Annotated in this window: 63 protein-coding genes and 1 other annotated feature (1 of these 64 running past the window's edge); of the genes, 13 read left to right on the top strand and 50 right to left on the bottom strand. The window is 40.7% G+C overall.

Features of this window, described 5'->3' with window-relative positions; translation table 11 throughout:
- Positions 1-149, bottom strand: the 5' portion of a protein-coding gene (locus tag BK139_RS09240) for a Spx/MgsR family RNA polymerase-binding regulatory protein (protein ID WP_076258052.1). 205 nt of this gene lie to the left of the window's left edge; 149 of the gene's 354 nt are visible here — the first part of the coding sequence; its start codon is at positions 147-149; its stop codon lies beyond the left edge, outside the window.
- Positions 150-395: 246 nt separating this feature from the next.
- On the opposite strand from BK139_RS09240, the gene BK139_RS09235 reads away from it, so the two are divergent.
- Positions 396-1094, top strand: a complete 699-nt coding sequence (locus tag BK139_RS09235) for a helix-turn-helix transcriptional regulator (RefSeq protein WP_076258051.1) — start codon at positions 396-398, stop codon at positions 1092-1094.
- A 153-nt stretch (positions 1095-1247) separates the two neighbouring features.
- Positions 1248-1493: a DUF2626 domain-containing protein gene (locus BK139_RS09230; protein ID WP_009332938.1), complete on the top strand. Its 246-nt coding sequence runs from the start codon at positions 1248-1250 to the stop codon at positions 1491-1493.
- Positions 1494-1527: 34 nt separating this feature from the next.
- Here the strand turns inward: BK139_RS09230 and BK139_RS09225 are convergent, their stop codons facing one another.
- Complete coding sequence (locus tag BK139_RS09225) at positions 1528-2598, bottom strand: class I SAM-dependent methyltransferase (protein WP_076258157.1); 1071 nt, start codon at positions 2596-2598, stop codon at positions 1528-1530.
- 202 nt (positions 2599-2800) lie between these two features.
- On the bottom strand, positions 2801-3436 hold the full coding sequence (locus BK139_RS09220; RefSeq protein ID WP_076258050.1) for an MBL fold metallo-hydrolase: 636 nt from the start codon (positions 3434-3436) through the stop codon (positions 2801-2803).
- 87 nt (positions 3437-3523) lie between these two features.
- Here BK139_RS09220 and BK139_RS09215 point away from each other — a divergent pair, with 87 nt between their 5' ends.
- Entirely contained in the window at positions 3524-4003 is a 480-nt protein-coding gene (locus tag BK139_RS09215) for a hypothetical protein (protein WP_076258049.1), read from the top strand.
- A gap of 125 nt (positions 4004-4128) precedes the next feature.
- Positions 4129-4302, top strand: a complete 174-nt coding sequence (locus BK139_RS09210; RefSeq protein ID WP_048008269.1) for a DUF2759 domain-containing protein — start codon at positions 4129-4131, stop codon at positions 4300-4302.
- An 88-nt stretch (positions 4303-4390) separates the two neighbouring features.
- Here BK139_RS09210 and BK139_RS09205 read toward each other — a convergent pair whose 3' ends face one another.
- The 15 genes from BK139_RS09205 to BK139_RS09135 form a co-directional block, all read right to left on the bottom strand.
- Entirely contained in the window at positions 4391-4705 is a 315-nt protein-coding gene (locus BK139_RS09205; protein WP_076258048.1) for an MTH1187 family thiamine-binding protein, read from the bottom strand.
- A 24-nt stretch (positions 4706-4729) separates the two neighbouring features.
- Positions 4730-5878, bottom strand: a complete 1149-nt coding sequence (locus BK139_RS09200; RefSeq protein WP_286148368.1) for a YqgU-like beta propeller domain-containing protein — start codon at positions 5876-5878, stop codon at positions 4730-4732.
- Between the two features lie 226 nt (positions 5879-6104).
- The gene (locus BK139_RS09195; RefSeq protein WP_076258047.1) at positions 6105-7292 is read right to left on the bottom strand and encodes a M14 family metallopeptidase; all 1188 of its coding nucleotides are present in this window, start codon (positions 7290-7292) and stop codon (positions 6105-6107) included.
- Positions 7293-7463: 171 nt separating this feature from the next.
- A complete protein-coding gene (locus BK139_RS09190; RefSeq protein WP_076258046.1) occupies positions 7464-8426 on the bottom strand; it encodes an ROK family glucokinase in 963 nt (320 codons plus the stop codon).
- Positions 8427-8445: 19 nt separating this feature from the next.
- Positions 8446-8646 (bottom strand): YqgQ family protein, encoded by a 201-nt coding sequence (locus BK139_RS09185; protein ID WP_048008273.1) that lies wholly within the window; start codon positions 8644-8646, stop codon positions 8446-8448.
- Positions 8647-8772: 126 nt separating this feature from the next.
- Positions 8773-10260, bottom strand: coding sequence for a spore germination protein (locus BK139_RS09180; protein ID WP_483310644.1), 1488 nt, complete (start codon positions 10258-10260; stop codon positions 8773-8775).
- Positions 10261-10394: 134 nt separating this feature from the next.
- Positions 10395-11915, bottom strand: a complete 1521-nt coding sequence (locus BK139_RS09175; protein WP_076258045.1) for a rhomboid family intramembrane serine protease — start codon at positions 11913-11915, stop codon at positions 10395-10397.
- Positions 11916-12050: 135 nt separating this feature from the next.
- Positions 12051-12254 (bottom strand): hypothetical protein, encoded by a 204-nt coding sequence (locus BK139_RS09170; protein WP_076258044.1) that lies wholly within the window; start codon positions 12252-12254, stop codon positions 12051-12053.
- Positions 12255-12324: 70 nt separating this feature from the next.
- The gene (locus BK139_RS09165) at positions 12325-13275 is read right to left on the bottom strand and encodes an L-lactate dehydrogenase (RefSeq protein ID WP_076258043.1); all 951 of its coding nucleotides are present in this window, start codon (positions 13273-13275) and stop codon (positions 12325-12327) included.
- A gap of 46 nt (positions 13276-13321) precedes the next feature.
- Positions 13322-14110, bottom strand: a complete 789-nt coding sequence (locus BK139_RS09160) for a DUF92 domain-containing protein (protein ID WP_076258042.1) — start codon at positions 14108-14110, stop codon at positions 13322-13324.
- Positions 14103-14678 carry a 5-formyltetrahydrofolate cyclo-ligase gene (locus BK139_RS09155; RefSeq protein WP_076258041.1) on the bottom strand — a complete coding sequence of 192 codons (576 nt, stop codon included), beginning with the start codon at positions 14676-14678 and terminating at the stop codon, positions 14103-14105. Before BK139_RS09155 ends, BK139_RS09160 begins: the two co-directional genes overlap by 8 nt.
- 105 nt (positions 14679-14783) lie before the next feature.
- The gene (gene rpmG / locus BK139_RS09150) at positions 14784-14933 is read right to left on the bottom strand and encodes a 50S ribosomal protein L33 (RefSeq protein ID WP_053434400.1); all 150 of its coding nucleotides are present in this window, start codon (positions 14931-14933) and stop codon (positions 14784-14786) included.
- A gap of 77 nt (positions 14934-15010) precedes the next feature.
- Positions 15011-15652, bottom strand: a complete 642-nt coding sequence (locus tag BK139_RS09145; RefSeq protein WP_076258040.1) for a hypothetical protein — start codon at positions 15650-15652, stop codon at positions 15011-15013.
- Between the two features lie 58 nt (positions 15653-15710).
- A complete protein-coding gene (locus tag BK139_RS09140) occupies positions 15711-16946 on the bottom strand; it encodes a glycosyltransferase family 4 protein (protein ID WP_076258039.1) in 1236 nt (411 codons plus the stop codon).
- Positions 16943-17572: a DUF4912 domain-containing protein gene (locus BK139_RS09135; RefSeq protein ID WP_286148361.1), complete on the bottom strand. Its 630-nt coding sequence runs from the start codon at positions 17570-17572 to the stop codon at positions 16943-16945. Before BK139_RS09135 ends, BK139_RS09140 begins: the two co-directional genes overlap by 4 nt.
- Positions 17573-17889: 317 nt before the next feature.
- Here BK139_RS09135 and BK139_RS09130 point away from each other — a divergent pair, with 317 nt between their 5' ends.
- Entirely contained in the window at positions 17890-18282 is a 393-nt protein-coding gene (locus BK139_RS09130) for a hypothetical protein (protein WP_076258038.1), read from the top strand.
- Positions 18275-18757 carry an MltG/YceG/YrrL family protein gene (locus BK139_RS09125; RefSeq protein WP_076258037.1) on the top strand — a complete coding sequence of 161 codons (483 nt, stop codon included), beginning with the start codon at positions 18275-18277 and terminating at the stop codon, positions 18755-18757. The genes BK139_RS09130 and BK139_RS09125 overlap by 8 nt, the downstream gene beginning before the upstream one ends.
- 70 nt (positions 18758-18827) lie before the next feature.
- Here BK139_RS09125 and phoU read toward each other — a convergent pair whose 3' ends face one another.
- The 10 genes from phoU to BK139_RS09075 form a co-directional block, all read right to left on the bottom strand.
- Entirely contained in the window at positions 18828-19487 is a 660-nt protein-coding gene (gene phoU / locus BK139_RS09120; protein WP_048011127.1) for a phosphate signaling complex protein PhoU, read from the bottom strand.
- Positions 19488-19544: 57 nt separating this feature from the next.
- The gene (pstB, locus tag BK139_RS09115) at positions 19545-20372 is read right to left on the bottom strand and encodes a phosphate ABC transporter ATP-binding protein PstB (RefSeq protein ID WP_076258035.1); all 828 of its coding nucleotides are present in this window, start codon (positions 20370-20372) and stop codon (positions 19545-19547) included.
- A gap of 18 nt (positions 20373-20390) precedes the next feature.
- Positions 20391-21275, bottom strand: coding sequence for a phosphate ABC transporter permease PstA (gene pstA / locus BK139_RS09110; protein WP_076258034.1), 885 nt, complete (start codon positions 21273-21275; stop codon positions 20391-20393).
- Positions 21275-22258 (bottom strand): phosphate ABC transporter permease subunit PstC, encoded by a 984-nt coding sequence (gene pstC, locus BK139_RS09105; protein WP_483310643.1) that lies wholly within the window; start codon positions 22256-22258, stop codon positions 21275-21277. Before pstC ends, pstA begins: the two co-directional genes overlap by 1 nt.
- A gap of 78 nt (positions 22259-22336) precedes the next feature.
- The gene (locus BK139_RS09100; RefSeq protein ID WP_076258032.1) at positions 22337-23296 is read right to left on the bottom strand and encodes a PstS family phosphate ABC transporter substrate-binding protein; all 960 of its coding nucleotides are present in this window, start codon (positions 23294-23296) and stop codon (positions 22337-22339) included.
- 216 nt (positions 23297-23512) lie between these two features.
- Positions 23513-25690, bottom strand: a complete 2178-nt coding sequence (locus BK139_RS09095) for a peptidoglycan D,D-transpeptidase FtsI family protein (RefSeq protein WP_076258031.1) — start codon at positions 25688-25690, stop codon at positions 23513-23515.
- Between the two features lie 128 nt (positions 25691-25818).
- Complete coding sequence (locus BK139_RS09090; protein ID WP_076258030.1) at positions 25819-27036, bottom strand: MFS transporter; 1218 nt, start codon at positions 27034-27036, stop codon at positions 25819-25821.
- 143 nt (positions 27037-27179) lie between these two features.
- Positions 27180-27788: a superoxide dismutase gene (locus BK139_RS09085; protein WP_076258029.1), complete on the bottom strand. Its 609-nt coding sequence runs from the start codon at positions 27786-27788 to the stop codon at positions 27180-27182.
- A gap of 483 nt (positions 27789-28271) precedes the next feature.
- A complete protein-coding gene (locus BK139_RS09080; protein ID WP_076258028.1) occupies positions 28272-28754 on the bottom strand; it encodes a DUF456 domain-containing protein in 483 nt (160 codons plus the stop codon).
- 61 nt (positions 28755-28815) lie between these two features.
- A complete protein-coding gene (locus BK139_RS09075; RefSeq protein ID WP_483310645.1) occupies positions 28816-30423 on the bottom strand; it encodes a Na/Pi cotransporter family protein in 1608 nt (535 codons plus the stop codon).
- 266 nt (positions 30424-30689) lie between these two features.
- Here BK139_RS09075 and BK139_RS09070 point away from each other — a divergent pair, with 266 nt between their 5' ends.
- The 3 genes from BK139_RS09070 to ispG all read left to right on the top strand — a co-directional run bounded on the left by BK139_RS09070 (position 30690) and on the right by ispG (position 33168).
- Complete coding sequence (locus BK139_RS09070; protein ID WP_076258027.1) at positions 30690-31460, top strand: DUF1189 domain-containing protein; 771 nt, start codon at positions 30690-30692, stop codon at positions 31458-31460.
- Between the two features lie 148 nt (positions 31461-31608).
- Complete coding sequence (locus BK139_RS09065; RefSeq protein WP_076258026.1) at positions 31609-31938, top strand: hypothetical protein; 330 nt, start codon at positions 31609-31611, stop codon at positions 31936-31938.
- A 117-nt stretch (positions 31939-32055) separates the two neighbouring features.
- A complete protein-coding gene (ispG, locus tag BK139_RS09060) occupies positions 32056-33168 on the top strand; it encodes a flavodoxin-dependent (E)-4-hydroxy-3-methylbut-2-enyl-diphosphate synthase (RefSeq protein WP_175609095.1) in 1113 nt (370 codons plus the stop codon).
- Between the two features lie 74 nt (positions 33169-33242).
- Here ispG and BK139_RS09055 read toward each other — a convergent pair whose 3' ends face one another.
- On the bottom strand, positions 33243-33704 hold the full coding sequence (locus BK139_RS09055) for a DUF4190 domain-containing protein (protein ID WP_483310642.1): 462 nt from the start codon (positions 33702-33704) through the stop codon (positions 33243-33245).
- A gap of 188 nt (positions 33705-33892) precedes the next feature.
- Here BK139_RS09055 and BK139_RS09050 point away from each other — a divergent pair, with 188 nt between their 5' ends.
- A complete protein-coding gene (locus BK139_RS09050; protein ID WP_076258023.1) occupies positions 33893-34477 on the top strand; it encodes a hypothetical protein in 585 nt (194 codons plus the stop codon).
- Between the two features lie 27 nt (positions 34478-34504).
- On the opposite strand, the gene zur is transcribed toward BK139_RS09050, so the two are convergent.
- From zur to BK139_RS09035, 3 genes are read right to left on the bottom strand one after another with little or no spacing between them, the layout of a single operon-like run.
- Entirely contained in the window at positions 34505-34915 is a 411-nt protein-coding gene (gene zur / locus BK139_RS09045; protein WP_076258022.1) for a zinc uptake transcriptional repressor Zur, read from the bottom strand.
- 53 nt (positions 34916-34968) lie between these two features.
- Entirely contained in the window at positions 34969-35811 is an 843-nt protein-coding gene (locus tag BK139_RS09040) for a metal ABC transporter permease (RefSeq protein WP_076258021.1), read from the bottom strand.
- Positions 35808-36602 carry a metal ABC transporter ATP-binding protein gene (locus BK139_RS09035; protein ID WP_076258020.1) on the bottom strand — a complete coding sequence of 265 codons (795 nt, stop codon included), beginning with the start codon at positions 36600-36602 and terminating at the stop codon, positions 35808-35810. The genes BK139_RS09040 and BK139_RS09035 overlap by 4 nt, the downstream gene beginning before the upstream one ends.
- A 160-nt stretch (positions 36603-36762) precedes the next feature.
- Here BK139_RS09035 and BK139_RS09030 point away from each other — a divergent pair, with 160 nt between their 5' ends.
- Positions 36763-37017, top strand: coding sequence for a DUF2624 domain-containing protein (locus BK139_RS09030; RefSeq protein WP_035332728.1), 255 nt, complete (start codon positions 36763-36765; stop codon positions 37015-37017).
- Positions 37018-37083: 66 nt separating this feature from the next.
- On the opposite strand, the gene BK139_RS09025 is transcribed toward BK139_RS09030, so the two are convergent.
- The gene (locus BK139_RS09025; RefSeq protein ID WP_076258019.1) at positions 37084-37977 is read right to left on the bottom strand and encodes a deoxyribonuclease IV; all 894 of its coding nucleotides are present in this window, start codon (positions 37975-37977) and stop codon (positions 37084-37086) included.
- A 24-nt stretch (positions 37978-38001) separates the two neighbouring features.
- Positions 38002-39312, bottom strand: a complete 1311-nt coding sequence (locus BK139_RS09020) for a DEAD/DEAH box helicase (protein WP_076258018.1) — start codon at positions 39310-39312, stop codon at positions 38002-38004.
- A 397-nt stretch (positions 39313-39709) separates the two neighbouring features.
- Between BK139_RS09020 and vrrA the strand changes: the two genes are divergently transcribed.
- The gene (vrrA, locus tag BK139_RS09015) at positions 39710-40189 is read left to right on the top strand and encodes a VrrA/YqfQ family protein (protein ID WP_286148351.1); all 480 of its coding nucleotides are present in this window, start codon (positions 39710-39712) and stop codon (positions 40187-40189) included.
- 166 nt (positions 40190-40355) lie between these two features.
- Positions 40356-41306, top strand: a complete 951-nt coding sequence (locus tag BK139_RS09010) for a 4-hydroxy-3-methylbut-2-enyl diphosphate reductase (RefSeq protein WP_076258016.1) — start codon at positions 40356-40358, stop codon at positions 41304-41306.
- Positions 41307-41370: 64 nt separating this feature from the next.
- Here the strand turns inward: BK139_RS09010 and BK139_RS09005 are convergent, their stop codons facing one another.
- From BK139_RS09005 to BK139_RS08930, 16 genes are all read right to left on the bottom strand, one after another.
- Positions 41371-42486, bottom strand: coding sequence for a Nif3-like dinuclear metal center hexameric protein (locus tag BK139_RS09005; RefSeq protein ID WP_076258015.1), 1116 nt, complete (start codon positions 42484-42486; stop codon positions 41371-41373).
- Complete coding sequence (locus tag BK139_RS09000) at positions 42483-43190, bottom strand: tRNA (adenine(22)-N(1))-methyltransferase (protein WP_076258014.1); 708 nt, start codon at positions 43188-43190, stop codon at positions 42483-42485. The genes BK139_RS09005 and BK139_RS09000 overlap by 4 nt, the downstream gene beginning before the upstream one ends.
- A 149-nt stretch (positions 43191-43339) precedes the next feature.
- Positions 43340-43705 carry a cytochrome c550 gene (cccA, locus tag BK139_RS08995; protein ID WP_076258013.1) on the bottom strand — a complete coding sequence of 122 codons (366 nt, stop codon included), beginning with the start codon at positions 43703-43705 and terminating at the stop codon, positions 43340-43342.
- A 207-nt stretch (positions 43706-43912) separates the two neighbouring features.
- Positions 43913-45052: an acyl-CoA dehydrogenase family protein gene (locus BK139_RS08990; RefSeq protein ID WP_076258012.1), complete on the bottom strand. Its 1140-nt coding sequence runs from the start codon at positions 45050-45052 to the stop codon at positions 43913-43915.
- 103 nt (positions 45053-45155) lie between these two features.
- Positions 45156-45692 (bottom strand): hypothetical protein, encoded by a 537-nt coding sequence (locus tag BK139_RS08985; protein WP_286148347.1) that lies wholly within the window; start codon positions 45690-45692, stop codon positions 45156-45158.
- Positions 45693-45755: 63 nt separating this feature from the next.
- Entirely contained in the window at positions 45756-46880 is a 1125-nt protein-coding gene (gene rpoD / locus BK139_RS08980) for an RNA polymerase sigma factor RpoD (protein WP_035332682.1), read from the bottom strand.
- A gap of 107 nt (positions 46881-46987) precedes the next feature.
- A complete protein-coding gene (gene dnaG / locus BK139_RS08975) occupies positions 46988-48805 on the bottom strand; it encodes a DNA primase (protein WP_076258010.1) in 1818 nt (605 codons plus the stop codon).
- Positions 48806-48844: 39 nt separating this feature from the next.
- Positions 48845-49285 (bottom strand): YaiI/YqxD family protein, encoded by a 441-nt coding sequence (locus BK139_RS08970; protein WP_083675339.1) that lies wholly within the window; start codon positions 49283-49285, stop codon positions 48845-48847.
- Between the two features lie 485 nt (positions 49286-49770).
- Positions 49771-50589 (bottom strand): pyruvate, water dikinase regulatory protein, encoded by an 819-nt coding sequence (locus tag BK139_RS08965; protein ID WP_048011152.1) that lies wholly within the window; start codon positions 50587-50589, stop codon positions 49771-49773.
- 28 nt (positions 50590-50617) lie between these two features.
- Entirely contained in the window at positions 50618-51253 is a 636-nt protein-coding gene (ccpN, locus tag BK139_RS08960) for a transcriptional regulator CcpN (RefSeq protein WP_076258009.1), read from the bottom strand.
- Between the two features lie 242 nt (positions 51254-51495).
- Complete coding sequence (gene glyS / locus BK139_RS08955) at positions 51496-53568, bottom strand: glycine--tRNA ligase subunit beta (RefSeq protein WP_076258008.1); 2073 nt, start codon at positions 53566-53568, stop codon at positions 51496-51498.
- Positions 53561-54451 carry a glycine--tRNA ligase subunit alpha gene (gene glyQ / locus BK139_RS08950; RefSeq protein ID WP_076258007.1) on the bottom strand — a complete coding sequence of 297 codons (891 nt, stop codon included), beginning with the start codon at positions 54449-54451 and terminating at the stop codon, positions 53561-53563. The genes glyS and glyQ overlap by 8 nt, the downstream gene beginning before the upstream one ends.
- A 120-nt stretch (positions 54452-54571) precedes the next feature.
- Positions 54572-54756: a binding site (T-box leader), on the bottom strand.
- A 71-nt stretch (positions 54757-54827) separates the two neighbouring features.
- Positions 54828-55580, bottom strand: coding sequence for a DNA repair protein RecO (gene recO, locus BK139_RS08945; RefSeq protein WP_076258006.1), 753 nt, complete (start codon positions 55578-55580; stop codon positions 54828-54830).
- Positions 55581-55610: 30 nt separating this feature from the next.
- Positions 55611-55754 carry a YqzL family protein gene (locus tag BK139_RS08940; protein WP_009332996.1) on the bottom strand — a complete coding sequence of 48 codons (144 nt, stop codon included), beginning with the start codon at positions 55752-55754 and terminating at the stop codon, positions 55611-55613.
- A gap of 158 nt (positions 55755-55912) precedes the next feature.
- Positions 55913-56827, bottom strand: a complete 915-nt coding sequence (gene era, locus BK139_RS08935) for a GTPase Era (protein ID WP_076258005.1) — start codon at positions 56825-56827, stop codon at positions 55913-55915.
- A complete protein-coding gene (locus tag BK139_RS08930; protein WP_076258004.1) occupies positions 56820-57263 on the bottom strand; it encodes a cytidine deaminase in 444 nt (147 codons plus the stop codon). Before BK139_RS08930 ends, era begins: the two co-directional genes overlap by 8 nt.
- Between the last annotated feature and the right edge of the window lie 408 nt (positions 57264-57671).

The raw sequence follows: 57671 nt of genomic DNA, 5'->3' as shown, positions 1-57671 counted from the left end.
AAAGAAAGGATTTTTAATAATTCTCTTGGTGATGGAGTCTCCCTGAAGAGATGCCTCTCTTCAAAATCAATTGAATGGGCTGTCAGCCATTTTTTCGTCTTTCTGCAGGAAGTACAGCTGGGATATGTGAAAAATGTCAATTGGCTCATACCTCTTCACCTCACAAATTCATTATTTTGCCTATACATATTGTATATCAATTGTACAATAATTGTATACACTTTTGTATAAGTAATTAAACTTCATTTGTGAACATTTTCTAAACTTATAGTGATTACAGTGTTAACCTCAAATGACTGTATTATAATGGAAGCAGGCCAGGAAGGCGCCAGCTAAATGCTATAAGTGACAGCTGATGACCTCGGGAATAAATAACCCTTTTGAGGTGACAATAAATGGAGCAAACATTAAAAATAACAAATGTGTTATCCGATCCAACCCGCTATTATATTTATCAATACATTACTAAACGGCATAAAGATGTTACCGTGCAGGAGATTGCAGATAATTTCAGCATCCATCCCAATGTTGCAAGGCTGCATTTATCCAAGCTTGAAGATGTAAATATGCTTGTTTCTGAAACAAAAAAAACGGGCAAAGGCGGAAGGCCCAGCCGGTTATATCGGTTGTCTGATGATGTTGTACAGCTGCATTTCCCTTACAGGGATTATCAGCTGCTGGCCAAAATAGCCATGGAAACAATGCTTGACTTAGGGGAAGAAGGACGAAAAGCACTGTATGCAACAGGGAAAAAGTTTGGCAGTGAGCTGATCGGCCAAGAGCTTAAACGGTATGGAAACACAGATAAACTTACTTTTGAACAGAAATTAAACATATTAAAGCATGCTGCCGATTTGTCTGGTTTTCACCCTGAATTTGATGCAAATGAGGAAAAGACCATTGTCTATTTCCAAATTTATAATTGCCCATTTAAAGAGGTTGCAGCCCGGCATGCAGAGCCAGTCTGCAATATGCATTATGAATTTTTAAAGGGAATGTTTGAAAGTCTGTTTGATTCCCTTCAGCTGGTGGAAAAGCAGAATATGCTCACTGGCTGTGATTCGTGCGCATACAAAGCAATTGTTGGAAATTAAAGGCACGCGTAGAAAAATGGCGAAAAAAAGACCGTGCTAAGCATTTTTTTCCGCCCTTTTCTGGACTATTTAGAAACCATTATTTACTTTTATTAAGCATTTACTTTATAATATTGTAGTGATGGACTTGTAAGGGTAAAAGGAGGGATACATATGGATCGTATGTACAGAGTATTAGGATTCTGGACGGGAATTTTCGCTGTTATGTTTTACCTTGGCGATATGTATACAACGTCCTTGATTTTCTTCGGCCAAACAGGATTTTTCCTGCTTTTAAGCTACTTAAAGCTTTCCGAACGTATGTATATTTATGTTTTTGGAGCATACTTAACTGTTTTCTTCGTAGGCTTCACTTACTGGTCAACATTTATGATGACACCTGGTGCCGGCGGCCACTAATAGCCGATAAAAAAGCGATGAATTCATCGCTTTTTTATTTTTCCCCTATTTTCTTTCCCTGTAAGACCAGGTGAAATGCTGCACTCATGCCTGAAGGTGTTATCAGACTTCTGATTGCCCTGTTTCTTTTGCTGACAGGAGAAAACGGATTAGGATCATAATGATCTTCAAGCTCCTGTAAAATGCCTGCAGACAGCAGGAATTCATCCTGTCTCATCATAAAATGAAAATCGAGCCCTTCTTTCTCTCCCAACCGGATCAGTGAATCAAAATGAACATGGCTGGTTATATCCATCTCGCCAGGGTGCTCGAGTACATTAGGAATTAAAGAATGCTTGTAATAACCTCTGAGACTTCCATCTCTTCTAATCGGTTCCTGCCATTCCTCATCTGTATAGCCATAATCGGCAGTCAGAACAAACCCTTTATCCAGAGCATCAGACATACTCTTAATCATCTGCTCCATTTGCAGAGGGATTTCAATTCTCTGGCCATTGCTAAGTGACAATCCGCTTTCTTCAAGGTATAAGGAAATATCTCTATTTGATAATGGCACAGCTTGTTCTGCAAGCTTTCCGTCCTTTGCGGTTACCATAATTTCATTCAATTGATCATGGGCTTTTTCAACCACATGGACAGGCAAGGCATCAAACAGCTCATTTGAAAAAATCAGGCCGCAAAATGGAGAAATCTCGTTCCAGCTATCGATTTGTCTGATCTGTTCGGAAAATACTATCTGCTCCTGCTGCAGTTTCCTGTGATATGGGCTTGTTTCAAGAATATAGTAATGAATCTCTTCATCAGCAATAAGATTCCACTCATCAAGGAAAGCTTTCGCAAAGCGTCCATTTCCGCCCCCTATTTCACAGACCTGAAAAGGCAGCTTATATTTCCCGGCCATTTGATGAAACCACTTTGATATGGTCCTGCCATATATATCAGAAACATTGCTGGTTGTAATAAAATCTCCCCCCGGCCCAATTTTTTCCGCCTCTTTCATATAGTAACCATATTCGGAATGATAAAGGGCCTGCTGGATATAGTCAGCATAGCTGATCATTTTTTGAGGAGTATTTTCTATATAATTTATTATTAAATTCAGCATATAAACTCCCTTTTCGAATGAAAAATCTGGATCTCTGGAAACAGCATTTTTTATTGTTTTGGACACTGTTTTCACTATTGACATAGTGTTTTCCCTGTTATATTGTTAATGTAGTAGCTTAACTATATCCCTCCCATTTTATATGAATAAAACATCCCCCAGAAAAGCCCTTCTCATTGGAGAAGGGCTTTTCTATTTCCAATCAGAATCCATTCAGGAATGGATTTGAATCCATTTCCACGCTAATTGTCGTAACCGGTCCGTGTCCAGGAAGCACTTGTGTTTCTTCAGGCAATGACAAAAGCTTATTATGTATACTTTCAAGGAGCTGCTGATGATTTCCGCCCGGCAGGTCTGTGCGTCCGATACTTCCGCTGAACAGCGCGTCACCGGCAACCACAAGACCAGCATCTCTAAAATACAGAGAAACACTCCCTGGAGAATGGCCAGGTGTCTCCAGAATGTTAAAGGTAAATTCACCTATGCTCAACTCTTGTTCAGCTGTTATAATATGGTCGGCAGGCCTTGCTTTTATCAACTTGCCTATTTTAAATAGGTGAGAACCATTTAAGGCTGGATCCGGAAGCCACGCTGCTTCTTTTTCATGTATGTATACTGGGATAGAAAAGGCATCTCTTATTTCGTCTACAGCGCCAATATGATCAAAATGCGCATGAGTAAGTATGACAGCAAGAGGTTTCAGTCCTTTTTGTTCGATAATACCGCTCAGTTTTCCACTTTCTTCACCCGGATCAAAGATTAAACAATCTTTGTTTTCATTCGAAAGGACATAACAGTTTGTTTGCAATGGGCCAAGAGGGATCTGATTCCATTCCATTGCCTACACCTCCATTGTTGATTTATTTGTCTATTATTTTACACTATATCAGAATGGAATGCCTTATATCTGCAAAAGGAGTGTAAGATGAAAATCCTATATGGCGTTGAAGCCGGCTATATTATTCAAGATGTGCCCGAATTCATGAACTTAATAAAAAATAATACTGAACTTTTCGATTTTCAGCAGAGCATCTTTCTGTTTGAAGAGAGGAATGATGCAGAATTTACCAAAAGCGTCCTCGTTGATGCCGGACTTTTTGAAGAATTTTTTAAGCTCTGTTACATAAAATCGGGTGTAAAGGGAGAAACTTTTGAAGACTTTGCGATTGAAACAGAAAGCGGAGTTTGCTTGTTCTCTGAGCTCCTTAGCGCCTTTACAATAACCGGGGGCAATAAGGAAGATATCCGGATGGCTGTCTATCAATTTCAGGAGCATTTAGTCTTTACTAAGAAAGAGGAAAAAATGCCAGCGGTTTATTTTTCAGAACTTCATCTAAAGGATTTAATAATCGGCATTGCTGAAGCATATGACATACAAGTGTCATTTTTAGACCTCGACAAATAGAAGAAAAAAATATAAAATAAAGGACGAATGTATATACTTGGGTTTTACATAATGGGTATATAACCTGAAGAATGATTTTGATATGGCTTTTGCCTGCTGATCACGAAATAAAGGGGGCTGTTTTAATGGGACTACCAATCATTTTTGCATTAGTCGCAGTTCTTGCAGCTTTTGGTGCATTTAGTGCACTGAAGAACAAGAACTTCCTTGGCTTGGTTTTTGCTGTAGGAACACTTGCCGTTTTCGGATGGTTCTCTGTAATGACCTTAATTAACAGTGGATATCCTGCTGTACACTAAGAAAAACACAGCGTGACCGCCAACCCGCGGCACATTGGGCTTTATTTTAGTAAATAAAAGGGCTTCCCTCAGTGGGAGCCCTTTTATTTTAATCATTAAGCCGGCTTTCAACTCTTTGGACCTTTTCTTCCATTTTCCTCTTAACATCTCTTCTGTCATCAATGCGGATATTTGTCGCCACTCTCATTAAGCCTTTTTCAAAAGGGACTTCATGCATTGCCTGGATGACCTCAAACAAATCAGAAAGCTCCCCTTCAATAATGGTATTCATGGGTGTCAGCTGAAAACGGATGGTGCCGCTTTCCTCGTATTTTTTTAGTACACGCTGAATGTCTGCAACATAGCTGCTGACACTTGGTGTTTCCGTTCCAATTGGAATGACTGTAACATCTGCGATTGCCATATCTCTGCTCCTTTACCTGCTTGATTACTCGTTATGTTCAACTAACCGAATGACCTCTTTTCTTTCGGTCATTATCAGTTCCTCAAGATAGAAACCTGTTAAACAGGCTTTCCCGTTGGGTGAACAGCTGAGCGGCGCATTTTCCATATCTTCGAAAAGCACTTCCTTATCGCCGGTTTCACTGTCAACGGATATAAGCTGAAATCCCCCTGCATACATATCACTCTCAGCGCTGTACAATGGCTGAAAAGTAATGATTCCTCGGGGAGTCCAGTCATAATACGGCACAAGCCAATCCGAAAATCTTGTCAAATGAGGTACCGAGAAGGAAGATAGCTCATTTAAATGATTATCCATAAAAGTATACAGTGCCTGGTCTGATTTATTTGCCGGCACAGTAATAGTCATCAGCCTGTCCCTGCCAGCATCGAATTGAAAAATGTCTTCCTCAACCAGGGTTTCCTTATTTCCATCAATTGATTGCTTAACAAGCGGTGCGAAAAGTGACGGGTTTTCACTATCCCAATCAAGAAAAAAAAGATGATTTGAATCCCCCCATTTAGCAAAAGGCTCTCTTAAACTTAATTCTGCATATGTACCTTTTGCGATATCAATATGGTAGGGTGTAAAATCCCATTCTTCAGTAAATGAAGCAATCAATATAGACTCTTCATCATAAGGATTCCACTCAACAGAAAAATCAAAGCCTGTAATATTTTCCTCCCAGACAACTTTTCCATTTGATTTAATAATCGTTAAGGCCGCTTCATAAGTGCCGGGTGATGACCGAATCAGAATGTATCTGCCCCCTGGGCTTACTGTTACGGACGCAATCGGATGTGAACCTTCGTATAGAAGCTCCTGTTCACCTGAAAACAGGCTATAAGCAAAAACCCTGGAAGCTGCTCCATCATTTACAGTGTAAACAATTTGATCATCGCTGAGCCAGCCATTTGCTCCCTGAAATTCCCCTTCTTTGATCCGGATAGGCTTAATGCTCTTGTTCCCTGCTTCATCAGGTGGTGCGGAAGGCTCAGAAGCTTCTTTTTCCTGATCCTTATTCTGCTCTATCTTAGTTTCTTCAGGCTGTACGCAGCCGGTTATTAAAAATAAGGAAACCAGCATAATAAAAGATACTAAAAGAAACTTCCTTTGATCTGCAATGTTTACCAAATCCGCACCTCCTTTTCTCCCTAAATATAAGTACGTAAATTGCATGAAAATGTTTCAATAATAATAGAATTAATAAGCTTAATAGGAAAAAGCCGTTTTTCCGTCTTCATTTTGGAAAAGCGGCTGGTTTCCATAGAACTATTGGCATAGTGATGTTAGTATGATAGTAATTTTAATGTCTGCTTGATTAAAATACAATACAGAATCAATTTTAACGATAATTTTTTCACATATAAAGCGATGCAAGAAAAATGCCCAGCACCTCTTCATAAATATCATCATACTGTGACAGGGGCAGCGGATTAACGCCTCTTCCCAATTCAATTGTGAATCCGGGCATCCGGAAATCCTGTATAAACCAATCCTTATAACCGGCAAAGCTATCAATGTACTGGACTGCCCTATATCCGCTGACACGCTCGAACTCTTGCGCGATTACCTCCGATTCCGGCGGCTCCATTCCCTCATATCCCCAATAAAACTCTGCACCTTGTGTATGAAAGGCCAGCATCCGATCGAATTGATTATCTCTTGCCAGTTCCGCCATCGCTATGGCTTCCGGTTCCGTTAACGGGGCTTCGCCAAGATAATCTCTTGGTGCCGGCCCACTTTGTTCACTTCTCTGTTTCTCAAAGTCCCATTTGGCAGGAAACTGATTATTTAAATCAACCCCTCTAATATTAGCCTTCCAGCCTGAGAAATCAGTGCTGCCCCTGTTTATTGAAATAACTTCCTCCCTGACTTCCGCTGGAGGCCCGTTCAATACCAGGTCAACCCCATCAGGGTTCACCATTGGAACTATGGAAAGGTCAACGGAATTATACAAAGGCATTGTTGAAATTCCTCTAATCGGCCGGACATTTGTAATGGATAAAAGAAAGCTGTTCAGCAAAGCCATTAATATAGGACTCGTAATCCATTCGTTTGCATGAAAGGATGCATTGATTTGCACTTTCTTATTCCCTTTTCCTAACCGTATTTCCTGAATTGGTTTTCCAAGAACACTTTGGCCAATTGTATTTACTTTTATAAACGGATAAATATCTGCCAGCATGGAGATATCGGCTGTTAATGCTTTATAATCATAATTTCTCCTGCCGGATACAAGTGGGGAAATGACGCGCCTCGGCAGTTTTATAGCTGTACCTGGGATCAGGCTGTTCGGATTAAGGGATTGATTAACCAGGAGAAGAGCATCCACAGAGAGGTTGCGTGAAGAACTCAGCTTCCAAAAGGTGTCACCTGACTTAACCGTATAATTTAGTAATGTAAAGCCGGGAATGCTAATTTCGCGGCCTATCTTTAGTGATGCAGGATTAATCCCGGGATTAGCATCAGCAATGAGATTGACTGGCATCATAAAGAGCTGACTGTAATACCATAAGGAATCTCCTGAGCGGACTTTGACTTTCATCTTTCTCCCCCTTTCCATCATTTCAATTTTATGAGAAAAAGAAGAAAAGATGACTGTACAACCTTGTAAAAAATGAGCAGCTGTTATGTAACCAGGGATCTGATTTGCCTAAACTCTCACTTTTGGAGAAAAAGAAAAAGCACCTGCAATATCAGGTACTTTTCTCTCAATTTACTTATTTTTTGCCAGCCAGGCTGCACCAATTACTCCGGCATCATTGCCCAATGTCGCAATATCAATGACTGTTGACTCCTTCACTCTTGGAAACGCAAATTTAATGAAATTTGCAATAACCGGCTTAAGCAGTATATCTCCTGCTCTGGAAACACCACCGCCCAATACTATTTTCTCCGGATTTAACGTGTTTGCAATATTTGCCAATGCCAATCCAAGGTGCATAGCTGTATTATTGACTGTCAGAAGGGATGTTTCATCCCCATTCCTTGCAGAATCAAAAACGTCTTTTGCAGTAATAAACCCGTTTGCCTTGTACAATTGAGATAGAGCCCCTTCTCCGCCGGATTCCAGGTTTTCCAGAGCCTGCCGGACAATGCCTGTAGCAGATGCAATTGTTTCAAGGCAGCCAGTTTTGCCGCAATTACACTGAGCCCCGCCAACTGGAATGGACGTAATGTGGCCTATTTCACCTGCAGCCCCGCTGACTCCCTGCACAATATCGCCATTGGCAATTACGCCTCCGCCGACACCTGTGCCGAGTGTTACACATACCAGATCTTTAGCGCCATTTCCTGCACCCTTCCACATTTCCCCAATAGCAGCACAGTTAGCATCATTATCAATGATGACTGGAAGTGATGTTTCCACTTCAAGAAGATCTTTCAGCGGGTAATTATCTTTCCAGCCTAAATTAACAGTGTTATATACAACACCTGTTGCCAGATTTACTGGACCCGGTGCCCCCATGCCAATGCCGATAATTTTATCCTTGCTTAAATCCAATTCCTCTAACTTATGATCGATGGCTTTAGCTATATTAATAGTAATATTTTTTCCTTCTTCACTATTATCCGTGGGAATTTCCCATTTATGAATTATTTCCCCATAGTAGTTAATAAAAGCAAGCTTTATTGTTGTTCCGCCTAAATCTACCCCTACCAGCCATTTTTCTGCCAAACTCCATCACCTTTTCTTTCTATTTATTCTCTTTAAGATTCTGAATTTCAGTCCGCAGGATCAAGATGCTGCTCTGATAATCTTTCACATCAATAAGCTGGGAATCATATAACTCTGTTAATTCAGCAGCCATAAGCTCCAAATCAGCTTCCCGATCCCCTATGTAGATGATAGTTCCATATTTCTTTAGAAACTGCTGTATATCATAAATGGTTTTCATTCTGTACCTCTGCCTTATTGATAAGTTTATACCACATTAAAGTATAATCTAAAATCCCCCCCTTCTCAAGAAAGAGAATCACCTTGAATATATAAAAAAACCCTTCCAGGCAGGAAGGGTTTTAGATTAGCGGTCCGGATCCTTTGGATGCAGGAAACGCGGCCGCCTGTTCTTCAATGGTATTGGTGACCTTAGTAATACATCCCTGAATGCTCTCAGATTGAAAGGGATGAACGGCCACAAATAGGGCACCCCAAAAGACTTCATTCTGGCAAGCATGATCATCATCAGCAAAATGCCAACTACATAGCCGTAAGTATGAAAAATACTGGTTGATATCAGCAGACCGATTCTTATCAGCCTGTTTGCCAGGCTCATTTCATAGCTTGGGGTTGAAAATGTACCAATTGCCGCTATCGCTAAATAAAGAATGACTTCATTTATAAACAATCCCACTTCAACTGCTACCTGACCAATCATCAGGGCCGCCACCAGTCCCAATGCAGTGGCCAGGGCGGAAGGAGTATGGATCGCTGCCATCCTAAGCATATCAAGACCAAGCTCTATCATCAGGAACTGAACGACTAATGGCAGCTCTCCTGTGTCATTGGGCCCGATATAGGATAATGCATCTGGAAGCAGCTGCGGCTCTATCGCAAATAAATACCATAATGGCAAAAGGAAAATGGAAGCCCATACAGCTAAAAATCGGACAAATCGCAAATAAGCGCCTACAAGCGGCTTATTCCTGTACTCCTCAGCATGCTGCAGGTGATGCCAGAAGGTTGTCGGTGTTATGATAACACTTGGCGAACCATCGACAATGATACAGACGTGGCCTTCATAAAGATGGGTTGCTGCCGTATCAGGCCTTTCCGTATACCTTACCATGGGATACGGATTCCAATGCCGTCCTGAAATGAATTCCTCTATTGATTTTTCAGCCATAGGCAATCCATCAGTATCAATTTTAGAGATAGACTCCTTTATTTTCTTCACCATATCCGGATCGGCAATGTCTTCAATATAACTGACAACAACATCTGTCTTGGAACGCCTGCCCACCTGCATATATTCCATGCGCAGTGTCCTGTCTCTAATCCTTCTCCTGGTTAAAGCTGTATTAAAAACGAGTGTTTCTACAAACCCATCCCTTGAACCGCGGACAACACGTTCAATATCAGGCTCCTGAGGGCCTCTTACCGGATATGTACGTGCATCAATGAGGATTACTTCATCGATGCCATCCACGACTAGAGCAGTCGGCCCTGCCAGCACCATATCCACCACTTTATCCAGGTCATCAGTTGTTTCAACTTCAACGTATGGTATATACGTTTTTATCAGTCTGGAAAGTGTATCTCCTTCCAGCTGGGCTGCATCCAGGCCGGCAAGCATCTTCATCAGATAGTGCAGAATGTCATCTTTCACAAAGCCGTCTACCAGATATAAAGCCATTTCCCTTTCTGCATATTCAACATCAAGCTGAATCACATCAAAGCTTTTATCAACTCCAAGAGCCTCTCTAAGATACTCAATATTATCTTTCAGAGAAACCTTTACAGGCTCTCTTCTCGCTTTCTCCAAAATCCCCACCTCAGCATTCTGTTCCATTCTTTTCCTTGCATACTATTCAACATCATTGACATGCAAAAAAAAAATCATACCAATGAATGGCATGATTCGTAAAAATTGCAGGGAAATGCAGCGGTTATTTCCCGGGGATTAAGCTGAAAATTCTGTCATCATCACTCTATTTGATTTAACAGCTTTTGATACTCCTCCTGATCTGGCTGAAGATCAGCGGCCTTTTGTGCATGTTTCCTTGCTTTTTCCGGCTGCTTTTCTTCTAAATAGATTAGTGCAAGATTATAATGTGCTTCATGAAAAGAAGCATCTTCCTTAATTACATGAAGCAGGTTCTCTTCCGCTTCTTTTAATCTCCCCACTTTTATTTCAGTATAGGATAATAGAAAATAGACTTCCGGTGAAGCATTCCCTTCTTCAATAAAATCAGCAAGCATTAAACGAGCCTTATCAAACTCTTCACCATTGATATGTTCCTCGGCCATTACCATAGCAGTTTGTTCATTCAATAGTCTTCCCGGTTCATTGAATCCATACTTCATCAAACCGGCTGCCAGACAGAATGATCCAGCTAAGAACAGCAGCTGAAGCAATGGCTTTTTCTTCTTGGGAAAATGCACAATGCCAGTAGCAAGAAATCCGCCAATCAGCCCTCCTATATGTCCGGCATTATCAATTCCCGGGATGGTAAATCCAAATGCAAGATTGATTCCTAATACAACAAGTATATTAAAACCCATAGTCCGGAAGAAAAGGCCTGGATAAATGAGCCCAAAATATAAAAGTGCCCCAAAGCAGCCAAAAATAGCACCGCTGGCCCCTGCTGAAAGTGTAGGACTAAAAACAAAACTGGCTAATGTTCCCCCAAATCCAGCAGCCAAATAGATAAATAGGAACCTTAAATTTCCATACACACGTTCCACTGCGGATCCAAGATAATATAAGGCAAGTGTATTCATTAGTAAGTGAAGCAATCCAATATGAAGGACAATCGGGGTTACAAATCTCCACCATTCCCCATCTAGAATTAATGGATTAAATTTAGCCCCATACTTTATTAAAGTCGATGTATCTGTGCTGCCTCCCATTGCTTCCAGAAGTAAAAAAACAGCAACTTGAATAACCATAAATATATACGTGAAAAAAGGCTTCCCAAAATTGAACATTTCCTTTTCTTTTTTTGCTGTTTTTACCGCTTTAGAAAGAGCAGTATGCTTCAGGGCATCGGCATCCATTTCCGTATAATTTCCGGACGGAAGGGTTAACGGTTTTTCGAAAATTTTCTCAACCGCATGCAGGCTTTCCGGCCTGCCGGATTCAATGATCATGGTTTGAACAGAGGCTTTCCCGTTTTCAGGCATGAAGGGGTCTGTGATCCGGGATTCATAGTCATCAACAGGCAGGTACGCAGAAACATAGATATTTAAAACCGGCATTTCCCTTTTTCCAAGCTGCTTCCTGACCGATTCAGCTTTCTGGGCCGTCACTTCAATATCCCGCTGCATCCAATTGCTCCAGTCAAGGTCATATTTTAAGAGCCTGATTGCCTTTATGTTTTTATCCTCCATCCTTTCAAGCCATAATTCATCCTGATCTCCAGATAATTGAATCACTCTGTATCCGTGGTCAGATATGAAATAATCCGCAAGTTTCCAAAATACATAATCCTCTTGAACGGCCAATTCTTCCCCCACTCTCTATATGTTACATTAATTACTATACTTTATTTAACTATAGGCAAAAAAGAAACCTTTTGTAAAAGAAAAAGCACCTTTAGATATCGGCAAAATAAAAAGACCTATTACGGTCTTTTCACTTCAAGATTGCTGCCCTTCTGATGGCCCGGAAGAGAAAACAGAGCTCATCATCCTGTCGCGGACAAGCGGAAAACTCATGACTGAAGTAACCAGCAGCTTCCGCAGAAAAACATTCCCAAACATAACATTAATCAATCGATAACGGTTATGATAGGCAAAATAAGTACCCAGCCCAATCATAAAAATAGATAGTAATCGAGACATTGAATTCCCTCCTCTACCTTATTGTGAGAAGAGGGAATAATTTTTATCCATTCTCTATAGCAAAATAAATTTAATCCTTCAATATTGGTTCCATCGTTTTCTTGAGAACATTAACTGAATGGGTAAACTGATTCTTCTCTTCGGTGTTTAGGTGAAGTTCAACAATATCACGAATGCCATTTCTATTGACTATAGCAGGCACCCCAATATAAACATCCTCATGACCATATTCCCCATCTAAATAAGCTGACACCGTAAGGACGGAATTTTCGTTCTGAAGGATGGCTTTCGTCAGTCTGACCAGACCCATGGCTATTCCATAATAAGTCGCACCTTTTCGCTCGATAATATGATAAGCTGCATCTCTGACATTAAGGAATAACCCATTAAGATCTTCCTGCCTATAGTTCTCTTCTTTCTTCATCCAGTCTTCAATGCTTTTCCCTGCAATATCGGCATGGCTCCACACAGGCAATTCAGTATCTCCGTGTTCACCTATTATATACGCATGAACATTTCTCGTATCGACCTTGAAATATTCACCCAGCAGAAATCTGAATCTGGCCGTATCCAATATTGTTCCGGATCCAATTACTCTTTCTTTTGGGAGCCCGGAGTATTTCCAGACAGCATACGTGAGAATATCCACTGGATTTGTCGCAACCAGAAAAATGCCATCAAAACCGCTGTTCATGACATGCTCAACTATTCCTTTAAAGATTTTAGAGTTTTTTTCTACAAGATCCAGGCGGGTCTCACCGGGTTTTTGATTCGCTCCAGCAGTAATGACAACCAAATCAGCATCTTTGCAATCGGAATAATCTCCAAACCAGATCGATGTTGGGGAAGGGGCAAAGGGCATGCCGTGATTCAGGTCCATGGCATCTCCTTCAGATTTATCCTTATTTAAATCAATCAGCACCAGTTCTTCTGTAACACCTTGATTTAATAGTGCAAACGCATAGCTTGATCCAACGAAGCCAGTTCCGATCAGCACCACTCTGTTTACCCGATTTTTCATAATAATAACTCCCCTTTACTTAAGTGTAGAGAACAGCAAAGTCCCTTTATGCCAATAAGATATATAGAAGCATTCCCACCGAGGCAGAAGCTAAACCTGAAAAAAAATTAACAAAATCATTATCTGCAAAATGCCAGCCTTTTATCAATGAGGCCGGCTGCCCGCAATGTTCGGCTGTTTCCACGTTTGAACTGCATATCTGGCACTTGTATTCAGCTTGAAGAAAAGCACCCAATAAAGAATCAATCAAATTCCCTGCAAACCCAAAAACTCCAATCAGTAAAACCTCATAAATTGTAATGTCAAACAGCACATTTGATAGAAGGGCTATTATAAAAGAACCTGACAAAGCTGCAAGTGTGCCCAGAGAGCTGACAGCACCGGAAGTACCCGTTTCGATTGTCCTCCAGGTCTTCAGAGAAATGGGGGGTTTTTGACTTAATGAGCCAATTTCTGATGCCCATGTATCCGAGTTTGCTGCAGCGAGTCCGATAAGAAACATTATCAGCCAAACCTGTGATGGATCCAGCAGATAAAATATGCTGGCAATTGCAGCTATGCCTCCATTTGCAGCAACCTGCTGCCAATCCCTCCTTGATCCTTTTGCATGCTTATTTTCGAATTGCTTTTTTTTATGGCTTTTAAATTTTGACCAGAAGCTTGAACTTGCAAAAAAGAACCCCAGGACTAGAAGGCCATAAAAACCAAATCCCCAGCCTGCTGCCGCACCCACAATGAATGCCGCTATACTGCCTGAAAAGGTCAGTAATCTGAAATAATATCCGGCCAGGGATGTGATCAATATAAAAATAATAATAGCAATGGATTCAAGCATCACCGGATGCCCACACCTGCTGATCGGTAATAATCATTTCCACCGGCTTGTCATGGTTTTCCACTGGAAAGCGTGTTATAACCTGCATTTCAAAAGCCAGTGAAACCGTTCTTCCTTTATAATGCTCGAGAAAACGATCATAATATCCTCCACCAAACCCAAGCCGGAAACCATTTTTCATGTATGCCAGTCCGGGAACGATTAAAGCATCGATTTCTTCACTGCGGACTTCATCCGTTTTTTCAGGATTTGGCTCCCATAATCCATAAAACACTGACTCCAAATCCATGAAGCTATTCAATTCACGGAACTCCATTTGCTTTGATTGAGGTATGCACTTCGGGACAACAACCCTCTTCCCTTCACCCCAAGCTCTTCTGATGATCTGCCATGTATCAGCCTCAGGCGCCTTTGAAACTGTTATTCCTATCGTTTTGGCCTGGCTCCATAAAGGGGTGCTATAAAGGCTTGTGGCAATTTGATAGGATAGCTGTTCATACTCAGGCTTGCTCAATTCCTTCAACCGATCCTGCATTTGCTTCCTAAGGACCTTCTTATCAATTTCCATGTAAAAACCTCCAGTTTTTGCAAAGTTAACAATAATTTATCCAGAAAAGGCAAGGATACCCATAAAAAAAGTCAACAAAAAAAGCAGTAGGAATGATCCTACCGCTTATTTTGTTTCGCGATGTGCAGTCGAACGCTTGTCTCTTGGGCAATATTTTTTAAGCTCAAGACGATCTGGATTATTTCGTTTATTTTTTTTAGAAATATAGTTACGATCTCCACATTCTGTGCAAGCTAACGTAATGTTTACACGCATGTAATTTCCCTCCAAACTATGTTCAAACTAGTTCGTTCATACGACTTTTCTATAATATCATTTTTTAAATCGAAATGCTAGTACGTTTTTTTAAAAGTATCCTCTTTAACCCTGTCTATCAGCAGGCTGTTATACTGAAGCGTTTCTGATTTGCTGTTTCCGCTGATAATCCATGACTCCCCTTCTGCTGTTCCTCTGCCATTAAATACTGCATTAAGTGCGAAGATGCTTATTGCATTCCCTTGAGCCATAGGGTGGTATTTTAATGTTCCCTTCTTTTTGCAGTTCCATATTTGGTCACTGAAAATGTTCCAGTATGGCTGAATCGTACACTCTTCCATTTTTTTGCCGTTTAGCTGGCCATTGACCAAAAACAGCTTGGAACCAGCCATATGAAAGATGACATTTTCTGCGGGGGAAATGAAAGTAAGTTGTTCACGGGAAGAAAACTCATGTCTGTGCTGCAATAGAAGCTTAATCGTTCTGGGCTCGTCCGCATGGTTCGTAATATAGCATCTAAAATAGGAAATTTTAGAGTGGATTTTTTCTGTTTTAATTTGTACAGAAATATTTTCATCAGGAAACATTTCTTTACTGACATTTTCCATCCAGTAAGTTTTCCCATCTATCCATAATCCGGGAATCATCCTCAATTTCCCGATCGGCGCTTTCTCCATTTCTTCATAAACATCAGATTGAATCCAATTTAATGTATTCATCTTTATGCACCTTTTTCTATAATTTTTTTAACATGATTTGAATGGCAGGTAAAATATATCACACCAGATCTTCAAGCTTCTGGCTGATCCGGGTTTCTTGAAATACTCTATTTGTTTCATCAGCAATGCGCCTCCAGCTGAATAGGCTTTCTGCGACCTTTTGACCTTGTTTGCCAATTGTATCGGCGGCTTTAGGGTTCTCTAGAAGAGCAGAAGCCTGTTCTGCGAAGCTGTGTGGATCTCCTGGAACCATGAACAGCCCGGAATATTCATGTTTAACAATTCCCTTTAACCCACCTGTATTGGATACGATCGCCGGCTTTCCTGTGATCATTGCTTCGAGGGCTACAATACCAAATGGCTCATAGTAACTTGGAAAAACAGCGATTTCGCATTTCTGAAAGAGAGCTAATCTTTGCATGTCATTTATAAATCCCGGAAATAGTATGACATCATCAACCTTCAGTTCTCTTGCTTTTTTTCTGTGTGCTTCAAGCATAGGACCTTTGCCGGCAACGATTATATAAGCATCCTGATACTTCTCTTTTATTATTGGCGCTGCCTCAATCAAGGTTTCAAACCCTTTTTCCCTTACCATCCGTCCAATGGAGAATATCAGTCTCCCGCCTTTTTTTACCGGAAGCCTTTCCAATAAGCTGTCAGGATCATCAAGAAGTGTTTCTTTGCTGATTCCGTTTGCGATAACAGCTATTTTTTCCCTGGCAATTGAAAATTGCTGAAGTACCTCTTCCTTCATATATTCACTGCAGACAATAACCTGATCTGATCCAATGATCAGCTGCTCTTCTTTTGTATGGATAAATTTCTGCAATTCTGTGTAAATCCCATTATTCCTTCCATATTCTGTTGCATGTATAGTTGTAATTAAAGGACAGTGCAAGCTCTCCTTTAAGGACAGGCCGCATGCACCTACAAGCCAGTCATGTGCATGAATGATTTCAAAGTGGTGGAAGGATGACAGTTCAATGGCTTTTTGTTCCATCGCCAAATTCAATCCCAAAATCCAGTGCAGAAAATTAGGATCTTTTTCATTCAGCGGCTTAACCCGGTGGATATAGATACCGTTTATATGTTCATAGCTGGAAAGAGTGCCGGGATTAGCAGTCAGTATATGAACCTCATAATCCTGTTTTAATCCTCCTGCGAGTCCATACACATGCCTTGATAAACCGCCTACTACATGGGGAGGATACTCCCAGGTAAGAAGAAGGATTTTAGGTTTATTATTAATGAGACTATTATTCGTTAGTTCTGAAGTTACCGAGTCCATCATTCTTTTCCTTCTCCTTCACTCACTGATTCATAATAGGTGTATGTACTCACATTTACCGTCCATGCAGGCTGAACCTCAGATTCATTTTTTCCTTGGGAAGGTGATTCCTCAGAAGTATATAGTGCTTCTGATCGCAGTAACGGGATGAAATGAATATCTGTTATTTTAATGCCCAGCTCAACACAATACACTTTGCCGGGTTTGAGCCCTTTAAAGGTCCATTCAGAATGATCGGACAGGATAACTTCATGATCACAGACCGAATTGGCTCCGTTAAAAACAACCCCGGTAACATCATAGATTCTTAAAGATTTTCTCAAGGAGGATACTGGCTTGTCCAAGTATAGTGATAGCATCTTCACCTTCTGAATAGACAATCTCCAGGATACTTTTGCCTTATCATCGCTTGAGCGTGTTAATGTCAAATGATCCTTCGATTGATTTTGCACGATATTTTCTTCAGATATTAATTTTCCCCCTAAAGACTCCCCGCTGTCGCGCTTCCCTTTATTTTGGATAAGTTTGGTCCACTGGTACTGTACTTTTCCTACTGTTGTATCAAGCTTACTGGCGATTTTACGGAATGACAGCCCCCTGCGGCGAAGCTTAATAATTTCATCTATCATGACGGCACCTCTTGCAATTATTTTCATAGAAAAAGGGTTCTATATGACAAAAAGCAAAATTTTATGACTATTTATATAACTCAATGTTATCACTGATATGGACAGCCTACAATGAACGGAAATTGTCGCTTCTTGCGAAAGCACATGCCTTCCCGATTTCAAACAGAAAAAACTTTTAAAACGTTTGCTGAGCTTCTAATTCGACAGAGCTTCAGCGACAATTATCTTTAAATTTCACCTGTTTATGGATTATATATCGAAATTTGTCAATTTAGATGTTAAAATATTTCTGTGCAATGAATTAGAGGTGACTTTTATTGGAATCAATCTTACTGTCATTATTAATCTTATCTATAGGGCTATTTATTCTTTCAGTGTTTTTGAGAGATCCTTATAAAGAGCTGCGCGATGAAATGGACCAAATGTCCATGCAGCAAATCCAGGAAATGTATCAAATTAAAAAGAAATTAAAAGTATTGGAAGAAGAGCTGCTCGTGGCGGATGAACCTTTTACTCAGCACGTTCCTGCAGAGCCTTCTATTCATTCTGCAGAAAAAAGGGAAGTTCATGAAATAATAAAAAATCAGGTGATGCTGCTGACCAGGCAAGGGCTGTCAGTAGAACAAATTGCAAGACAATCTTCACTCTCTCCTGATGAAGTAAGGACCATTCAAACAGAAATGAAATTCAGGGGCCAAAGCTATGAATAAAAGAAATACCAGGGCATTTGCATTTGGCATCCTTATTGCTGTCATAGCCTTTGGCACAGCCTACTTTTTGAATAAACCGGAGCAAACTGAAAATAGAATAATCGATGAAAACAGCGCAAAAACATTCCTGCAGGCACACGGCTACACTGTATTAACAAACGAAGAATATACTCTCTTACAGCAGAAGGACGCTAAAGACCAAAACGAGAATAAGGAAGTAAAAGAAGAACCTGCTGAGGAAAATACGGAGCAGGAAGAAGAGTCTCAGAAAGTCTATCAGCTAACCATTGAGAGCGGCATGACACCCGGGGAAATCGCGTCACTGCTTGAAAAAGCAAGTGTAATCGACCAGGCAGCAGACTTCGGCAATTACATGGAGGAATACGGGTACAGCAAAAAAATACAGCTGGGCACATTTGAACTGAACCATAATATGAGCTATAAAGAAATTGCTAAAATCATAACAAAAAGCTAAAAGGTTAAGATTCCTTTTAGCTTTTTTTATTGAATAGCTCCTGTGCGGCAAGGCGCTTCCGCTTTTCTTGTTAATTATTTAAATCATACTGGCGTCCTTTAACCAAATAAAAAATATGCTCTGAAATATTTGTAACATGGTCAGCTGCTCTTTCTAAATAACGGCAAATAAATGAAAGCTGGGTGATCTGCGGCAGGTATTCCGGTTTCTGCAGATTAATTTGCAGCAGCTCTTTAATGGTTTCACCATAGAGGTCATCGACCTGATCATCCATATCGGCAACTTTTTTGGCCTTTGCAGTATCTTCTTCAGTGAAAGCTTCCAGTGATAGACGCAGCATTTCAGTTGAAATTTCATACATTTTCTTTATATGTTCAATCGGCTTAATTAGCGGCTCTGACCCAATCCGTATGGTGGACTTTGCAATATTCACTCCAAAGTCTGCAATTCTTTCGATGTCTGTTGCGATTTTTATAGCCACAATGATGCGGCGGAGGTCAATAGCCACTGGCTGCTGTTTTGCAATTAGGAGAATGGCTAAATCATTTATTTCCTCATACAGAATATCAGCCTGATTGTCGTCATCAATGATTTCAAGTGCCAATTCAATGTTTTGGGTTTCAAGTGCTTCAACTGATCTATGCAGAGCCTCTATTGCAAAATTGCCAATTTCTATAAGCATTTTTTGAAGCTCCTGAAGATCATAGTCAAACCTTTCACGTACTGCCATCATTGTAATCCCCCTTCATCCATATAATAATGCTTGTATTCTTTCATAATCATTCGATTAACCGAATCGTCCGGTGATATAATCTTCAGTCCGCTTATCTGAAGGGGTAGAGAATATCTTATCTGTATCAGCAAACTCGATTACTTCACCGTTTAAGAAGAAAGCTGTTTTATCAGAAATACGGGCTGCCTGCTGCATATTATGAGTAACGATGATAATACTGAATTCTTCCTTAAGCTCCTGCACCAGCTCCTCTACTTTTAAGGTAGAGATAGGGTCAAGTGCAGATGTAGGCTCATCCATTAAGATGACATCCGGTTCAATTGCAAGACAGCGTGCAATGCAAAGCCGCTGCTGCTGCCCGCCTGATAGGCCATATGCATTCTGATTCAGGCGATCTTTAACTTCGTCCCAAATGGCGGCACCTCTCAAACTTTTCTCAACAATCTCATCAAGGATTTTTTTATCGCGTATACCATGAATTTTCGGTCCATATGCTACATTCTCATAAATGGATTTAGGAAATGGATTTGGCTTTTGAAAAACCATCCCCACATTGGTTCTTAAATCCTCCACTTTAAATGATTTATCAAGAATATTACGGTCCCGGTATAAGATTTCACCGGAAATTCTTACTGAAGGCACAAGTTCAACCATGCGGTTCAGCGTTTTAATATATGTGGATTTACCGCATCCTGATGGTCCGATAATTGCCGTTACTTCATTTTCATTGATGGCTAAATTTATATTTTTTAAAGCATGGCCTTCACCATACCAAAGATTTAGATCTTTGGTATTATAAACAACTTTTTTGTTTTCTGCTGAATTTTGAGTTATGCTTTCTTTTTTTACATATTGATTTGTTTTTTCTGTCACTACAGGCATTTCAGAAAACCTCCCAGGCTAATATCTTTTTTGGAACTTATTCCGAATTAAGATGGCTATTGAGTTCATCGCGAATAAAACAATTAGTAATATCACAATTGTTGCAGCTGCCAGGTTTGCATATTCTGCTACTAGTGCAGAGTCGATGGTCCAATAATAAATCTGTACCGGCAGGATCGTAAATTTATCAAAAATTCCATCAGGAACAGGTATTAACAATGCCGGTATTCCAATAACTACCAATGGCGCTGTTTCGCCTATTGCCCGCGATAGTGCAAGAATAACCCCCGTAAGGATTCCAGGTAATGCTGCAGGAAGTACTACATTTTTAATCGTTTGCCACTTTGTCGCTCCCATTCCGTAAGATGCCTCTCTTAGAAATTGGGGAACAGCACGGATTGCTTCCTGGCTGGCAACTACTACAACAGGAAGAACCAGCAGTGCCATCGTTAGTCCTCCTGCGAGAACTACAGAACCCAGATCTAATGCTCTTGCAAAAACAGTTAATCCAAGGATTCCAAAAACAACTGACGGAACGCCCGCCAGGTTGGAAATGTTCGTTTTAATAAATGAAGAAACACGGCCCTTGGCTGCATATTCTTCAAGGTAAATTGCTGTGCCTACTCCAAGAATCATCGTTACTGGAGCAACTACAAGCATCAGCCAAAATGTTCCTGTTATGGCTCCCCAGATTCCAGCCCTTCCAGGATCTGTTGATAAGCGATTCATCAGAAAATCCATGTTGATCCAGCTTAAACCATCAGCGAGGACCCGGTAGATTAATACAATTAATACAACCATGCCGAATAAAGTGGCCAAAAAGAATAGTGTTTTAGCCATGATATTGGCAAGCAGGCGGCTGCCCATTTTTTTATGCACTTGTTCTGTATCTACATATTTCATTAATATTCCTCCCTGAACCTGCGAGAGATATACTGAGCAAGAAGGTTCATTATTAACGTAAACACAAACAATGTCATTGCAACAGCGTAGAGGCTATAGTATAAGGTTGTTCCTGCGGCGGCTTCCCCGCCTGTTACTTCCACAATATAAGCAGTCATAGTCTGCATGGATTGTGTAACATCAAAAGTAAAATTTTTCGAACTTCCGCTCGCAATGGTGACGATCATCGTTTCCCCGATTGCTCTGGAAATTCCTAACACAAACGAAGCAATGATACCCGAAATGGCTGCTGGTACAACCACTTTCCAGGTAACCTCAAGCTTTGTTGCCCCCAGTGCAAGAGCACCCTCCCTCATCGCATTTGGTACAGAACTCATTGCATCTTCAGAAAGGGAAGCTACCATTGGGATAATCATGATTCCCATTACAATCCCGGGGCTTAATATATTTGTTGGTTCAAGACCAGGAATGAAAGATCTTAGTAAAGGTGTTACAAACGTAAAAGCAAAAAATCCATAAACAATAGTAGGAATACCTGCCAAGATTTCAAGAAGAGGCTTTAAGGCCTTTCGTGTTCTTTCTGATGCATATTCACTTAAAAATATGGCTGTCATCAGTCCCACTGGAATAGCAACCAGCATAGCTATTGAAGTCGAAATAATTGTTCCCGTCAGCAAGGGCAGAACACCAAAGACAGCATTTTCTCCTAAAGGCTTTAATTGAGTGCCTGTAAAGAAATCTATAAAAGGAACGTCTTTAAAAAAGGCGATTGTTTCCGTAATTAAGGTTAGTACAATTCCAATAGTAGTAAAAACAGAAATTGCAGCTATTCCAAATAAAATTTTCGGTATTAATTTTTCTGTGTAATTATTGACACTTCGAGTTTTTTTCTTTTGCTGAATGATTTCTCGTACATTCAGCTTTTTTTTATCGTATTCAACAGCACTTTTAGCCAAGTGTAAAACCCCTTTCAGCACTCTCATCCAAAGAGAACTCTTTACATGCACATCATAAGAAGATGAGAAGGCAAACTTCTCATCTTCCCATGGCAAAACTTATTCTTATTTCAATCCGTTCAAAGCATCCAGAGAAGCCTGGACATCTTCATCTGATAATGGTGCGAATCCTGTTTCTGCTGCAATATCCTGTGCATTTTTCATTGTATAGATAGCATAGTCCAGTACCTGCGGCTTTTCTTTCGCCATATTAGTATTCAGGTATGTGAACACAGGGCGAGTAAATGGAGCATAATCTCCGTCTTCCTTGATTGTATCTAATGATGGCTCAACAGGTCCGCTGCCAAAGTCAACTTTTACTGCAGACAATTTGTCTTTGTTGCTGTCATAGTAACCATAGCCAAAGAATCCGATAGCATTTTTATCTTTAGATACAAGATCCACTAAAGTTGAGTAATCCTGCTGCAGGTTAATATTTTCAGGAAGATCCTGTTCTTCGAGAATATTTTCAAACATAAATTCGTAAGTGCCGTGGTTTTCATTTGGACCATATGTCTGAATTTCTTCATCCGGGAAATCAGGGCGAACATCTGACCATTTTTTCTTTCCTGCACTTGCAAGGAAGATATCAACAACTTCCTGCTGTGTAAGCTCTTTAGCCCAGTCATTTTCTTTGTTAATTACGATTGTAATACCGTCTAAAGCAACCTTCATTTCCTGTACATCAATTCCAAGCTCTTCTGCTTGTGCCTTTTCTTCATCTTTAATTGATCGGGAAGCATCATTAAAGTCAGTTCCGTCTTCGGCAAGGAATTTCTTAAAGCCGGCTGATGTTCCGGAGCGGCTTACTTCTACAGAGACATTTTCCTGTTCACCCATATAATTTTCAGCCATGCGTGCCATGAATGGATAAACTGTTCCAGAACCGTCTATAACCACGCTGCCCTCCAGCTCTTCACTGTTATCTCCATTGGCGCTGGTGCCTTCTTCGCCTCCGCATGCTGCAGTGAATGCCATTACGGCTGATAGCATTAGTAATAGGCTCATTTTTTTAAGACGTTTCATTCCTGAATTCCCCCTAAGAAATTTGGTTGTTTTGTCCTACGCATTTAGAATAAGGGTTGACTGTTAACCCGGTTTTAACTGATTGTAAAGCTTTTGTAAATGTCAGCAATTCTTGTGTAAATATGTCGAATTAGAGGTACAACGTAAATTTAGATATCAAAGATACTAAGACAAAAAAACTGTCTCCCTATTAAATAGGGAGACAGTTCATCAAGCTTATTCATTTTCTTTGCGGGCATCTTCCTGCCCTTCAATTACTTCATCAATATTTTCCACTTTTTGAACAGACTCTTTGCTGTCGCTGCCTTTCTTATGACGCTCCTTTTTAAGCTCAAAGTAGGCATCCAGGACACGTTCACCAATTTTTTTATTCGCTCCGTGATCCACGCTTCCCTGATAAGCCCATGGAACTAAAACAGCCATGGCAATCTCGGGATTCTCTGATGGTGCATAGCCAACAAGACTGAGATTCATGACCTCAGGAGGCTCTTTTCCAAACTTGCTGCGCTCAGGTCCATCGTAAAAGGCCTCTGCTGTACCTGTTTTACCCGCTGGTTTATACTCTTTGCCCGCAAAATAGGAATAACCTGTTCCGCCTTTTTCCTGCATGACTCTGCGGAAACCTTCCTGGACACGGTCCATCCAGCCATCTTCCAGTTCGACTCTATTTAGAACCTTTGGCTCCATCTCCTGAACAATAGGGCCAAGTTCATTATTTTCCATTAATGGTTCACGGATCTCCTTTACAATATGAGGCTCCATCCTATTGCCGCCATTGGCAATGACAGAAACATATTGAGCAAGCTGCATGTTGGAATAGGTGTCGTACTGTCCAATTGAAAGGTCAAGCATGAAACCAGGCAATGTACTCATTCCTTTAAAGCCTGTTTGCTCATTTGGCAAATCAATTCCTGTCCGGACGCCAAGACCGAATTGAGCAAAGGATTCCCTTACAGTACTAAACGCTTTTTTATCTATCCATAATGGCTTCTCAAACTCATATTTCCCTCCGCCTATCCTGATGACAGTTTCGAACATATAAACGTTGGAGGAAAATTTAAGAGCATTAATATCATTTAAAGGGCCGAAATTTCTCCAGGATTTTTTAACAGGTGTTCCTTTAATTTTTAAAGGACGATCATAAAAAACAGTTCCTGGATTAATAGCCCCTGTTTTATAGCCGGTAAGTATTGTAGCACCCTTTACAGCTGAACCGACATTATAAGTAGTCGTGATGTTGCCTAATGCATCGTCCTGCATTTCAGATTGGCCTGTATCTTTATCCTTCACAATCTTTTTGCCGGCCATTGAAAGTACCTCTCCGGTATGCGGGTCCATCAGTACTACATATGCCCTGTCCAATAATGCAGTTCCAGAAGATGCCTTGGCTTTACGTAATTCCTCTTCAATGATTTTCTCAACTTCCTTCTGAAGATCCATATCAATGCTCAGCACAAGGTCCTTGCCTCTTTGACCATCTGTAATGGGAATAGTTTCAAGTACATTCCCGGCTTTGTCCGTAATATTTTTCACTTTTGCTTTTTGGCCGTGAAGCACTTCTTCGTACTGCATCTCGATATAACTCTTCCCTACACGGTCATTTCGGCTATAGTCACGGGCCATGTAGTATTCAATCTGTTCAGCCGGAAGACCTTCATCAGAGCTTGTTACTTTTCCAAGGACTGATTTCAAAGTATCTCCAAAGGCATAATATCTTTCCCAGTCGGTTGTTGTATCAACACCTGGTAAAACCTGCAGATTTTCACTGACAACTGCAAATTCCTCAGGTGTTACTTTTTTGTTTTTAACAATTTGGGGTGTTAAAGCATATCCGCTTGTAAATTCTCTGTATATAGCAAGGACTTCAAGATCGTCTTTTGTCAATTCACTTAATTCCTCTTCTGTAATCCGATCCAAAGTGAGCTGATAAATGGCCTTATCCAGCTCCTTGTCCTTACCTTCATACTTCTTTTCAAGTTCTTCTTTATCTTTTTTAGTAACCTTTTTTTCTGCCTTTTCAGGATTCTTCATGATCCAGTAATCTTTCTTATCGCGTTCCTGAACCTTTTTGGTATCTTTGTCTATCAGCTTAGCCAGCTTTTCTGCCACCTCAAGCATTTCATCCTGTTTATACCCATTATTAGTATAAGTGATGGCATTTTGCGGGGTATTATCGACAATCACCTGTCCATTTCGGTCAAACATTTTACCTCTTGGCACCGGGCTGTTGACTGTAACATCTTCCGTTCTTTCAATCTCACGCTTATAATCATCGCCATAAACAATCTGAACCATCCCAAGCCGGAGGATCAGCATAGAAAACAATAAAAATACAGCAAAGAAGAGCATATTCAGACGGAAAGGAACATGGGTCTTCTTTTTCTTCCTATTCAAATTACGCACACTTCCTTTAAAAAGTCTCATAGTCCCATTCTAAAAGAAAATAACAATAAATTCTATAAAGAACCCTTTTTCGACAAAGATAATTTTATTGGTAAAAAAAAGAGAGAGGATTTCCTCTCTCATGCAGACTGAAATTGAATTTTTCTGACGAAAAAATAAATGACTGAATGTCCGGCTCCTATTATCAGGAGAAGTATAGGGATGCTTTTGTCTTCCTGAAAAAAAGTGACCGCAGCTAAAAAACTTAAAATTGATACAATACGTCCTGCATTTAAAAAGATTTCCCTGACGACAATATACTCAATCCTCATCTCCGCAGCCTTCCAGCCTCTGCCAATGACATCATAGGTTAATGAGATATAAGGCACAAGCAGGAGAGGATATGCTACAGCAATCGCAGCTGCATACATCAGCAGCTTTGGATACGTGACATCAAATACAATAAAGAATATGGCCGCATACAGTACTAATCCGCCGACCAGTATGGCTCTTTTCCGATACTCCTTTTTCAAAAGTCTCGACACAAGATAATACCCTAAAAAAGATATACTTGAGTTGACCAAACCGTATGTACCAAGAGCAAGTTCACTGCCAGTTGATATGAAGACATAAACTGATATGACAAATATAAAGGTTCCTTCTCTGAGCCCCTGAAAAAAATGGGCATTTGTAATCATGCGCCAATTCAGGCTGTTTTTTCGTTCTGCAAGGATTCTTCTAAATAAATACCTTCCATCTGCCGGCCGCCTTTTAAGAAAAAAACTTAAAAAGACAGCTATTGAAAAAAGGGTCAGGGAAATCCCAAAGATAACAGAATAGCCGGTGAACTTTTCCATCCTTGAAATAATGAAACCCGCTGCAATCGGGCCAATCATACCCCCAACGGATGTTAGTATTCCAAGGAAGCCGTTAAAGAAATCCCGGTTCTCCGGCTCAGTTATTTCAAAAGTGAGTACATTGAAAGCAAGCCAGTAGAACCCGTACCCTACCCCCAGCAGAGCCCCAAGAAGCAATAAGAAATTCGAGGCGTTTGTTCCTATAAACAGTACGGTCAGATAAAAAAGGGCTAAAAAAATCACACCGATTCTAAGTACAATGACACGGTCAATCTTCTTCGCCCATCTCCCCGCCAGAATAAAAGTCAAAGGCTGCAGAACAACAATGGCCAGGTTATACAAAGCCAGATCACTGAACTCACCAGACTGCTTCCAGAGATAAATATTTACAAACGTGTTTGAAAGGGCAGCACTTAAAGAATACAGCCCGCCAATAAACAATAGCAATGTTAAATCTTTTGTTAAATCGACATCACCGATCAGTTTTTTAAATCTGCTCATAAAAAAACTCCCCTTTAGTTCTAAGGGTAGTCTCCTACAAAGCCAGTGCTGTTATGCAATGATTTAGAAATTTGCACAAGAACCCCCGCAAATTCAATGTAAAAAAAACACGGCAGATATAATCTGCCGTGCTGTTTGAATAATTATTTTGCAGCGCTGTAACGCTTAGAAACCTCATCCCAGTTAACAACATTCCAGAAAGAATTGATGTATTCAGGACGACGGTTTTGGTATTTTAAGTAGTAAGCATGCTCCCAAACGTCAAGGCCAAGGATTGGAGTCTTGCCTTCCATTAATGGAGAATCCTGATTAGGTGTGCTTGTTACTTCCAGTTCACCATTGTTTACTACAAGCCACGCCCAGCCAGAACCAAAGCGAGTTGTAGCCGCCTTAGCGAACTCTTCTTTAAAGCTGTCATAGCTTCCGAATTTGCTGCTGATAGCATCTGCTAATTCACCTGTTGGCTCACCGCCGCCATTTGGAGAAATAATCTGCCAGAAAAGAGAATGGTTGGCATGACCGCCGCCGTTATTGCGTACAGCAGTACGGGCAGCTTCAGGAACAGCATCCAGGTTGGATACCACTTCTTCAACAGTTTTAGAAAGAAGCTCTTCGTTTCCTTCTAAAGCATTGTTAAGGTTTGTTACATAAGTATTGTGATGCTTTGTATGGTGGATATTCATCGTTTCTTTGTCGATGTTTGGCTCCAATGCATCGTAAGCGTAAGGTAATTGCGGTAATTCGAATGCCATAATAAAATTCCTCCCTATGTATCTTTTTTGGTCAGCCCCCGAAACAATTCAATCATTTATAAAATTCAGATTTTATAATGTTTCTAAGGTCTTTAGATTAAGATTACCAAAGTTGGATTTTTGTTTCAATCAAAATGCTTTGCTACATATATACATTATCCAAATTAGTGTTTTTTATCCGCAGGAGTTTGCTAGTTTAAGTCTCTTTTCGTATAAATAGTTGTTTTTCGCTGACAATGTTACTCGTTGATTTCCGCTCCAGGTGCTCGCTTTCCGCGGGGCGTTCGGTGAGCCTCCTCGGCGCTTCGCGTCTGCGGGGTCTCACCTGTCCCGCTACTCCCGCAGGACTTTGAATAAGCATCCTTGAGTAAACACCGCACGAAGAAAATGCGATAGCATTTTCGAGGATCTCGCACCTTCCGCTACAATCAACTCAGTAAATAATATATATAAAGCAACCAAACCAAGCGAAAACAGCCTTATTTAAAGAACCACAAAAAGAAAATAAATAATCATAACTCCCTGGATCACCGCTTTGGCTGCTGCGCTGCTGACAAATCCGATGACAGATCCGAATCCAATCTTTAATGCATCATTAAAGTTTGTCCTGTTAACTGCAAGTTCAGCAATAACCGCTCCAAGAAATGGGCCAATCAGGATTCCCAGTACAGGTATGACAAATGGGCCAGCTAAAAGGCCGATTGTACTTCCCCATACACCAGCTTTTGAACCGCCATATTTTTTCACGCCAATCATATTGGCTACGTAATCAGCTCCAAACAGCAGAAGAACAAACAGCCCCTGAATCGTCCAAAAGAGCCAGTTAAACGGTTCAAAAGAAAAAAGGATTCCATAAAGGATAAAACCGCCCAGCAAAAACAGCACACTTGGTATAATTGGAAAAACCAGACCCGCAAAAGCGATAATAAACAACAGAATAATCAGTGTCCAATAAACTATCTCCAATATCAGCACCTCTTCATTAAAATAAAATAAGCAAGGGATTATCCCCTGCTTATTTTACCACTTATTCTTCTCCTAAAACAGCTTCAGCAATATTCACCGCGTGATCACCGATACGCTCCAGGTTGCTGACAATGTCGACATACACAATGCCGGCCTGCCCGGTGCAAAGTCCTTCATTCAATCGAAGGATGTGCTGTTTGCGGAGCTTTCTTTCCATCTTGTCAATCTCTTCTTCTTTCTTTACAACATGTTCTGCAGCAATTTTATCATTATGATCAAGTGCCTGCATGGCTTCTTTCACGGTGGAAATAGTTAATTTGAACATTTGCTCCAGATCAGCCATGGCTGAATCAGTAATGGACACTTTATTTGCCTGTTTATAATCAATCAGCTCTATTACATTTTCGAAATGGTCACCGATACGCTCAATATCTCTTACCGTATCCATCAGCACAGTGTGCTCGGCAGATTCATGTGCTGAAAGTGAGCTTGTAGAGAGCTTAATCAAATAATCTGTAATTTTGCGGTCAAGGTTATTAATCGCATCTTCTAATTGATATGCGGTATCGGAATGTTTTTGATTGCCTGTTTTTAAATACTGAACCGTTTCTTCAAGTCCGCGTAAAGAGAATGCTCCCATTCGGAGGACTTCTTCCTTAGCCTGTCCAAGTGCAATCGATGGTGACTGTTCAATAAACATAGGATCCAAATGCTTTGCTTTATAATCAGCAACCGCATCTTCACCCGGAATAAGCTTTGTCACAACCCACGCCAGGACAGCTACAAATGGAAGCTGAATAATAGTATTAGACGTATTAAAAATTCCATGTGCAAAGGCAATAGTCATTTCAGGATTCAGATCCATTTTACCCTGAAGTGTTTCAACTAAGAACGTAAAAGGCTTTAATAAAATCAAGAAAATGGTTGTACCGATTAAGTTAAACAGTACGTGTACAGCGGCAGCTCTTCTTGCAGCAACAGACGCTCCAATAGCAGCTAAAACAGCTGTAATGGTTGTACCAATATTATCTCCAAACAGAACCGGCAGTGCAGCATCCAGATTGATCAGTTCTTCAGAAAACAAGCCCTGAAGAATACCGATTGTTGCACTCGAGCTTTGAACGATTACAGTAAATACTGTTCCTACAACAACACCCAGAACTGGATTTGAACTCATGCTGACGGTCAAATCATGGAAAGATTCCAATGTGCGAAGAGGCTTCATTCCTCCGCTCATTAATTCCAGCCCATAGAATAACGCACCAAAGCCAAAAACAATTTGCCCGATATTGTGGATTTTTTGTTTTTTAAAGAAAAATAATAGGATTGAGCCTACGGCAATAATCGGCAGAGCATACTCCCCGATATCAATACCAATGATGAATGCAGTTACCGTGGTTCCTATATTAGCCCCCATAATAACACCTATCGCCTGGCGCAAAGTCATGAACCCGGCGGATACTAAACCAACTGTTATTACAGTTGTTGCAGAGCTGCTTTGTATAAGGATGGTGACAAGTACACCCGCCAATACCCCCATTAGCGGATTTGTCGTAAAACGATCTAATAAATCTCTCAGCCGGTCACCAGCTGATTTTTGGAGCCCGTCACCCATAAATTTGATTCCATAAAGGAAGATTCCAAGTCCTCCCAAAAATTCAAAAAGCATTTGCTGAACATTTAGTTCCACAATTTTCAACCCCTATAATTTATTCGACATGATTCATCAAACCCCATACAATTATTAAGGATACACATGAGAAAAGTAAATATAATCTGAGCCAAATTTACATTACCTTAACATTCACCTCAAATATTACAATTTCATTACAAAGACAGTAGAAGTATTGCTTTTATACCAAAAGAGTATTTCCCTTGTAACTCCTTGGGATTTGGCTAAAATAAGAATGTGAATCTCAAAAAGGGTGTGTGCAAATGAATATTTTTGTTCAGTTTTATAAAAGTTTGTTTTCTCCTAAAGATATTGCTTTATTCAGGCATCAGGGAATAGGCAAGACTATTTTGTATGTGTTTTTCCTTACTCTGCTGTCAGTATTGCCAACCGTATTTTATTCAGGGGCAGGAATTATTAGTGGCTTAAATGCTATTGATGAAACCATTGACAATCAATTACCCCATTTTGAAATAACAGATGGACAGCTTTACACGGATGAAAAAGCACCAGTTACCATCAGCAAGAATGACTTTACAATCATTGTTGATTCGACAGGTACAGTTGATCCTTCAGTTCTAAACGAAAGCAGCAATACGATTGCTTTACTAACAACTGAAGTCTACATACGTGCAGAGGGACAGGAACAGACATATCCCTACTCGATGCTGTCTGGCGGCACAATTTCCAAAAGTGATCTGTCCGAGTTCCTTGCTTCTGCAGAATCTCTTATGCCGATTATTATTCCCTTAATAGGAATTGTCATTTATATTTTTGCAGCTGGCATTCGATTTATTGAGATATCCCTGTTAGCACTGGCTGGCCTTCTAATCAAAAAAGCTCTTGCCAAAAAACTGGAATACCGACAGTTATGGCGTATGTCTGCCTACAGCATAACTTTGCCGGCCATCTTCTTTGCTATCATGTCAGCCCTGCAAACCACCGTGCAAAACGGGGCTATTATTAACTGGCTTGTTTCCCTTATTATTCTTCTGCTTGCCATTAAGGAAGTACCTGCTCATAACCCAAAATAAAACGTGCACCCCGCACGTTTTTTATTTTGGGTTAAAATAAATCTCTTGTGTCTGCAGAATAATAAAAAGAGATCTTTTGTTGGTCTAAGCACAATAGGACAAGCATACATATTGGGTAAACATGCTATTTCCAGGAGGTTTGTCCAATATGAAGAAAATTGCGGGAGTATTGCTTTCAGTCCTTGTAATTTACGTAATCTTTTATGATCTGAATCATGGTACACTCCCAGCTGGGCAAAACCCGTCTATGGAGGCCAGCACAATTCCAACTGCAGAAACAGACACTGGCTTTTTTGAGAAAAAGGTCAACCCGGGAGAGACAGTTCTTTCAATAATTGAACTAAACCTTGATGGGCCAATTCCGGTCGGCATAGACCAGGTGGTATCTGACTTCTCGGAATTGAACAATGGAATGCAGCCAGAAGAAATAAAATCCGGTGAAACCTATAAATTCCCAAAATATAGTCATGACAACTAATCATCATTCTTGTCAATATCAGCGGTTCATTGATACAATAGAGTGGACCTTCTCTAACAGCTTACTACTCAGCTGTTGTATGAATAGATAAAAAGGAGCGAATCTCCATTGAGTGAAATTATACATCGCACGAAAACTAGGCCTGTAAAAGTTGGGCCTTTAACAATTGGCGGAAGCAATGAACTGTTTATCCAGAGCATGACCACTACAAAAACACATGATGTTGAGGCAACTGTAGCTGAAATTAAAAGGCTGGAAGAAGCAGGCTGTCAGATCGTACGTGTTGCTTGCCCTGATGAAAGAGCTGCAAATGCCATAGCAGATATTAAAAGACAAATTAACATACCTCTTGTTGTTGATATCCACTTTGATTACAAGCTGGCTCTTAAGGCTATCGAGGGCGGAGCAGATAAAATCCGCATTAATCCCGGAAATATCGGCAAACGAGAAAAAGTGGAAGCCGTCGTCAAGGCTGCCAAAGCAAAAGGAATACCAATCCGGATCGGGGTTAATGCAGGTTCTCTTGAGAAAAGAATTCTCGAGAAATACGGATACCCTACAGCAGATGGCATGGTTGAAAGCGCCCTTCATCATATTAAAATCTTAGAAGACCTTGATTTTCATGACATCATCGTTTCTATGAAGGCTTCCGATGTGAACTTGGCCATTGAAGCATATGAGAAAGCTTCACAAGCTTTTGACTACCCTCTTCATTTAGGTATAACAGAATCAGGCACACTTTTTGCCGGTACTGTGAAAAGCGCCGCCGGACTCGGGGCAATCTTAAGCAAAGGTATTGGAAATACATTAAGGATTTCATTGAGTGCAGACCCGGTTGAAGAAATCAAGGTTGCCAGGGAACTTCTTAAAGTGTTTGGCTTATCCTCCAATGCTGCCACACTGATCTCCTGTCCAACATGCGGACGAATTGAGATTGATTTAATCAGCATTGCTAATGAAGTGGAAGAATATATTCAAAAAATTAAAGCGCCCATTAAGGTTGCTGTATTGGGCTGTGCGGTTAACGGACCTGGTGAAGCCAGGGAAGCTGATATCGGCATTGCCGGCGCCCGCGGAGAAGGCCTTCTGTTCCGCAAAGGCCAGATTGTAAGGAAGGTTCCGGAAGAAACGATGGTCGAGGAACTTAAGATCGAAATCGACAAAATCGCTGAAGAATATTTTGCAAAACAGGAAGAAGAAAAAGCACAGGCAGAAAGCCTGCAGCCATAGAAAGAACCACAATAAATTAAACAGAAAAGCCTGGCACCAAATTAAATTTGGAAACCAGGCTTTTTTCTTTTTTTCTAAAAAAACGGGAGTATAAACATACCGACAATAATGGAAATGGCTCCTATGGCAATCGCCCAGCCTCCAAGGCTTTCTGAACCCCTTCTTCTTGCGATAAAACCAAGGACAATTCCTGTTGCTCCAAAAAGAACCGGCAGCACAAACAAAGATAAAATGGAAAGTGCCAGGGCTGCATAACCGACTCCTCTGCCGGCTGCAGCGGTTTCATTCTCATCATCCCTGTCCAATGATCTATTGTAGACACCTGGCGCTGCTATTTCTGCAGAGGTCTCCTCAGAATAATCGGCCTGAACTGCTTCTTTTTCGATTTTCTCATCCCGATCAAGCGACCTGTCATAGACACCCGGCGCCGCTATTTCTGCAGCAGCTTCTTCTGAATAATCTGCTGCATCTGCTTCACCAATTCGCTCGCTGTATCGGAGGTCATACTCTTCATTGGTGCGATCTTGATCTGCCATCATGATCCCTCTCTTTCTCTGCTGTGTTCCTAAAAAAATATTGCTTAATGGAGCATTTATAGTGTTTGCGATAAAAGGCTTTTTTAAGATGTTAATGTTTAACTGTCAAACATGAACTGCAACACTCTTTTGCAAGGCCATGACTTTTGTTAAGATAAGGGATATATGCATTAAAGGAGATTATTATAATGAAGAAGCGCTTTGGCATCGATATAGACGGAACGGTTACCAGCCCTGAAGCAATGGTTCCGTATTTAAATGAAGCATTTAATTTGAGTATTACTTTAAATGATATTAAGCAATATGATTTAACACCTTTAGTAACGATCTCAGAAGAACAATTTGCACAGTGGTTTTATGAAAATGAGCCCATTATCTACAAAGAATCCCCCCTGGCGAATGGCGCAAAAGAAGTTTTGACCAAATGGAAACGGGAGCATGAATTGTATTTTATAAGTGCCAGGGGCTCTCACCTGCAGCAAGTAACAGAGGAATGGTTTTTAGAGAACACATTGGAGTTTGATCATATCGAACTGATCGGAAACCATGATAAAATTGAAGCTGCCAAAAAGTATGAGGTGGATATCTTTTTGGAAGACAAGCATGATAATGCGGTCATGATCCATGAGGCTTGCGGAATTCCTGTCATTTTATTCGATACGCCCTATAATCAGGATCCCCTTCCCAATGGCGTCATTAGAGTCCGAAACTGGAAGGAAGCCAATGCATGGGCAGATGATTGGCTTCAGCAAAAAAGAAGCATGGAAAATTAGCTCCATGCTTCTTTGTTTGTTCCAGTATTAAAAACACTCCGGGCATTTCCCATATATTTCAAACTTATGTCCTGAAACATCATATCCCTTTAGATTTTCCTGCACCTGTTTCATAGGACAGACTTCAATTTCTTTCGTCTTTCCGCAATCCAGGCATATAAAATGATGATGATGATGATCATGAGAGCACGTAAAGCGGAAGTGTTTTTCGCCTGACAGCTCTGTCATTTCAAAAATACCCAGATCCACGAATAACGATAAATTTCTGTAAATGGTATCAAAACTTAGTCCAGGGTAATTATCTTTCATTTTCTCGAGAACATCTTTAGCCGTTATATATTTATCACTGTCAGCAAACAGCTGAAGCATCTCTTCCCTTTTCCCCGTATGCTTATAGCCTTTATCCTTTAAAAGCTGCATGGCTTCATCTACATTCATTCTTTCCACCTCTTTTTTGCTCTTAAATCATCCGGGATAGAAATCAATCACATTTATGCCGGCCTCATGCCCGCAAGTTTTTTCAGCAATATTGTTACAATCAGTATTAATACAGCAATCATGACGATTGTTCCGCCCGGCGCCAAATCAATATAGTAGGAAATAGTCAATCCGCCCAGAACTGATATTTCGCCAAAAAGCATGGACAGGAAAATGGTCTGCTTGAATCCTTTTGCAATTCTGATGCTCGCAGCAACCGGCAATGTCATAAGGGAGGAAACTAATAAAATACCCACTATTCTCATGGAAGCAGCTATTACCAGGGCCACCATCACAATAAATATGAAGTGGACACTTTTAGCAGCTATTCCGGATGCCTTGGCATGCTCTTCATCAAATGACAGCAAAAACAGTTCTTTATAGAGCAGGACCACAAGTGCCATGACAAGCACGCTGATAATCAAAATAGTCCATAAATCAAGCCGGCTTACTGCACTGACGCTGCCAAACAGATAACTGAATAAATCTGTATTGAATCCATCAGCCAGTGAAATGAATATGACTCCAAGCCCAATGCCGCCAGATAATATAATGGGAATAGCCAGTTCCTGATAGTGCTTATAAACAGCTCTCAGCTTTTCAATAAACAACGACCCGGCTACTGAAAAAGCCATCCCCATATACAAAGGATTCAAACCGCTCAGACCGATAAATTTCTTTTCGAGCAGCAGGCTTGCAGCAATCCCTGCAAGTGTGACATGACTTAAAGCATCAGCAATTAAAGATAGCCTTCTCACAACAATAAACACACCAAGAAGAGGCGCAATGATCCCGATGATCATTCCAGTTAAAAAAGCATTTTGTAAAAATTCATATTGAAGGATTCCCGAAATCATCTGCCTGCTCCTTTGTCGTGGTGGTGGTGATGGTGATCATGGTTATGTGTCAGGACATGTACATCATGTCCGTAGATTTCCGACATTTCATTTATATTCAAGCTTTCGAATTCTGCTGTATTTCCATGGAAATGCAAATTTTTATTTAGGCAAGCCACATGAGTGACTTTATCAGAAATTGTCCCAATATCATGCGTAACAAGCAATAAAGTAATGCCCAGCTCCTTATTTAAATCATCCAGCATTTCATAAAAGGACTGAACATTTTTCACATCCACACCTACTGTAGGTTCATCCAATATTAATAATTTAGGGTCGCTTACCAATGCACGGGCGATGAAGACCCGCTGCTGCTGCCCGCCTGAAAGCTCGCCAATATTTCGTCCTGCATACTCATGCATGCCAACAGATTCAATTGCACGCATAACTTTTGCCTGATCGGCCTTGCCCATAAATTTAAAAAGCCCCAGCTTCTTTGTAAGGCCGCTTGAAACGACTTCAAAGACTGTTGCCGGGAATCCTGTATTAAATGAATTTGCCTTTTGAGAAACAAATCCAATATTCTGCCAATCCTTAAATCGGCTGATCTCCTGGCCGAACAGTTTGACGCTTCCCTTCTGCACTTTAAGCAAATTCAGAATAAGCTTTAAAAGGGTTGATTTACCCGACCCATTAGGACCTACAATTCCGAGAAAGTCTCCTGAATTAATGGTCAGATTGATATCCTCAAGAACATTCTCTTTCTCATATCTATAAGAAACATGAGCTATTTCAATTATTGGCTGTGCCATTATTATCACCTTACATATTAAGAATCATTACGATTTACTAACACAGTATACAGGAACCTCAATTTAAAGTAAAGGTACATGCTTTTTTATAGTAAATCTTAAAACTTATTGTCACTATTCACATTCTTCACTCATAAAGTACTGAGGAGGAGTGATGAAAATGAAAATATTCGAAAACATCATTAATCATAAATTAAGCAATATAACTGCAGATGAATTATTAAAATATGGAGAGCAGTTCAACATCCAGATTACAAAAGCACAGGCCCAGAAAATTGCAGATCATTTGAGAGGCAAGCAGGTAAACATCTTTGATGACCGTGAAAGGACAAAAATCATAAAGGAAATTGCCAGGATTGCCGGCCCGGAAACTGCAAGGGAAGTAAACAGGCTATTTTTGCAATTTACAAAATAGAACTTCACTAATGATACTTAACTCAAGCAAAAAAGCTGTGCAGCCCAGGCACAGCTTTTTACTATTTTATACAGCCGTAATAGCTTCTAATAAGCTTTCATTGAATTCCTGGCTGCGAAGCATTTCAATTTCATGCTTATATGGAGCTCTTTTATTATTTTTATCTTCGCCAACATAAGGAGTCTCCAGAATTTTAGGGATATCCTTTAATTGAGGATGATGGACAATATAATTTAATGCGCTGAAGCCGATGTGGCCGAAGCCGATATTTGCATGACGGTCTTTACGCATTCCGCGCTCATTCTTGCTGTCATTAATATGGAGAACTTTCAGGCGGTCAAGTCCAACAACCTTATCGAATTCTTCCAATACCCCGTCGAAATCATTCACAATGTCATATCCTGCATCATGTGTATGGCAAGTATCAAAGCATACAGATAAGTGGTTGTTATAATTGACTCCCTCAATAATCATAGCCAGCTCTTCAAAGGATCTCCCGCATTCCGACCCTTTTCCGGCCATGGTCTCAAGTGCGATCTGCACATTTTCTTCGCCGTTTAAGACTTCATTTAAGCCTTCTACGATCTTTTTGATGCCGGCCTCTGACCCTGCTCCAACATGGGCACCGGGATGGAGAACGATCTGCTTAGCTCCGATCGCTTCGGTGCGGTCAATTTCAGAGCGAAGAAAATTAACGCCTAATTCAAATGTTGAAGGGTTTGAAGTATTCCCGATATTAATAATATATGGAGCATGTACAACAATATCAGCAATCCCGTTCTCTGCCATATGCTTCAGTCCGGCTTCAATGTTCAAATCTTCGATTTTTTTTCTTCTTGTGTTTTGCGGAGCTCCTGTATAGATCATAAATGTATTGGAGCCATATGAAACAGCTTCTTCACTTGCTGCTAAAAGCATTTTTTTCCCGCTCATGGAAACATGTGATCCAATTTTCAGCATGACAATACCTCTCCCTTTGATTCTTTATTTACGCTTGATTCTTCTTTCGCGTTTTTTTATTTTGTCCATTTCCCATTTCATTTTCTTTTTGTAGCCTGGTTTTACTTTTTTCGGTTTTTTCACCAATGAAGCGGCTTTTTTATCAATGTCATCTGTTTGTTTCTGTCTCGTTTTTCGCTTGTTTCGATTATCCAGATCTGTCCATTCACCTTTTTGCAGATCTTTGTGCCTGAATTCGATCCCCATTTTTTCAAGCCTGTTTAATGCATCCTCATCGGAAATCTCATACACTGTTACAGCAATTCCTGAGAAACCTGCACGCGCTGTACGCCCAACCCGATGTATATAAAAATCAAGATCAGTTGGAAGCTCATAGTTAATTACATGGCTGATTCCCTGTATATCAATGCCCCGGGCAGCCAGGTCTGTAGCCACAATGTATTGAAACTCAAGGTCGAGAATCTGCTTCATCATTTTCTTTCTTTCACGCGGGTTAAGGTCCCCGTGGATACGTCCGACTTTCAGGCCTTTGCTGATTAATCCATCTGCCACTTCATCTGCTTTTTTCTTGGTGTTGGTGAAAACAATGGCTAAGTAAGGATTTAAGGAAGTAAGTGCCTGATAGACCAGCTCCACTTTATTGCGGTGTTTGGATGGCAGAAGCCAGTGCTCAATATTGGCTGCTGTGGCCTGCTTAGGCTCCACGTGAACATATTTAGGATTTTCCATGTATTTTTTCAGGAAAGGCTTCAGCTTCTCTGGAATGGTAGCTGAGAAAACCAGCATCTGGAGCTTCTCCTGCATCCTTGCTGCAATTTGATCAACATCTTCAATGAACCCCATATCAAGCATTAAATCTGCTTCATCCACAATAAGGATTTCGGCAGTATGCACAAACAATGCCTGTTCTTTGACAAGGTCATTGATTCTTCCCGGTGTGCCTACAACCACATGAGGCTGTTTTTTAAGCTTTTCAATAGTTCTCTGCTTGTCCGTACCGCCAATATAGCAGCGTGCTGTTATTTCTTCTCCCTCCGGGCAATGCTCTGTAACCTTAAGAATTTCATGATATATCTGATTGGCAAGCTCCCTGGTTGGAGCTGTAATAATAGCCTGCACCTCCTGGCGGGAAGGATCAACCTTTTGGAGGATAGGCAGCACATATGAGTGTGTTTTTCCTGTGCCTGTCTGTGATTGTCCTATTGCGCTTTCACCCTTCAGCACGGCAGGGATCATTCTTTCCTGAATTTCTGTCGGCTCAAAAAAGCCAAAATCTTTAACCGCTTCTATAATAAATGGCTTAAAATTAAATCGGTCAAATTTCGTTTCGTTCATATAAAAACTCCTCAATTATCCAGATTCGCCTGGGTTCAGGCTGCACCGAAACATATATTAGTGAGTAAGATCTACTAGTATCAACTGCAACTTGCTGGGTCCGAGCTTTTCTTACATCCTGTTATTATAATAAAGTTTCCTGCAAATAACCACTCAAACAGGCATTTATATTTTTATGATGAGCTTTTTAGGATATTTTAATAAATAAAATTAGTTTCTCTGGATTATGCCTAAACCAAAATGGGATAAACGCATACTTTATAATATGAATTTTTATTTAGAAGAAGAAATATGCAGCGAAAGGAGGCCAATTAATATGATGCCAGGATCAAGACCCCCTATGCGCGGAGGGATGCCTCCCCACCCTTTTATGACCCCGATGCAAGGAAGACCTCCCATGGGGCCAATGATGGGCGGTCCTCCGGGAATGAAACGCGGAGGAGGATTGCTCTCCAAAATATTAGGAAAAGGAAATGCCCAGCCTGGAACAGGAATGGGAGCTGCAAGAGCTGCAGGGGGCTCACAGGCAGGCGGAGGCATCCTTCAGGCAATAAGCAACCCATCTTCCATAAACGGGTTTTTAACCAACACTCAAAAGGTTTTAAATACAGCACAGCAGATCGGGCCCATGGTTCAGCAGTATGGACCGCTGGTCAGGAATCTTCCTGCCATGTGGAAGCTTTATAGAGGCATAAAGGATGCACCTGAAGCTGATGAGACAGCCTCAGAAGCTAAAGCGGAATCCCCTCAGGCAAATACAGAAAAAAAGAAACAGAATTCAAGGCCAAAAAACATAAAAAAGGAACATGAGATGGAACAGCCCGCTGCCAAGCGATCATCAGCAGAAGGTATTTCCAAACCCAAATTATATATTTAAAGAAAAGGATGCAGGGGCATTCTTTTTCTTTTTCCGCAAGAAAATTACTCCTTTTGTATTATCGGTTTATCTCTTATATAATAGAGGTGCAATATGGAGTTTTTCCGTTTAGAAACAGAACTCAGTTCAATTCATATATAAGCTTTTAATTAGGGAGGATATACCGATGAACGTCATAAAAATCTCTCCTCGGGGGTATTGTTACGGTGTGGTGGATGCAATGGTTATTGCAAGGAACGCTGCACTTGATCCGTCTTTGCCGAGACCCATCTATATTTTGGGTATGATCGTCCATAACAAACATGTGACAGATGCTTTTGAAGAGGAAGGCATTGTAACACTTGATGGGAAAGACCGCAAAGAAATCCTGGATAAAGTCGATAAAGGCACTGTCATTTTTACAGCACATGGCATTTCACCTGAAGTGCGGGAAGCAGCGAAACAAAAAGGCCTTGTGACACTTGATGCAACATGCCCTGATGTAACAAGGACACATGATCTTATCAGGGAAAAGGAAAAGGAAGGCTTTCAAATCATTTACATTGGCAAAAAAGGCCACCCGGAACCTGAAGGTGCAGTTGGAGTGGCTCCTCATGCAGTTCATTTAGTGCAGACTGTTGAGGATGTAAATGAACTTAACATACAGGCTGAAAAAATACTGGTGACAAATCAGACTACAATGAGCCAATGGGATGTTGTCCATGTAATGGATCAGATAAAGGAAAAATACCCTCACGCAGAGTTCCACAAAGAAATCTGCATGGCTACCCAGGTCCGCCAGGAAGCAGTTGCAGAACAAGCTGGCCAGGCCGATGTATTAATTGTTGTAGGCGACCCTAAGAGCAATAACTCCAATCGTCTTGCACAGGTATCAGAAGAAATTGCCGGGACAAAAGCCTACCGTATTGCTGATATTACTGAACTGGATGTGAATTGGATTAAAGAGGCAGCAACTGTTGCCGTTACCTCAGGAGCCTCAACCCCGACACCGATTACAAAGGAAGTTATTACTTTCCTTGAACAATTTAATCCGGCTGATGAGTCCACATGGTCACGCGAGAAGAAAGTGCCGTTAAATAAAATACTTCCGAAAGTAAAGAAGACTGCAAAGTTATAAGAAAAGCGGAAGTGCATATAAATAAACAGAACCGGTCCCTGAGGGAAACCGGTTCTGTTGGTTTTCAGACAAATTTAAAAGGATCTGTATAAACTTCAGATGGAAAAATGGATACACTATATCCTTTTTCTGTACACATCTGAGATAATTTTTGGGTGACTCCTTTTTTCATTACCTTTTCAACATTATGACCGGGATCAACAATATTCAGGCCCGACATCATAGCATCATGCGCCACATGGTAATACATATCCCCCGTCACATATACATCAGCACCCTTCATCTTTGCTGACATAAAGTACTTGTTTCCATCTCCCCCCAGAACAGCAACTTTCTTCACTTTTGAAGAAAGGTCGCCCACTACACGAACTCTCTCCACTTCAAGTGTTTGTTTTACATGCTCCGCAAATTCCCCCAGAGTCATCTCGCCAATTACTCCAATTTTACCCAGACCCAGTACTTCACCTTTGTTTTCAAGCTTATAAATATCATAGGCAACTTCTTCATAAGGATGGTTTTTGAACATCGCAGAAAGCACTTTCTTTTCTATATGTTCAGGAAAAATGGTCTCAATGCAGACTTCCCTAACAGCCGCAAGCTCACCCTGCTTGCCAATATGAGGATTTGCATCACTTCCAGGCTTAAACTGCCCTGTCCCTGAAGACGTAAAAGAGCAATGACTGTAATTGCCGATTGAACCAGCTCCTGCGTTTCCAAGAGCTTGTCTAAAAGACTCAGCATTTTCTTCAGGCACAAACACAGCGAGCTTTTTCAATACAGTTTCATATGTGGGATATAAGACTTCCGTATCGGAAAGCTTCAGTGCATCAGCCAGCATATCATTGACCCCGCCTTTGGCGATATCTAAATTTGTATGCGCTGCATATACAGCTATATCATGTTTGATAAGCTTTTCAATAATTCTTCCTGATGGGGAATCAGTGGGAATTTTTTGCAAAGGTCTGTAGATTAACGGGTGATGAGCTATGATCAGCTGAACATTCTTTGCAATTGCCTCATCAACTACATCTTCGAGAACATCCAGAGCAATCATGACATTTTCAACAGGAGTGTTAAGCCTGCCAACCTGGAGGCCAATCTTGTCTCCTTCCATCGCATACCCTTTTGGGGAAAACTGTTCAAATAGTTGGATAATCTCATGCCCATTTATTTTTTTCACTGCATCAATACCTCCTCTGCCATTTTGATTTTCCGCTTTAATTCCTGTTTTCTCTTCTCTGTTTCATTGGAATATGCTGCTTTTTCAAGCTGCAAAAGGATTCTCTCCCAATTCTTCTTTTCACCAAGCCACTTGTTTTGAAATACGGCTGATTTTTGCTCCATAAGAAAAGGGCCCATCAATAAACCTTTTTCTGTATTCTTGTAGGGTTTCAATGGCTCTCCTTTTTCAGCTGCAAGGATTTCATAGATCTTTCCGTCTTCTTCAAGGATTTGTTCGGCTATTAGCTCCCAGCCATTGTCAATCAGCCAGCTCCTAATTGAGATGGCACTTAAATTCGGCTGGAGGATCAGCCTCTTTACAGAAGCAAGCTTGCTCTTCCCCTCTTCAAGAATGCTCGCAATTAAAGCCCCTCCCATGCCTGCAATAGTTATGCAGTCAACTTCATTTGGGCTAATCACTTCTAGCCCGTTTCCTTTTCTTACGGAGATCTGATTTTCGAGTCCTTCCATTTTCACCTGTTTTTTGGCGGATTGATAGGGACCCTCCACCACTTCACCAGCAACAGCAAAAGAGGCAATCCCTTTCTTCACTGCATAGCATGGCAAATAAGCGTGGTCTGAGCCGATATCAGCTACTCGTGCGCCTGAGGGAATATAATTTGTTACAGCTTCAAGCCGATTTGATAATTTTTCAGTATTCATTCTGTCACCACTTATTTATGTATTGTAAAAAGCGCATAGCGCCTGCTCTTCCAGAGCAAAAGCTAAAAAAGCTATCGTCAATTTACGATAGCCTTTCTTATAGTATAAAAAAAGTCCTTTACATATGCAAAGGACTTTCATTATAGGTATTACTTAAGGCCTGATAACCATTCAGCCATTTCGGCAGCTTTGTCTTGAGGCACTAATCCTGGAGGCATTGAGCCTTTACCGTTTACTACGATATCAGCGATCTCATCCTGTGATAAACGATCGCCTACACCTTTTAGTGCAGGACCAACTCCGCCTTGATACTGGTCACCGTGACATCCGATACAGCTCTTCTGGTAAATTTCTTCAGGGTTCGCAGCAGCAGTTTCTTCAGTCTCAGCACCGCCGCCTTCCTTTTCTTTTGCAAGCTCTTCCATATCTCCAAGACCTTTAAAAGAAACTAGGAACATTGCTACCACACCAAAAACCATAATTAACACAAATGGAATAATTGGATTGCGATTCATGATTTAACCTCCCTTATGTAAGCACATTCAGTTTAAGTAAGTATACAAACAATCTCTATTTTACTTTAAAAAAGACAGAAGGAAAAGCCCTATTGTAAACTTTGTCAAATCTTGTTCATAAATTGGACAAAAAACTCCATCTTGAAGATGGAGTTTTTGCTGATTATTTCACCGGCATATCTCATTTATACCATAAAATAAACAGTCCTAGCACCCAATGAGGCGCGCAATGACCATTCTTTGTACTTCAGAGGTGCCTTCACCAATTTCTGTGAGCTTACCGTCCCTCATATAGCGTTCAACATGGTATTCTTTCATATAGCCATATCCGCCGTGAATCTGAACAGCCTGGTCGGCGATTTCCATACAGATTTCAGAGGCATAGAGCTTGCACATGGAAGCTTCTTTGGCAAATGGTCTCCCCTGATCTTTCAGCCAGGCAGCCTTGTAGACCATATTTCGTGCCAATTCAATTTTCATCGCCATATCAGCAAGTTTAAATTGAATAGCTTGGAAGTTTGAGAGAGAACGGCCGAACTGCTGGCGCTCCTTTGCATATTGAAGCGCTTTATCATAAGCAGCCTGCGCTATCCCCAAAGCCATTGCCCCAATACCAATACGCCCTCCATCCAGTGTGATTAAAAACTGTTTGAAGCCCTCGCCTTTTTTGCCGAGCAAGTGCTCAGTCGAAACGCGTACGTCTTCAAGTACCAGTTCAGTTGTATTTGAGGCATTGAGTCCCATTTTTTCATAATTATCGATAACGGTAAATCCTTCTGCATCCGTCGGAACAATAATCGCACTGATTTCTTTTTTTCCATCCACTTCACCCGTGACAGCAGTCAAAGCTAAATGCTTCGCATAGCTGGCATTCGTAATGAAGCATTTATTACCATTGATGATATATTCACCATCTTTTTCGACAGCTGTTGTTCTGGTACCGCCAGCATCTGATCCTGCATTAGGCTCTGTCAGCCCGAAAGCTCCAAAAGACTCACCTGTACAGATAGGCACCAGATACTTTTGCTTCTGCTCTTCGGTCCCGAATAAATAAAGCGGTGCTCCGCCAAGTGATATATGTGCGGAATAAGTGATTCCAGTTGACGCGCAAGCCCTGCTCAACTCCTCTGTAACAATAGCAAAGCTTACAGTATCTGCCCCTGCGCCGCCATATTCTTCAGGAAAAGGAAGCCCCATCAAGCCCAGGTCAGCCATTTTCTTAAATACTTCTACTGGAAATTCCTTTGTACTGTCTCTTTCCAGAGCTCCCGGTGCAACTTCTTCCTGAGCAAATTCCCTGATTGTTTTAAGGATCATATTCTGTTCTGCAGTTAAGTCAAAATTCATGTAAATCCCCCTTATAAGAACAAAAGTTGTATACGTTTTCATTACTATTATATAAGGGATGTTGGAGTTTTCTCAACATTTAAAAACTTTTTAAAATATTTTATTATACGAATATAGAAATAACTAATAAAAGAGAGCCAAGAGCCCCTGAAATCCATAGATACAGGAATTTCCATTTTAATCCTGAAAATAGCCAAAGAACACAATTAATTACTAGGGAAACATAGAGCATTCTCTCGTTTCCTGGATAAAACACCGATATAAAATCAACAGATCCCATTAGTAAAATCAAAGCTCCTGATATGATGGGGAAATGTATCATTTTTACTTTTTTAGAAAAATAAAAAATAAAGAAAATATCCGAGGAAATGAAAAGAATTAAAATGACGGTTTGCAAAGTGATAGACAATTCAGTAAAATAAATTAATAAAGCAGAAATTGGAATCAGCAACAGGAGGAAAAGGTTGGCAAGATATAAAACCACTGTATTTGTACGTTTTTTTATTTCCTTCGGCTGACTTCCTTCTGTGTAAAGAGCAAGCAGGTAGTCACAATAATGGTCAGGGAGCATTCGGCTCTTTTTCCAATGCAGCAGCTCGTTAACAATGATTTTTTTTCTGTTTTCTTCCAACCCAAGCACATCCTGTCAAAAAAATAGTTTACTTCCATTGTAAGAAGTAAACTATCCACTGGCAATTATTTTTTATTCTAAAAAGTCTTTTAAACGTTTGCTTCTGCTCGGATGGCGCAGCTTTCTTAAGGCTTTGGCTTCAATTTGGCGAATACGTTCGCGGGTAACGCCAAATACCTTGCCGACTTCTTCCAAAGTTCTCGTACGGCCATCGTCAAGGCCGAATCGAAGACGCAGAACGTTTTCTTCTCGGTCTGTCAGTGTGTCCAGAACATCTTCAAGCTGTTCTTTCAGGAGCTCGTATGCCGCATGCTCCGATGGAGAAGTGGCATCCTGATCTTCGATGAAGTCACCTAAGTGAGAGTCATCCTCCTCACCGATAGGTGTTTCTAATGAAACAGGTTCTTGTGCAATTTTAAGAATTTCTCTTACTTTGTCAGGAGTTAAATCCATATCTTCAGCAATTTCTTCCGGCGTTGGTTCACGGCCAAGATCCTGAAGAAGCTGACGCTGAACACGAATCAATTTATTGATGGTTTCCACCATATGGACAGGAATACGAATCGTTCTGGCCTGGTCAGCAATCGCTCTCGTAATGGCCTGGCGTATCCACCATGTTGCATACGTACTGAACTTGAATCCTTTGCGGTAATCAAATTTTTCAACCGCTTTTATCAGTCCCATATTCCCTTCCTGGATAAGGTCTAGGAAAAGCATTCCGCGTCCTACATACCTTTTCGCGATACTCACAACCAATCGGAGGTTCGCTTCTGCCAGGCGTCTTTTAGCTTCTTCATCGCCTTCCTCAATTCGGTTGGCAAGTGCAATCTCTTCTTCTGCAGAGAGTAAATCAACACGTCCAATTTCTTTTAAGTACATACGGACAGGATCATTAATTTTCACACCCGGAGGGACACTTAAATCATTAAGATCAAATTCTTCCTCATTTTTTGCAAGTTCCTGAACATTTGGATCTTCATTTTCATTATCTCCAACTAACTCAACACCCTGATCTCCGAGGAATTCATAGAATTCATCCATCTGGTGGGAATCAAGTTCAAATTGAGACAATCTTTCTGCTATATCATCATAGGCAAGGACACCTGTCTTTTTTCCTATTTCAACTAATTGATCTTTCGCTTGTTCAAGGGTCAATTCTGTATCAACCTCTTTTGAACGGGCCGACTTTTCAGCCATATGTCCCCCTCCTTCCAAAAATCACACACATTCTAAATCTTTTTCAAATGGGACTATTCCTTAGGTGGTACTAATCCCGAAACATTTATTTAAGGCACACAGCCTTTTTATAGTGACTTTCGCAAATGAAGAATTTCCATTGCGATTAAAGCCGCTTTAGCATAATCCTTTTGGCGTTCTGCTTCCTTTTCTTCATTTAGTTTTTCTTTTATTTTTAACATCTTTTGATAATTCAACACCTGTTTAAGGTAATCTGATAATTCCTGTTCACTTATTTCATCGTTTATGGACATCATTTCTATATCCACCACAATACGCTTAAGCTTTTCATCATTTATAAAATTTATGAATGCACTTGGATCAGGTGTATGGCCTTTTTCGTAGAAACCTAAAAGATAGGTAATAATAGCCTGGTGTTCATCGATGTTAAATGTATTTCCCAGAAGCATATCCTGAACTTTAAATGCTATGTCACTATTCCTGAGCATGTGGGCAATCAGCCTTCTTTCCGCTGTATGAAAGGCGGGTTTAAGACTATCAGCCCTTTTGGGTGTCTGCAGCCTTTTTTGAGGCTCGAAAGCACCTTTGCCCTTCTGGCTGCTTTTTCTCTTCTCCGTGTAATAAACCTGTTTTTGCTGCTCTTTCAAGGCTTCCAGAGAAAGGGAAAATTCATTCGCCAGCTGGCGAAGATAATGATCTCTTTCCACCGCTTTATCAAGCCGGCTGATTTCCTTTAATACCTCTTCGATATAAAGGAGCCTATCTCCTTCATTTTGAAGCCTTTTGCCTCTACGGAGATAAAGAAGTTTAAATGCCATAAAGGTTATGCTGGATTCGATTACATCATGACGAAATTTTTCTTCGCCGTATTCTTTAATATAATCATCCGGATCATAGCCGTCAGGCATCAGTGCCACTCTGATCTGGCAGCCTGCTTCCGTTAGCAGGTTTGCTGCCCGGTATGCGGCTTCGATACCGGCTTTATCGGAATCATAACAGATCGTGATTGATTGAACATTTCTTCTTAAGGAAGCAACATGTTCTTCAGTTAAAGCAGTTCCCATCGTACCAACACCATTACCGACGCCAGCACGATCAGCGGCGATTACATCTGCAAACCCTTCAAAAAGAACGGCTCTCTGCAATTTTTTAATCTGTGGTCTCGCCAAATGAAAATTATATAAAGTTTTGCTTTTATTAAAGATTGCTGTTTCTGGGCTATTTAAATATTTGGGCTCATCGGCCCCAAGGGATCTCCCTGAGAAAGCAATCGTATTTCCGCTGCGGTCAAAAATCGGGAACATTATTCTATCTCTGAAGCGGTCAAAATAGTTCCCATCTTTCTCCCTTTTGATGATCAGTCCTGCTCTTTCCATGACGCCTTCGGGGAACTTTCTTTTAGTCAGGAACTTGAAGACAAAATCCCAGGACTTTAATGAATAACCGATTTGAAATTTCTCGATCGATTCCATTGTAAAGCCTCTATTCAGCAAATATTCTAATGCATGCTGACCATCTTTTGTGTTTACAAGCAGATGGTGATAAAATTTACGTAGAAGCTCATGGGCCTCCATCATCTGCTGTATATCCACAGGCATTGATTTTGCTGATGCTGCGGATGCCGCATCAATTTCGAGCTTGATATTTCCCTTTTCAGCGAGTTTCAATGCGGCTTCCTGAAAGGAATATCCTTCTAAGTCCATTAAGAAAGAAAACGCATTGCCTCCTGCTCCGCATCCAAAGCAATGGTAGATTTGCTTTTCGGGTGATACAGAAAAGGAAGGAGTATTTTCGCCATGAAAAGGACAAAGCCCAAAGTAGTTGCGTCCTTGCTTGTTTAATTGGATATAGTCGCCAATGACATCAACAATATCTACAGCTTGCCGAATTTCATTTACTTTCTCCTCGGCGATCCGTTCTGCCATATGAACAACTCCATTACTTACTGAGGTATTCGATAAACGTTACTGAATTCCTTCAAAATTCGACAAAATCTTTGTCAGCTGCTGCACAAACCTGGATCGGTCTTCTTGCCTTAATGGTTTTGGCCCTTTCCCATAAACCCCTCTTCTTAGCGCTTTGGCTGAAAGGTGCATCATTTCCAAAGGAGTTCGAATTTCACTTTCCTCAAATAAAATTCCCCTGGGAGAAAGGACATAAACACCCTTTAACAAAAGAGTTGATTCCAATCCAATATCTTGTGTTACAACCGCATCTCCTGATTTCACATTATTCATAATGAATAAATCTGCAGCTTCCTTAGTGCTGTCAACAAATTTCCAGACAGCCCCATTCAGGTCATTTTGCATATGGGCATAAGAAGCAACGATCACTGCGTCCACAGTAAAGGAATTGGCTATTTCGACAATTTCTTCTTTTACAGGACAGGAATCAGCATCCACCATAATGATTGGTTTGCCTAATGTTCTAATAATTCTACATTACTCCGCATAATCCTTCTTTACATGAATAACTTTTGCATAGTGAGATATGTCGAATTTTTTCTTGGTCGAAAGCTTGACATGCCACAATAAATAGTTTATTCCTTGGCAGTGAACTCTAAACCTATTCGGATACATTTTTATCACAATTTTTTATTATAGTACATTAATCTCTATTTTGCCATTATTTTATCTGGCAAGAATATAATTTAATTTTCCAGGTTTTTTCTCATCATTGGCTAATTTATAGATTGTTGTATTATCTATAAATTATGCCCCTTGATTTCAGCACGGGGTACTTGCTTTCCGCGGGGAGGAACGGGAGCCTCCCGCAGGAGTCTAGTACCCTCCGCTCCACTTAACTCATCAAAAAATTTAGTTTGAAGGGAAAGCTCCCCAAAAACTTAACTGCCGGGTAAAAAAGAAAAGGCACATAAAGATTTTATGTGCTAGCTTTTCGGAAAGTTTTTCCGGTATTGATTTAGGATCATATTGGCTGTTTCTTCTACTGCTTTGTTCGTAACATCAATAACCGGGCATTTAATTTTGGAAACAGTTTTTTCAAAGTAACCTATTTCTTCTTTGATTCTTTCTATATTTGCATAGCTGGCATTATCGCTTAGACCTAATGATATCAGGCGTTCTCTTCGAATAAAGTTTAATTTTTCAGGACTGATTTTCAGACCGAAGCACTTATCCGGCGGGACTAGAAACAGCTCTTCTGGAGGATCGACTTCAGGCACAAGGGGCACGTTAGCCACTTTAAGGCGCTTGTGGGCAAGATACTGGGAAAGAGGTGTTTTTGAAGTCCTTGATACACCGATAAGCACTATATCAGCCTTTAATATACCACGAGGGTCACGGCCATCATCATATTTTACAGCAAACTCAATTGCTTCAATCTTTTTAAAATAATCTTCATCCAGCTTTCTGACCAGTCCTGGTTCGAAAAGCGGTGTAATACCGCAGGCTCTTTGGATTTGATCCATTAAAGGGCCAACAATATCAAAAGCATATATCCCTTCTTCAGCAGCCCGCTGGTTAATATATTTCCTCATGTCCGGCTTGACCATCGTATAGGCTATCATCCCATTATCAAGCTTTGCGAGTGAAATAACTTCATCAATATGTACTTTCTCTTCAACATATGGAAAACGCTTGATAGATATATCGCTGCCATTGAATTGGCTCGTTGCAGCTTTTGTTACAAGTTCAGCCGTTTCTCCCACTGAGTCCGAAACGACATAAATGACCGGCAATTTTTCCATCCTTTAACACCATCTCCTTCTTTCACTGCTACTTTTCCCCGGCCAGAGCCAGGAATGCTTTCGTCAGATTTGTTTTGGTTATCCTGCCGTTTACTTCAAACCCTTTCTCCGTCTTTTTTACAACAGGAAGGGCGTCGATCTGCTTTTCAATCAGCTTTTTAGCAACTTCGATAAGCAAATCATCTTTTTCGCACATCGTAATGTTAGGCATTCTTGTCATAATGATATTTACAGGGACTGAATTTAGCTCCTGCTTGCCAATACTTGCACGGAGTAAATCCTTCCTTGATAGAACCCCAACTAGCAGTGAACCCTGATCGACAACAAATAACGTGCCGACATCTTCCAGAAACATTGTCACAATTGCATCATATACCGACACATTCTCATTAACCACTACAGGAATGGATTGGTAATCCCTTACATATAGCTTTTGAAGGTTTTCAGTCAGCAGCTGTGCTCCAGTCTTCCCTGTATAAAAATAGCCTACACGCGGACGGGCATCTAAATAGCCTGCCATCGTTAATATAGCCAGATCCGGCCTTAGTGTTGCCCTCGTTAAATTAAGCTGTTCCGCAATACTCTCACCAGTGATCGGCCCGTTTTCCTTAACGATTTCTATTATTTTTTCCTGCCTTTTATTTAATTCGATTTTCCTCACCACCTAATCTTTTGGCACTCATTTCCCACTATAATAAGGTTATACTTTTATATAATTATTATATACTATTTGTCATAAATGAAAAGATGTGTTTCATATATAGTTTACTTTACGCTGCCTAATATGCCCAAAATACGAAAGAGCCCGTCAGAATGATAAACAGGCTCTTTCAATGACAGCCACGGCAGCTGTCCTCATCTTAGATTTTAATCGTATTCAAGCATAAAACGCAAAATTTTAGCTTATTACTTAACAATTATTTCGTTCATATTTGCAAATTTCTTTATCACATCAGCCAAATGTGCCATTTGATACAGCCTATTGCGGCGAATTTCCTGATTCTCATCCATTACCATAGTATGCTCAAAGTATTGATCAATTTCAGGTTTCAAGCTGACTAGCAAGTTAAAGACTTCTTCCTCACTAACCTCTTTTTTCAACTCCTCGGTTACTGATAAATATTTACTGAACAGAGCTTTTTCATTTTCATTTTCAAATAAGCCGCTGTCAATATCCCCTTTATCGTCTGCCTTTGAAGCAATGTTGATTACCCGGCTAAGAGCTTCAATGCTTTCCTTGAAGCCATCTGCATCTTTGTGGGATTCCAATACCTGAGCTCTATTCACAAGTGAAGGCACGGAGCCGATTTCATTTCCCAATACAGCTTCAATTAAATCATAGCGTATTGCTTTTTCCTGCAGCATATATTTAATTCTTAATTTAAAGAAAGAAACTAATTCCTGCATTAAATCACTTTTCGATTTCTTTCCTATATTCGCATTAAGCACGGTCTCTAAAGATAATGCGATCAATTCTTCGATTTTCAGATCCCAGTGTTTAGCCAGTAACGTCTGGATGATACCCGATGCCTGTCTCCTTAAAGCATATGGATCCTGGGAACCGCTTGGAATAATTCCAATTGCAAAGGATGACACAATCGTGTCCAGCTTCTCAGCAATGGAAAGTACTGCACCAGCATCGCTTTCCGGCGTCTGGTCCTCTGCATTGCGCGGCATGTAATGTTCATTAATTGCACGCGCCACAGCTTTCTTTTCGCCTTTTTGCAGGGCGTATTTTTCTCCCATAAAACCTTGCAGCTCTGGAAATTCGTAAACCATATGTGAAACAAGGTCAAACTTTGAGATTTCAGCAGCGCGGTCTGTCACTGCTTGTGCTTCATCACTGAAGTCAAGAATCTCACTCAGATTTGCTGCCAGCTGGCGGACACGGTTTACCTTTTCAGCAAGGGTTCCAATTTCTTCGTGATACACAATGTTATTGAGTTTTTCGAGCGATGCTGCGATATCCGTTTTTTGGTCTTCTCTGTAGAAGAAAGCTGCATCAGAAAGTCTTGCCCGCAATACTTTCTCATTCCCTTTAGCCACTTTTTCCAAATGGTCATGAGAACCATTCCGGACTGTCACAAAGTAAGGAAGAAGAGTGCCATCTTTGGACTTTACCGGGAAATAGCGCTGATGCTCTTTCATGGAAGTAATTAACACCTCTTGCGGAAGCTCAAGGTATTCTTCTTCAAACTTGCCATATAATGCAGTCGGGTACTCAACCAGATTATTTACTTCTTCCAATAAATCTTCATCCACTGGGATAACCCAGCCATGTTCTTCCTCAATTTTTTCCAATTGAGAAAGAATGGCACTTTTTCTTTCCTGAGGGTTAGTGATCACATATTGCGCCAGCAAGGCCTTTTCATAATCAGCAGGATTGTTAATTTCAATCTCTTTCCCTAAAAAGCGGTGACCTCTTGTAAGGTTGGAAGTATGGACATTTGTGATTGAAAAAGGGATGACTTCATTTCCGAATAATGCAATAAGCCATTTAATCGGCCTGATAAAACGCAGATCCTGATTTGCCCAGCGCATATTCTTCGGGAATGATAGCGAGGTAATAATCTGCTGAAGTTCAGGCAGAAGGGCAGCTGTTTCCTGACCTTTAATGAATTTGCTGACATGGGCGTATTCAACACCGTTAATTTCTTTAAAAAATATATCTTCAACAGAAGCTCCCTGACCCCGGCTGAATCCAACCGCAGCCTTTGACCATTCTCCATCTTCTGTTAGTGCGATTTTTTTCGCAGGTCCTTTCGCTTCCTCATTTATGTCCTCCTGGGCGGTATCCACTCCCGTTATAAGGACAGCCAAGCGGCGGGGAGAGGAGAAGGCGCTGATCTCTTCAAAAGATATTTTCTTTTCCAAAAGCCATGATTTCACTTTATCTGAAAGCTGGTTCATTGAATTAGTGACAAATCTGGCAGGCATTTCTTCGAGTCCAATTTCCAGCAGAAGATCTTTCTTATTCATGAGATCCTTCCTCCTTATCCTTTAGAATTGGGAAGCCAAGTTTTTCTCTCTCTTCATAAAAAGTCTTGGCTATTTTTCTGGCCAAATTCCGGCACCTTGCAATATAGCCTGTTCTTTCTGTTACTGAGATCGCTCCCCTCGCATCGAGCAGGTTAAAAGTATGGGAACATTTCAATACATAGTCATAAGCCGGGTGTACAAGCCCTTCATCCATTTGCCTATGTGCTTCTTTCTCATAGATATTGAACAAATTGAAGAGCATTTCCTGATCTGATGTTTCAAACGTGTATTTCGAATGCTCAAACTCGGGCTGCATGAAAATGTCCCTAACTGTAAATCCTTCTGTCCATTCAAGGTCAAAGACATTTTCCTTATCCTGAATGTAAGAGGCAAGCCTTTCAATTCCATATGTAATTTCAACAGACACAGGCTTGCATTCCAATCCGCCTACCTGCTGGAAGTATGTGAACTGTGTTATTTCCATTCCATCAAGCCACACTTCCCACCCTAAGCCAGCGCAGCCCAGTGAAGGATTCTCCCAGTTATCTTCCACAAACCGGATGTCATGTTCAAGCGGATCAATGCCCAATGCCTTAAGTGAATCAAGATACAGCTCCTGGATATTATCAGGGGACGGTTTCATGATCACCTGAAATTGATGATGCTGATAAAGCCGGTTTGGATTCTCTCCATATCGGCCATCAGCCGGACGGCGTGAAGGCTCTACATAAGCCACATTCCACGGCTCTGGTCCGATCGCCCGTAAAAATGTATATGGGCTCATAGTACCTGCGCCCTTTTCAGTATCATAAGCCTGCATCAGGATACAACCCTGTTCAGACCAATGTTTTTGAAGTGTTAATATCATGTTTTGAATATTCATAGGACACCTCTTTCGTATAAATAGTTGTATTTCGCCTCTCAATGTTGTCCGTTGATTCCCGCTCCAGGCTGCTCGCTTTTCCTGCGGAACATAAAAAACTCCCGTCTCTATGCCAAATGGCATAGGGACGAGAGTTACCCGCGGTTCCACCCTATTTGCTGCGATTTTGACCGCAGCCTCTTTGGTTGTCAATAGACAAAATTGCTCCAGAGCGCCCTTCCTTAACTATCCATACCCGGCTCCCACTGTCCCGGGTTCGCTTTAATGAGAAAAAGTTAAGTACTCTTCTCCTTCACAGCAATAATATTTTATTAATTTGAATCATAGCGGAATCACATTGGATTGTCAATCTTTAATAAAAAGCAAAAGGAGCTCATTACATAAGATCATTAAACTTGTCCATTTGATTCAAAAACTTCTTAGTCTTAAGGTTTAAGCCGGAATACTCTTCATAATAAGCAGAGATAATCTTTTTCAATTCAGCTTTGGTTTCCGGTTTAACAGAGATATTGCCGAGCCTGGACAAGTCAAAAAAATAAAAGAGGCGCAGCAGCTTAATTGTCGCCTGTGATACTTTATAATGATAAGGATCCTTATCAAGACAGCGGTGACAAATGAGGCCGTTTTCCCGGATTGAAAATGCAAAATGCCCGTCAGTGCTTCCGCAGACAGAACATTGATCAAGAACTGGATATAAACCCAAACCGTTCAGCATTTTCATTTCATAAATGTTCGTGAGAATCTCGGGATCATATCCTTCGTTTATTAAATTTAGCGTTTGATGCAGCAATTCAAACAAAAATGGGTTGGGCTTCTTATCCTCACTGCTTTTATCCGTTAAATCGACAATATAGCTTGCATAAGCCGTAAGAAAAATATCTTCTTTAATAGATCGCATGGATGAAATCATGTCACCCTGCTGCAGGGTGCCCAGACCGCTTCCGCGCTGAACTAAAAAATTCCCGTATGTAAAAAGCTGGGTGACAGCAGCAAGTCTGCTGTTGGGTTTTTTCGCTCCTCGTGCCATCACACCAACTTTTCCCCATTCACGCGTATATAAAGTAACTATCTTATTTGTTTCACTATAATTAGTTGTCCTGATGACGATGCCTTCACATTTATCAAGCAACCGTGACACCATCCCTGTCTTTCGACAAACCTATGAGATGGGAAAATCAGCTTCTGCTAGCTCTTCATCATTGCTGCCGGGTATATCCTGAGTTTCCTTTTCTAGCTCCTTGAAGAGAAGATATGTGTCAATATTTCCTGTCTGGGAAAACACTCTCCAGGTAAAATCCATCATCGAAAACCCCACCTTTCAGTTATTCAACTAGCAATTTATTTATCCCAATACATTTATCTATATCATAGCCTGTCTTTGTAAAATCATGAGACGAAAATATTGTCAATCACCTGTATGCATATAAACCAGAAATGGATAATAGTTTAATTAGGGCTGGTTCAGTACTCATCTTCACGGAAGCCAAAATCGCGGAGCTGAGACATTTTATTGCGCCAGTCTTTCTGGACTTTGACCCAAAGCTCCAGAAAGACCTGTGAACCAAGAAGATTTTCAATATCCACCCTTGCTCTTTTTCCGATTTCCTTGAGCATTTTTCCTTGCTTTCCAATCACAATGCCTTTCTGGGAGTCACGTTCCACAATGATCGTAGCCATTACATGAATGACATCTTTGTCTTCGCGGCGCTCCATTTTATCAATAGTTACAGCAAGCGAGTGCGGTATTTCCTCTCTTGTTAAATGCAGCGCTTTTTCCCTGATCAGTTCCGAAACGATAAATCTCTCCGGATGATCTGTTACCTGATCAGCAGGATAAAACTGCGGCCCTTCCGGAATATATTTTTTAATCTGTCCTAACAGCGTCTCTACATTATTGCCTTCTAAAGCAGAAATGGGGATAATTTCGCTGAAATCGTACTTTTCCTTGTAAGACTCAATAATTTTAAGAAGTTCATCTGGATGTACCTGGTCAATCTTATTGATCACAAGGAAAATTGGCGTGCGGACTGACTGAAATTTCTCAAGTATGAATTCTTCACCGCGTCCAAAGCCTTCCTGGGCATTTACCATAAACAGGATGACATCCACTTCTTTCAGTGTGTTTTGGGCAACTTTCATCATAAAGTCTCCCAGTTTATGCTTTGGCTTATGGATTCCTGGTGTATCAATAAAAATAAATTGTGCGTCATTGGTAGTCAGGACACCCTGAACTTTATTGCGCGTTGTTTGCGGCTTATCACTCATAATGGCAATTTTCTGCCCAATTACGCGATTTAAGAATGTTGACTTTCCTACGTTTGGTCTGCCGATTATGGAAATAAAGCCTGATTTGTGTCCTTGTTGTGTATTATTCATGTAAGTCCTCCGGTGAAAATGCTCCTGGCAGTAATTCTTCAACTGTTAATTCTTTAATATCCCCTTTTAAGTTGGTTAAAACAACTTTCATTTCAGGCGGACATAATTCGGATATTACCTGTCTGCATGCACCGCATGGGGGGACAGGACGGTCTGTGTCAGCAACAACAGCAATGGCTGAAAAGCTTTTTACGCCATCAGAATACGCTTTGAAAAGCGCAGTCCTTTCAGCGCAATTACACATACTGTACGCTGCATTTTCTATGTTGCAGCCGTGAAAAACCTGACCGTCACTGCTTAATAGCGCCGCTCCCACTTTGAATTTTGAATATGGCACATATGCTCTATCTCTTGCAATCTTTGCTTCTTGTATTAGTTGATCGTTATTCACAAATATTTCTTCCTTTCCTGTAAAACGGAGCTGCTCCCGATGCAATCATCGGCCATGAGGCTCGCAAAGCTTCTTTCTGTAAAAAAAAGCAGCCGCTTCTCTTATATTTTACAACATTTTACTTTGATTTTCATCGTTTGTAGCAAAAACGTAATAAAAAAATTGAATTTTCTAAAAATATTTAGGCTGATTGAATTTTATCTGGCCATTGTATTCTAAATGGCATCCCTCAGAATTTCCCCGGCCCTGTGAAATTTAATGCTGTTCTGTCATTTTAGCTGATTCAGTGAACGTTTTCAAACTCAAGCACGATAATTCTCAGCAGATTACGGTCAGCCTTTATCATAAATATAGAAATAGCAATCGAGTAGGAGGGGGTGATTAACCCCCGACCTCTCACACCACCGTACGTACCGTTCGGTATACGGCGGTTCGAAAGTTTATGTAATAATG

The sequence above is a fragment of the Paenibacillus sp. FSL R5-0490 genome, from assembly GCF_001956215.1.
In the GTDB taxonomy this organism is placed as follows: domain Bacteria; phylum Bacillota; class Bacilli; order Bacillales; family Cytobacillaceae; genus Cytobacillus.
This window is presented reverse-complemented; position numbering and strand designations above follow the sequence as displayed.

Bases quoted from the DNA above. Each gene is read 5' to 3' on its own strand.
- BK139_RS09075 (WP_483310645.1), bottom strand. From the start codon at position 30,423: ATGCTTTTTGAATTTTTGGGAGGACTTGGAATCTTCCTTTATGGAATC.
- zur (WP_076258022.1), bottom strand. From the start codon at position 34,915: ATGAATGTAGATGAAGCCATGCAGCTTTTAAAGGATAAAGGCTATAAG.
- BK139_RS09090 (WP_076258030.1), bottom strand. From the start codon at position 27,036: ATGAGCAGATTTAAAAAACTGATCGGTGATGTCGATTTAACAAAAGAT.
- BK139_RS08990 (WP_076258012.1), bottom strand. From the start codon at position 45,052: ATGAATTTTGACTTAACTGCAGAACAGAATATGATCCTTAAAACAATC.
- BK139_RS09020 (WP_076258018.1), bottom strand. From the start codon at position 39,312: ATGAACGAAACGAAATTTGACCGATTTAATTTTAAGCCATTTATTATA.
- BK139_RS09180 (WP_483310644.1), bottom strand. From the start codon at position 10,260: ATGGAACAGAATGCTGAGGTGGGGATTTTGGAGAAAGCGAGAAGAGAG.
- era (WP_076258005.1), bottom strand. From the start codon at position 56,827: ATGAATAATACACAACAAGGACACAAATCAGGCTTTATTTCCATAATC.
- BK139_RS09170 (WP_076258044.1), bottom strand. From the start codon at position 12,254: ATGTCTCGATTACTATCTATTTTTATGATTGGGCTGGGTACTTATTTT.
- BK139_RS09065 (WP_076258026.1), top strand. From the start codon at position 31,609: ATGAAGAAAATTGCGGGAGTATTGCTTTCAGTCCTTGTAATTTACGTA.
- BK139_RS09010 (WP_076258016.1), top strand. From the start codon at position 40,356: ATGAACGTCATAAAAATCTCTCCTCGGGGGTATTGTTACGGTGTGGTG.
- BK139_RS09135 (WP_286148361.1), bottom strand. From the start codon at position 17,572: ATGATAGATGAAATTATTAAGCTTCGCCGCAGGGGGCTGTCATTCCGT.
- BK139_RS09210 (WP_048008269.1), top strand. From the start codon at position 4,129: ATGGGACTACCAATCATTTTTGCATTAGTCGCAGTTCTTGCAGCTTTT.
- pstB (WP_076258035.1), bottom strand. From the start codon at position 20,372: ATGCCTGTAGTGACAGAAAAAACAAATCAATATGTAAAAAAAGAAAGC.
- BK139_RS09145 (WP_076258040.1), bottom strand. From the start codon at position 15,652: ATGAATACATTAAATTGGATTCAATCTGATGTTTATGAAGAAATGGAG.
- BK139_RS09085 (WP_076258029.1), bottom strand. From the start codon at position 27,788: ATGGCATTCGAATTACCGCAATTACCTTACGCTTACGATGCATTGGAG.
- BK139_RS09225 (WP_076258157.1), bottom strand. From the start codon at position 2,598: ATGCTGAATTTAATAATAAATTATATAGAAAATACTCCTCAAAAAATG.
- BK139_RS09230 (WP_009332938.1), top strand. From the start codon at position 1,248: ATGGATCGTATGTACAGAGTATTAGGATTCTGGACGGGAATTTTCGCT.
- BK139_RS08940 (WP_009332996.1), bottom strand. From the start codon at position 55,754: ATGATGGATTTTACCTGGAGAGTGTTTTCCCAGACAGGAAATATTGAC.
- BK139_RS08970 (WP_083675339.1), bottom strand. From the start codon at position 49,285: ATGGTGGATGCTGATTCCTGTCCTGTAAAAGAAGAAATTGTCGAAATA.
- BK139_RS09205 (WP_076258048.1), bottom strand. From the start codon at position 4,705: ATGGCAATCGCAGATGTTACAGTCATTCCAATTGGAACGGAAACACCA.
- BK139_RS09030 (WP_035332728.1), top strand. From the start codon at position 36,763: ATGAAAATATTCGAAAACATCATTAATCATAAATTAAGCAATATAACT.
- glyS (WP_076258008.1), bottom strand. From the start codon at position 53,568: ATGAATAAGAAAGATCTTCTGCTGGAAATTGGACTCGAAGAAATGCCT.
- BK139_RS09185 (WP_048008273.1), bottom strand. From the start codon at position 8,646: ATGAAAACCATTTATGATATACAGCAGTTTCTAAAGAAATATGGAACT.
- cccA (WP_076258013.1), bottom strand. From the start codon at position 43,705: ATGAATCGCAATCCAATTATTCCATTTGTGTTAATTATGGTTTTTGGT.
- pstA (WP_076258034.1), bottom strand. From the start codon at position 21,275: ATGAAATATGTAGATACAGAACAAGTGCATAAAAAAATGGGCAGCCGC.
- BK139_RS09220 (WP_076258050.1), bottom strand. From the start codon at position 3,436: ATGGAATGGAATCAGATCCCTCTTGGCCCATTGCAAACAAACTGTTAT.
- BK139_RS08965 (WP_048011152.1), bottom strand. From the start codon at position 50,589: ATGGAAAAATTGCCGGTCATTTATGTCGTTTCGGACTCAGTGGGAGAA.
- BK139_RS09160 (WP_076258042.1), bottom strand. From the start codon at position 14,110: ATGCTTGAATCCATTGCTATTATTATTTTTATATTGATCACATCCCTG.
- BK139_RS09165 (WP_076258043.1), bottom strand. From the start codon at position 13,275: ATGAAAAATCGGGTAAACAGAGTGGTGCTGATCGGAACTGGCTTCGTT.
- BK139_RS09040 (WP_076258021.1), bottom strand. From the start codon at position 35,811: ATGATTTCGGGAATCCTTCAATATGAATTTTTACAAAATGCTTTTTTA.
- BK139_RS09070 (WP_076258027.1), top strand. From the start codon at position 30,690: ATGAATATTTTTGTTCAGTTTTATAAAAGTTTGTTTTCTCCTAAAGAT.
- BK139_RS09235 (WP_076258051.1), top strand. From the start codon at position 396: ATGGAGCAAACATTAAAAATAACAAATGTGTTATCCGATCCAACCCGC.
- rpmG (WP_053434400.1), bottom strand. From the start codon at position 14,933: ATGCGTGTAAACATTACGTTAGCTTGCACAGAATGTGGAGATCGTAAC.
- vrrA (WP_286148351.1), top strand. From the start codon at position 39,710: ATGGGGCCAATGATGGGCGGTCCTCCGGGAATGAAACGCGGAGGAGGA.
- BK139_RS09050 (WP_076258023.1), top strand. From the start codon at position 33,893: ATGAAGAAGCGCTTTGGCATCGATATAGACGGAACGGTTACCAGCCCT.
- BK139_RS09000 (WP_076258014.1), bottom strand. From the start codon at position 43,190: ATGAATACTGAAAAATTATCAAATCGGCTTGAAGCTGTAACAAATTAT.
- BK139_RS09140 (WP_076258039.1), bottom strand. From the start codon at position 16,946: ATGATGGACTCGGTAACTTCAGAACTAACGAATAATAGTCTCATTAAT.
- BK139_RS09125 (WP_076258037.1), top strand. From the start codon at position 18,275: ATGAATAAAAGAAATACCAGGGCATTTGCATTTGGCATCCTTATTGCT.
- BK139_RS09025 (WP_076258019.1), bottom strand. From the start codon at position 37,977: ATGCTGAAAATTGGATCACATGTTTCCATGAGCGGGAAAAAAATGCTT.
- BK139_RS09055 (WP_483310642.1), bottom strand. From the start codon at position 33,704: ATGGCAGATCAAGATCGCACCAATGAAGAGTATGACCTCCGATACAGC.
- BK139_RS09215 (WP_076258049.1), top strand. From the start codon at position 3,524: ATGAAAATCCTATATGGCGTTGAAGCCGGCTATATTATTCAAGATGTG.
- phoU (WP_048011127.1), bottom strand. From the start codon at position 19,487: ATGGCAGTACGTGAAAGGTTTGACTATGATCTTCAGGAGCTTCAAAAA.
- dnaG (WP_076258010.1), bottom strand. From the start codon at position 48,805: ATGGCAGAACGGATCGCCGAGGAGAAAGTAAATGAAATTCGGCAAGCT.
- BK139_RS09100 (WP_076258032.1), bottom strand. From the start codon at position 23,296: ATGAAACGTCTTAAAAAAATGAGCCTATTACTAATGCTATCAGCCGTA.
- glyQ (WP_076258007.1), bottom strand. From the start codon at position 54,451: ATGAATATTCAAAACATGATATTAACACTTCAAAAACATTGGTCTGAA.
- rpoD (WP_035332682.1), bottom strand. From the start codon at position 46,880: ATGGCTGAAAAGTCGGCCCGTTCAAAAGAGGTTGATACAGAATTGACC.
- BK139_RS09195 (WP_076258047.1), bottom strand. From the start codon at position 7,292: ATGAAAGTCAAAGTCCGCTCAGGAGATTCCTTATGGTATTACAGTCAG.
- BK139_RS09035 (WP_076258020.1), bottom strand. From the start codon at position 36,602: ATGGCACAGCCAATAATTGAAATAGCTCATGTTTCTTATAGATATGAG.
- pstC (WP_483310643.1), bottom strand. From the start codon at position 22,258: ATGAGAGTGCTGAAAGGGGTTTTACACTTGGCTAAAAGTGCTGTTGAA.
- BK139_RS09155 (WP_076258041.1), bottom strand. From the start codon at position 14,678: ATGGAAATTGATAAGAAGGTCCTTAGGAAGCAAATGCAGGATCGGTTG.